A 57,671-nucleotide genomic window follows, 5' to 3' on the forward strand; every position below is an offset into this window, starting at 1 on the left:
ATCCATTACTATAACCATAAACGTATCAAATCAAAGCTCAGAATGAGCCCCGTTTCTTATCGAACCCAGTTTCAAGAATCGGCGTGATAAGTTTAAGGAACGTGTCCAATTTTAGGGGGTCAGTTCAGCTTCGCCTTCCGGGGTCTCCCCTGTCATTTTCATCCCGCAGGAGTCTACACCGTCCCCCTCCGGACCTGGCTGAAACAGCAACTCGAAACCACTTAATACACGGTTTGCCGGGTGAGAAAAAAGCATGGGATAAGGCGTGTATTTTCATGCTAGAACGATGTGAAAAAGCTTGTCATAGAAGCATTTAGGACCTATTTAGAAAGGAGAGCCTTTTCTCTTCTAGTAGGGTTCGTTTTTCTTAATCATGTTGGGTTAGTGGGGAAATGGCGAGACTCCCATGGGAGAAGGAACTAGGTGAGATCCCGCAGGGAGTGAAAACGAGCGAGGAAGCTCACCGTTCCCCCATAGGAAAGTGTTCAAATGTGGAATCACCCCGATAGACACGAACAGCATAAGCCGACCATCAAAAGGATGGCGGTTTTTCCATCCGTTGATGATCGGCTTTTGTCTCGAGGGTCTGGGTGATGGAACAAGACGAGTTATTTCCCCACCAACCCTTCTCTCCATTCAAGTAACGGACCCAATTTGTCTCGAAACTGAGTCTTAAAGTAAACGGCCCTATTATGTAATAAGCCTCTTATGAATAATCAACATTAAACTTTAACAGAGCCATTTTTTTAGCCACTAAAAAACCTCCGCCTGGATTTAGCAAAGGTTTCTGTAAAAGATATTGATCGTGGAGAGAAAGATTAAAAGTTGATCCGGTCCTTGTACTTTTCTACAAGTGCCAAATTATGCTCGTGCACGCCTTCCAAATTTCCACTCAAAAAAATGGGCGGGGTTTCTCCAATATCCCTATAACTCAAAATTACTTTGGCTAATAAATCCTGCAGTAAAGCGGCTCCAATGACGGATGACAATGGGGCAAAGGCCTGAGGGACACCTTCTGCTTCCTGCGAAGTGTCACCTGTCCGTATTTGAGTATCCACAACTTCCTCTACGACTTCTTCCAGCCTTTTTCCGGAAGGATGCCGAGAAGGATAATTATCCGCGTAATCCATGGACAACATGCCGATCACATAAGCCCCTTTTTCGCGTGCATAAATAGCGGCATCAATGGGGGCTGGATTACGTCCAGATGTAGAGATGACCATAAATACATCGCCTTTACGGATATCCTCTTTTTCTAAATAACTCTCAATAAAACCTGGCTGCTTTTCATATAGACTGGATTTCACCGCTCCTTCATGAAGCATAAGCGGCTCAATAAAAATAGGACGTACGGGTACCAGACCGCCCGCTCTGTAATAAGGTTCCTGGGCGATTAGGCTGGAATGGCCGCAGCCAAATACATGAATAATTCCATGATCCTTCAGGCGATGAGCAATCTCTCTACTAATCGAACTCAGTTGATCTCCTGTGTCTCTTTCCAGTCGTTTCAACAGTTCTGCTGCTTGCATTAAGTAAGTCACAAAAAGCCTCTCCTTAACTGCGGGTAATATCACTTGAGAATTTATAGCGGTCCGCACGATAGGATGATTTGACTACCTCAAACGGAGTACCATCTTCAAGGAAGCTATGTCTTTCTATGTGGAGCACAGCAGACCCAAGGGGGATTTCAAGTAACGAGGATTGATTTTCATTAGCAATCGTCGCTTCTATGATTTGGCTTGCCTTCCCTATTTTCTGGCGCTTATTTTTCTCTACATAATCATAGAGAGATCCTTTTACATCATCTTTTTTTAGATTAGGGAACATAGCCACTGGCAGGAAATTGGTTTCAATGGCCATAGGCTTTTGATCGGCATATCGTATTCTCTGCAGACGATAAACCTCTGCATTTTCTTCGATTTCCAATTTGCGGGCCATTTCCCCTGTCGCTGTCACTTTCTCAAAATCCAACAGCTTACTGCTGGCTGTCATCCCGCGTGTTTTCATGTCCTCTGTAAAACTCGTTAATCCTTTTAAAGGTTGTTCAATTTTGTTTTCAGCAATAAAGGTTCCTCTGCCCTTTTCTCTGTAAAGAACTCCTTCATTGACCAGATTAGTAATCGCTTGTCTCACCGTCATCCGGCTGACCGCGTAGTTTTCTGACAGGATACGTTCAGATGGAATCATATCGTTAGGCTGATATTCCCCGTTTGAAATCCTCTGTTTGATATCCTCTTCAATTTGGTAATAAATCGGAAGCGGCGACTTTTTATCAATCATGATTTAATTCGTCTCCTCTCAGGTACTCTACCTTTTTATAAGCTTCTTTATCCACGAGTAACGTTACATTTTTATGGAAGCAAAGGGCAGACGCTGGTACGTCATCACTAGGCGGGTCTTCTAATAGACTTCTTATAGCTTCAGCCTTATTTTCACCAGAGGCAAGTAAAAGAATTTTTTTACTTTTTAAGATGGACTGGATCCCCATGGTAATGGCGCTTTTTGGAACGTCTTCAAGCGATTTAAAGAATCTGGCATTGGCTTTTCTTGTCGATTCAGCAAGTTTAATGATGTGAGTTTCACTTTTAAATGAGGTGCGGGGTTCATTAAATCCAATGTGCCCATTCTGCCCGATTCCTAAAATCTGTAGATCTGGCGGGCCGATCTGATCAATCAGCTGTTCATAACGGCTGCATTCCTCTTCTAGATCATCAGCCAGTCCATTAGGAATATACGTGCGGGCTTGGTTGATATTAACCTTATCAAATAAATGCTCTTTCATAAAAAAATGGTAGCTTTGCGGATCGCTTTCACCGAGTCCCACATATTCATCTAAATTGATTGTAGAGATGTTATGGTAATCCACCGCTCTCGTCTTATGTCCTTCTGCCATTTCATGATAGGTTTGAAGAGGCGTACTCCCCGTAGCAAGGCCGAGAACGGATGCAGGATTACGGTTCACCTCCTCTTCTATAAACCCGCAGGCTTTTTGACTTAGAGACTGGTAGTCTTGAGAGACCAATATTTTCATGGTTATCCCTCCTCTCTTTGATAGGCAATCGTACCGTTACAGATGGTCATAACTACTTCAAGATTTTCGTCTAATAGGACCAGGTCTGCATCTTTTCCTTCCTCAATTTTCCCTTTTCGTTTGTCGAATCCTAGTTGCTCTGCTGCATTTAAAGAAGTGATCCGGACCAGGTCTTCCCATGGAAGTTCTGAATGCTGCTGCATATTTTTCACGGCTTTCTGCAGGGTCAGCACACTGCCTGCAAGTGTTCCATCGTCTAACCGGGCCTCTCCGTCTTTCACATCTACCTGCTGACCTCCTAAATCGTACACGCCTTCCGGGAGACACTTTGCACGCATGGCATCGGTAATTAGAATGGTTCTTTCAGCTTTCGTATGGTGATAAGCTAATTGGACCGCTTCCGGCCTCGAATGCACATGATCCACAATCATTTCCACTTTCAACCGTTTGTTCAGCAAAGCGGCTCCGACCACGCCCGGGTCCCGGTGATGAAATCCGCTCATCTGGTTATATAAATGAGTAACATGACGTGCCCCTGCGTTCACGGCTTCCTCCACTTGGTCGAAAGTAGCTTCACTATGCCCGATAGAAGCCACCACTCCCTGCCCGGTCACATGACGAATGAATTCTGATCCCCCTGAACGTTCAGGTGCTAAGGTAACTAAACGAATCTGGTTTCCGCTTTCTTCCTGCCAACGATCAAACAGCTCGGTTGATGGCGGGATAATATGATCGTGCGGCTGAGCCCCTGCTTTATTTTTCGATAAAAAAGGTCCTTCTAAATGAATGCCAAGGATCTCTGACTGCCTGCCGGTTGGTTCAGAACCCATGTACTTTTTGATATTTTTCAAAGCCCGGGTAATATTCTCGCTGGACTGTGTCATAGTTGTCGCTAAAAAACTGGTGGTCCCTTCTGCCGGTAGACTCCGGGCCATCCCTGTCAATGCTTCGTTCGTGCTATCCATGACATCGTGGCCATCCGCTCCGTGAATATGCACATCGATAAATCCAGGAACCAGAGTCCAACTTTCTCCTTTACCGTCAATGACTTTGTCTGCCCCTCCTATTGGATGATCAGAAACCGCATCAATCAGACCATCTCTAAGCAGTACCGATCCTGAAGGAATGATTTCAGTATGACAGACGACTCTTACATTCATTATTTCTACACTACTGGCCATGAGTTTCTCACTCCTTAGTAAGACTTGAGGGGAGGATACCCCTCCCCATTCATTCTTCTGTAAGATGATTTATTAGTGTCTATTTGTCACCTTTACTGCTCTTCGAACTTTTTCAATGGAAGATCAACTCTTTTGAGACGCCAGAACAAAATGATCTTTGCCACAGCCATCTATTCTTTATGACCATTACCCTCATCCGTGTTTCTTTCTTCCATTCTTTTACGGATCGCTTCGGCTATAAACTCTACAGACGTTCCTACAACCACTTGCAGATTTTGTCCGCCAACCTTCATGACTCCACGCGCTCCAAACCGCTTCAGCGCATTTTCGTCCACCTGATCACGGTCTTTCATTTGTAACCGCAGGCGAGTGGTGCAGTAATCCAGAGATTTAATGTTATCAGCACCGCCGAGAGCAGTCAGGTATTGCGAAGCTTTGTGGTCATATTCATCTCCGGAGTCTTCCGTCGGCTGACCGACCTCCTGAGTTTCTTCAACAAAATCTTCATCCTCATCTTCACGCCCTGGAGTCTTCAGGTCCAGCTTAATAATCAGGAAGTAGAAAATCAGAAAATAAACAAGACCAAGGACCAGCCCGATTGGTATAAGCATCAATGGATTCTGAGCGATACCAAAGTTCAAGGTGTAGTCAATGAGTCCGGCTGAAAAACCAAATCCGTGACGAATTTCGAGCATATATGCAGCCACCATTGAAATACCGGTCAAAATGGAGTGAACAACATACAGCAGCGGGGACAAGAACATAAATGAAAACTCAATAGGTTCTGTTACACCAGTCAGGAAGGACGTCAGTGCGATACTCACGAACATTCCCCCTACCATAGATTTACGGTGTTTCTTCGCCGCTGCATACATGGCAAGACAGGCCGCTGGAAGACCAACCATCATAACAGGATAGAAACCAGCTAAAAAGTAACCCGCATCTGGATCCCCATTTAAGAATCGGTTAATTTCTCCTTTTACAACTTCCCCGGACTCCGTCGTAAAGGAACCAAAATCAAACCAAATGAGTGTATTCAACACGTGGTGCAGACCTACTGGAATGAGCAGGCGGTTCAGTACTCCGTACACTCCGACTCCAACCTCTCCAGCGTTCAATATCCAATTAGCCGTAGCATCAAGTACGTACTGTGGATAAACCCATAAGTATCCGAGCACAAAGGAAAGGGCGACCATAGTCAGAGAGGTGATGATCGGCACAAACCTCTTCCCTCCAAAGAAAGATAAGAACTCTGGGAATTTAATATCATAAAAGCGATTGTACAGCATACCGGCAATCACTCCGGCAATTATTCCCGAGAATACCCCCATATTAATATCACTGTTAATCGCATTAATTCCTTCTTCCAGAACGAGAACTCCAATTCCTCCAGCTAAAGCTGCTCCTCCGCTTCCATCTTTAGCAAAACCCATCGCAATGCCTATCGCAAAAATAATGGAAAGGTTGGTAAGGATTCCGTTTCCGGCTGCTGTCATAAATGGAATATCCAGCATATCTTCCATACCTAATCGAACGAGTAACGCCGCAGCCGGCAGTGTAGCAATCGGAAACATTAACGACTTCCCAATTCGTTGTAGAAAACTCAACATGTGTCTTCCTCCTCTATTTTCAAATGGTTGCTTTTTTGAAACCGCTTTATACACAAATCATAGCATCCAAGTTATATAGTTGTCTATACCAATACTGAAATAGAAGTTAGATAGTTGATAAAATTGCAGAATTACAATAAATAAAGTTGAAAATTTAGAGTTTTACAAAATTAGGAGGATTATCCATAAAGTTCATGGAATATAGAGATAATCATTTTGAATGGAGTTGATGTTTTTGTTCACCAAACATCTATCAAAACCTTATTATCTCGAACAATTGGAGTCCGCTTCCAGACGTATCGCGATGACTCATCATAAACATTCAGAAATAGAACATTGGCGTAAGCAATTAACAGCTAATCATTATGGAGAGAAAAAGATTTTACCTTTATTAACCCATTTATCCTCCAAAGAATCCCGCATATTGTTTGACCTTCGCCTCCCGCTTCCTGATCACTCCTACTGTCAGATCGATGTTCTCATAGTCACTCGAAATTTCGCTCTCATTTTAGAAGTTAACCACTCCCCTTTACCAAGCCTGGCCAAAGATTACAGATTCATGCATGTAAATGAAAGAATGGAAGCAAGAATGCCAGATCCGTTATCTCAGGCAGAACTTCAGGCTCATCAATTAACATACTGGTGGGCAAGGTCCGGATTTCCAATTATCCCGATCAACTATTTAGTAGTGTTAACCAGTTCAGCTTCCTACAGCCAGCCTTCCTATGAATCTGACAGTCAGATTGTCCATTTAGACCAGCTATTATCGTCCTTTCAATCATTAGACCATGCCTACACTTCTTCTTTATTAAAAGAATCTGAGCTTAACTTATTATGCGATAAGTTAATAGATGAAAATGCCCCGTACAAGCCTTGTATCTTAGATCGATTCCGTCTTAAAAAAACGGATATTCTGCAAGGCGTTATTTGCCCGGAATGTGATGCCCTGCCGATGAAGAGGGTTCATGGCCGTTGGTATTGTAAAGTGTGCCATCAAACGTCAAGAAATGCTCATGTGGAGGCTTTAAAAGATTACCAGTTTCTTTTCGGAGAACGAATTACGAACCAGCGGGCATGTGCTTTCCTTAAACTTGATTCCAGTACGGCAGCTCTTCAAATATTGAATGAAGTAGCCTTTGAAAAGTCAGGGGTGAATAAAACCCGTTATTATGTATTGAATGAATAGAAGAACAGTCTATCTCACCTGAAATCCGCTATTTTTTATTTCAGGATTAGTCTGCAGTTCTCTGATCGTTTAAACACTGGGTTAAAGTGGAAAAATCTATGTGACAAACGATTTAACTCGTTTGCCTTCCTACAAAGATGTAATAAGGAGAGGTTCTAATATGAGTCGTTTAGAAGGCCAAACCGCTGTTATTACTGGTGGAAGCGGCGGCATCGGAAAGACCACTGCCCAGTTGTTTTTGCAAGAAGGAGCCAAAGTATCCCTTGTGGATGTTGATGAAGAAGCTTTGAAGGATGCGAAATCTGAATTGGACGCCTATGGTGAAGTGATGACAGTCACTGCCGATGTCACCGAAGAAAAAGACGTACAGAATTATGTAGAAAAGACTCTCGACCAGTTTGGAACAATTGATATTTTCTTTAACAACGCAGGAATTGAAGGCGATGTCCGTCCAATTACCGAGCAGCGAGTCGAGGATTTCGATAAAGTTATGAATGTCAACGTAAGAGGAGTCTTCCTGGGTCTGAAGCATGTGCTTCCTGTTATGACTGAAAAGCAGGATGGCAGTATCATCAATATGTCATCCGTTGCCGGTTTGATGGGTTCTCCAGGAGTAGCGCCTTATGTCACTTCCAAGCATGGAGTGGTTGGGCTGACAAAAGTAGCTGCTTTAGAAGCTGCTCCGTCCAGTGTCCGGGTAAACTCCGTCCATCCATCTCCTGTTAACACCCGTATGATGCGTTCTCTTGAGAAAGGCTTCAGTCCTGACGATTCAGAAGCAGCCAAAGAAGAACAGACGAATGCTATACCATTGAATCGCTATGGCGAAACGGAAGACATCGCTAAAGTCGTTCTTTTCCTTGCTTCTGATGACAGTCGATTTGTTACAGGCAGTCAGTACCGCGTTGATGGCGGTATGGGTGCAACTTAAGCATAAGTAAAAGGAGCCTCAGGCAATGAGGCTCCTTTTTTATGTAGGCTCTTATAAATTAAATAAACTTAAACTAAAGCTCCCGTTACTTGAAGACTCAGTTTCGAGATAAATTGGCCCGTTACTCTAGATGGAAAAGGGTTGGTTGGGAAATAACTCACTTTCCTATGGCCCTACACGACGTAGGGTCGATCGACGTTGCCACAGGACGTGGCGATCTTAGTCGATCCTCCTTGTACCATGAGCTTCCTTGATCTTTTCACTCCCTGCGGGATCTCACCTAGTTCCTTCTCCCATGGGAGTCTCGCCATTTCCCACCAACCCAGCCACAGGAGAATAACGGACCCTACCAGAAGAGAGAGTGCTCTTTTTCTTAACGGGTCTTAAATACTCCTATGACCTGCTATTCCCCATCTTTTTAGCGTGACACATTATCATGTTCCCATGCTAATTTTGTGCATCAAGAAGTTATCTTAAGTGGTTTCGAGTTGCTGATTTGGCAAGGTCCGGAGGGGGACGATGTAGACTCCTGCGGGATGAACATGATCGGTGAGATCCCGCAGGGCTGTTAAGCCCGAGGAAGCTCAGCACATGCCCGCGGAAAGCGAAATCGTCCCCCGAAGGACCTCCCTCATAACCAATATCTCGAAACTGAGTCTTCCACAAACCGGCACTATTGTTTAATTGTTTAAGATTGCTTATTCTTAAAATCCTTCAAAATATAATGGATAGTGATAGCTGCATTTTTCGTTAAACGGCTGTGCACACTCGGGACATTGATTGACGTTCATGTACGTCTGAATGGAAAACTCACTCGAGCAATTTCCGCACAAAATCGCCTTCTCTCCCCATTGCTCCTTAGGCCATTTTCTTTCAGAATGATCCGCTTTTTCTTTATGACAATAGTAGCAGCCATAGTATTCTCGACAGCAGTAGAATTTGACCGCAACAATATCGACACGACTATGATAGTGAGCACATCTCGTCTGTTCATCTACCCCTACACCTTTAACAGTTCTTCTGCTCATTCTTCTCCCCCTCTTGGATTTCTTTTAAATACAGGCACAGAGATAAAAATCAAGATAAACACAAGAGCGGTACTGATAACTCCCTTCCAGCCAAACGTCTCCCAAAGAGTCCCGACAGCTGTACTTCCTACAGCAACTCCTACGTAATAACTGATCAAGTAAAAGCTTGAAGCACCACTCCGGTGATGAGTGGCTGATTTACTCACTAAGGCAGCGGCCATGGAATGAGCAATAAAAAAACCGGAACAAAGTACACCGAGTCCCGCCATAATCCATGATACCGGATGTAAAGCGGTGAAACCAACTCCTGCAATCAGAATAAGTAATCCCGAAAACATTACTTTTGTTAAACCGAAGTAATTAGATAGGCGTCCAGCCACAGGCGGGGCAAGTACTCCTAGAACATAAGCAAAATACGTAAAAGAAATCCATTTTAACGGCCAATTATACGGATCGGACTGCAGATGGAAAGGAATATACGTCCAGATTGCCGTAAAAACAATCTGAAGAAGCAGTCCCATCAAAAACAACACCAGCATATAACGGTCTTTTAAATGCACAAGCATTCCCTGAAAGTCTTCCCGAAGCGGCTGGTCTCCTTTTGTAAAAAAGCGTTCGGCAGGAAGCAGCAATAAGAAAAGCAGGGCAGCGGCCAAACCAAATGCAGAGAGAATGAACAGTGTCTTCTCCCAATCAAATACATCAGTTAAATAACCGCCCGCAACTCTTCCGCCCATACCGCCGAGTGCGTTACTTGATATATACAGCGTCATGGCAAGACCTAAATGATTAGGAGAGACCTCTTCTCCTAAGTAGCCCATAGCTGCAGCCGGGATTCCTGCAAGGAAAAAACCTTGCAGCAAGCGTAAAACTACCAGCCATTCAAAAGAAGAAGTAAACGGCATTGCTACGAGCAGCAATACCGTCATACCGAGAGATATTTGCATCAGCCGCAGTCGTCCGTACCGATCCGCGGCAAAGCCGAGAATGAAAAGCCCGACGACCATCGCGATTACAGCAGCTGACATAAGAAAACTGGATTCTGTGGCCGATACTTGGAATTCATTCACAAAAATAGGGAGTAACGGCTGAAATACATACAGCGTTGAAAAAACGAGTAAGGACGCAAGCATTAAGGCTATAGTAACGCGCCAAAAGCCAGACTCGTCTGGGGTATAAGGCTTAATAGCCGACTGACTTGAACCCATGATGTTCATCCTTTACTATTGGCTGAATTTTTGAGGGAATGATGTTAAATCAAGATCCCATACGAGAGGTAAATAGAAATAAATTGCTAAGGTGGCTATAACAATGGCAAGTACGTTTAGTAAAAACCCGGCCTTCGCCATATCGGGAATCCTTAGGTAGCCAGATCCAAATACGACTGCGTTCGGCGGTGTTGCGACAGGCAGCATGAATGCACAGCTGGCTGCCACCCCTGCCCCAATCATCAGGCTATACGGATGGACAGATAATGCAGAAGCAAGCGAAGCCATAATTGGAAACATCATTGTAGCCGTTGCGGTATTCGAGGTGATCTCGGTCAGGAAAATAACCATAGCAATAACGCACGCGAGAATCAGGAACAAGCTGACTCCTTCTAAAATAGTCAATTGGTTTCCAATCCATTCGGCAAGTCCAGTTTCCTGAAATCCTGCTGCAATCGCAAGTCCTGCACCGAATAGGAGTAAGATCCCCCACGGGAGTCCCTTTGCGGTATCCCAATCCAGAATGAAATCTCCTTTTTTACTAATCGAAGGGATAAGAAACAGAATAACAGCTGCAGTCATAGCAATTATCGTATCATCAATATTTCCACTAACGTATGGTACCAGAAGAAAAGATCTTGATATCCAGGCTGCGGCCGTTACGCCAAACACAGTGAGAACAATCTTTTCTTCCACCGACATAGCTCCAAGTCCGCGGCGTTCCTTGTCGATGACTTCGCGGCCACCCGGAAGCTTTTTAATTTTCATTGGAAAGGCAACTTTTACAAGATAGACCCAGGCGATCCCTAGGAAAATTAAGGATAGGGGCACTCCAAAAGCCATCCATCCCGCAAAAGAGATTTCAATGTTATACGTTTCTGAAACTACAGCGGCAAAGATGGTATTCGGCGGCGTTCCAATAATAGTAGCCAGACCACCGATAGAAGCACTATAAGCAATACCCAGCATGACAACTTTTCCAAAATTGAAGGACGAGTGATCTACTTGGCCTTCACCTTCCTTATTTAACTGATCGGATGCCTGGTAAATTACCGCAAGGCCGATCGGTACCATCATCATCGAAGTAGCTGTATTAGAAATCCACATGGAGAGAAGTCCGGTCGCGAGCATAAACCCAAGCACAATCATCTCGGTGCTTGTCCCCACCATCGAAATAATAAACAAGGCGATGCGTTTATGTAAGTTCCATTTCTGCATCGCAAGAGCAATCAGAAAGCCGCCCATGAATAAGAAAATGGTGTTGTCTCCATAAGATGACGCTGTTGCATCTCCGGCAAGACCTCCTGTAAGCGGAAACAAAATTAAGGGTAATAAAGACGTAGCCGGAATAGGAACAGCTTCCGTAATCCACCATGTGGCAATCCATAAGGTGCTTGCGAGAATCGCTATTGCACTGCCGGACAGTCCTTCAGGTTCAAAGAATAACATGGTTACAATAAATAAAAGAGGCCCTAAGACGATACCGATCTTCTGGCGGGTATCAAAGGAAGAACCGGATCCGCCGCTTCCGTTTTCTGAATGATTCGCACCTGAACCACTCCCCGACTGCTTCCTGTCATGGTCTTTATTTTGTTTGACTTTCTCAGGATCCCCCGTAACAGCGAAACTCATTAAGTCCTTGGCTTGATTATGCAGCTGCCACATCCAGTTCCAGAAATTTTTCATTCCGGATTGTTCCTGCATCATGATTCCTCCTATCGAATTTTGGTATTATTGCAAGAATATTCATATTTATTAACAAATTCTATCATAAATTTGGAATCCAAGGTAGGAAACCACTCAAACTGACTTTCATTAAATTCCCTTAAATTGTCACCTCAAGTCATCCATATTATGGCATTTGTATGAGGAGCAGGTTTTTAATGGGGTGTTTCTGGATAAAGGGAAGTATGACATTAGAAAGAGGTGGAAGGTTTGACAACTGTTCAGGATAAAGTATTCATCGTTACAGGTGCCGCTTCCGGAATGGGATATGCGGCTGCTCAAAGACTTATACAAGAAGAGGCTAAAGTAGCATTATTAGACATTAATGAGGATCGATTGAAAGAAGCTGAAGAGCAGCTTCAAGGGGAAGCCAATCGCACGCTGGCCCTGACTACAGATTTGTCCTCTCCGGAAGAGGTGAAGAAAAGTATCGATATGGTCCAAGAGCACTGGGACCGAATTGACGGCTTGTTTGCCAACGCAGGAGTCAACGGAAAAGTTATGCCTATCGAAGACATGCCTCCGGAAGAATGGGACCATACGATTGAAACAAATTTGAAGGGTTCTTTCCTGACTCTTAAGTATGCTATCCCCCACATGAAAGAAAAAGGAGGGAGTGTCGTACTTACCAGTTCCATTAACGGCAACCGTACCTTCACAGGTAAAGGATTTTCCGCATACAGTTCTTCTAAAGCCGGCATTATGGCCTTTGGAAAAATGGCAGCATTGGAACTTGCTTCTCAAGGAATTCGTGTTAACATCATCTGTCCCGGCTTCATCGATACTAATATCGGTGAAAACACCCGTCCGTCTGAGCAGAAACTTGAAAAAATTGATATTCCAGTAAAAAAAGAAGTGGAAGGGTCACCACTCAACGAGGAAATCGGCTCACCTGAACAAGTAGCTGATCTTGTACACTTCCTGCTGTCGGATGCTTCTTCCCATATTACAGGAACCGAAGTGTTCATCGACGGCGCAGAATCCCTCCTGTAAAAGTAAAAAAATGCCACCTCAGGTCATCCAGAATCTGGATGACCTGAGGTGGCTGTTTATTCCATTTCTTTATTCAGGATTCGGTTACCGGCGTCAGCAGGGATTTTCCTTTTTGGTAGAATTTCTCCCTGTCCTGCTCCGGCACAAGAGAGCCGCCAGTTGCCCAGGCTATATGAACCGCATGGCTCATTTTATCCTGCCATCCTTTTTCTTCGATATAGCCTGATTCTTTAAGCTTAAGTGGACCGGAGAGCCCGGCAGCCGCGGATGGTTCTACATATATATTTTCTGAATCAGCGAGCAGGGCCAGCAGACGGTACATTTCGTCGTCTTCCATAGTATAGAAACCGCTGACCAAATACTGACTGATTTCTGTAGCAAACCGGGAAGGGCGTCCAACCGCTAGACCATCCGCCTCTGTGCAATTATCCAGGCCAAAATCCTGCACGGAAACTTTTTCGCGTTCTCCAGTCATCACCCCGAGCAGCACGGACGGAGAGTGAGTCGGCTCAACAAACAGGCATTGAACGTGATCACCGAATACCTCTTTTAACCCGAACGTAATGCCCCCAGGCGAACCTCCTACGCCGCATGGCAGATAAACAAACAATGGATGATCCTCATCTACCATAATCCCCTCTTCATCCAACTGTCTTTTAAGTTCAAGGGCTGCCACACTATAGCCTAAAAACAAAGCCTTGGAGTCCTCATCATCTACAAAATAACCGAATGGATCGTCCATCGTAATCGACCTTCCTTGGGTGATGGCTTCACTGAAGTCTCCTTTATACTCGTAAACTTTTGCCCCTTTTTGCCTGAGCAGGTCTTTCTTCCACTGTTTCGCATCAGCAGACATGTGAACCTCAACTGTAAATCCAAGTTTGGCACTAATGGTGCCAATACTTAGAGCTAGATTACCTGTTGACCCAACGCCGATGGTGTACTGGCTGAAGAACTGTTTAAAAGATGACTCAAGAAATACTTCATAGTTGTCTTCCTTGGAAACCATATTATTTTCAAGCGCCAATTTCTCTGCATAACTCAGGACTTCAAACACACCGCCCCGTGCTTTAATGGAGCCCGATATAGGGAGTTCATGGTCACATTTTAAATAATACTCGCCCTCAAAAGATTCTTGATAATAGTCGCCAAGGTCCTTTTTCATTTCGTTTAATCGTCTTATTGGCGATTCAATCGCCCCATCTTTCGTTCCTGAAAAAGCCTTCTTTAGAAAAGGAGCGAACCGTTTCCACAATTGTTCCGCTTCATAGATATCATCTTTGGTTACAGCAAAACGGGGAACCTCTTCCATTTTACGAGCGTACGTATTGATCCAAAACACGGGCTCGCTTTTTATAATTTTATCTAATAAGGGAAGTTTCTCGACCCATTCAGACATTGTTTTCCCTGATACCTTTTCCATTAAAGCACCTCCATGCCAGAAATCTTCCTATCCTGATTTTCCCCTGAATTCGCATTATTAATCGGAGCTCCAGGAAACGACTCGCTCCCCCTCGCCGTAGTCCCTTATCTAAGGCGAAGTTGGGAGGTTATAAGTAAAAAATCATCACGTAATTGAACAGATTCGTTGGGCTAAAAGAAACTCCAGCTTTCGGGTTGTTTCGGCTGTTGGAATAGCGCAATAGCCTGATCAAGATGCTCTCCTGGTTCTGCTTCTGCATAACCTCCCAGCAACAGATTGTCCAAGGTCACACAACCCATCATAAGTGATGAAAATTCAGCGATTCCTAAGTGGATCTCTACGTCAGGCGGCTGATTCGTTGCTTTTGGGACCCCGTCTGTAAACTCCCACACATAGAAGTGCTGATCATCTAAAAAGCTGTCCGATATGTTCCAGCCGATTCGAACGGATTCCCGGCCAAACGAGTGCTGCTGAAGCTTTTCCAAAAATAGAGGAACGTCAACAATCCGGTACATCAACCCTTGGCCCTGTTCACTTATTTTATGATAAATCCGAAAAATAAGTTCGTCGTCTGTATGAGTAGGATCCTCCAGCATATAAGAAAATTGCTCATTAAAGGTCGGAAAATAAACGGAACGAACCTGATCCTTCTGATTGCGTAAAAATTGAAGCAGCGATTGGTAGGCTTCGGTTGTACACGAAATGAATTCAACGATATGTAAATCATTCAACAGCATATGATCCCCCGGGATCTGCTTAAACTGGAAGACCATATATCCATCAATTTGCCCTTCTCTTTTCAACCCGACCACGTGATAACCTTCCTCTTCCAGTGATCTAAACTCGTACAATGGCTTTTCACACGACCCATGCGTTCGGTCTGCCCACCGGTGATAGCACTCTGCCATCTCATACTTATCCGCTGGAGCGAGCACCGTAAGGGCTGAACTTTGAGAAAATACAGGAAGCTGGGACGGATGGAAGTGAAAAGTGTGCAAGAACGGCCCAAGTCCAAAGCCCATTTTTCTATAAAAGGAAGGCTGGAAAGGGTAGAGCTGAACAAGCGGTATACTCTGGTCACGGGCATCCTTGATAAAGGCTTGAATAATCTGCTTTGCATACCCCTGCTTTTTATAAGGCAGATCCACAGCTAACGTGCCAATGCCGCGGGCATCAATCTTCCGGGAGTAGAGGTTCAACGTATGATCGTACTCGACATAACCTGCGACTAGGCGTTTATTTTGATAAAGACCAAAATGCTGGACGTTTGCTTCTTTATTCATCTTCTCCCGCTGCTTGCGATGCTTCTCTTTCGCCTCCCCGGAATCGAGTCTCATCCCTGGATAACAGCGGCTGCATATCTCCGTGAACGCTTTAAAATCGGTCAGCTTTTGGAACGTCATCTGATTCTCTCCTCTCTATTGATCAGTCATATCTATTATAGGGGAATCTATAGTGGATGTCTTAGCTTAACAAGCAAAAAATGGGAGGAAATCTCCTCCCACTTCAGCTTATTACTTGTATTCCCCAAGCACATCGACCGCTTTTCCAGTCATAGATGTGTCAATCGATGTTTCAAAATCGAACTCGCCGCGAATGGCTCCATTCTCTTTATACATCTCATACTGTTTCTTGATATCCTCTACAAACATCCGGCCGTCTGGATCAAGTCCAGTAATGGAAACTTTTTCCCAAAGTGCAGGGTCTTTCAAGGCCGTATGTTTGGTCATGATCTCAATGACTTCCCCTTTTTCTTCTCCTTTAATGAAGGCGTCATTGTAATCACGTACCCCTTTTAAATAAGCGGCCATGAAACGAAGCGATACGTCGGTTTCCTGCTCAATGAATTCTGGAGAACCAAGCACCATGGCAATTTGTGCATCTGGAGCAAAGTCAGTAGCATCGCCGAGGCGCACGTGAAGTCTCTGTTCTATTCCCTGCGTGATTAGTGGTTCAATTTGAAGCGCAGCATCAATAGAACCATTCCCCATAGCGGCCAGCATATTGCCAAAGTCAGACATCAATACGAATTCTACGTCACTTTCTTTTAAACCAGCATGCTTAAGCATAGACCGAAAGATGTAATCATCGACGGCGTTTTGCGAGGAAACAGCCACTCTTTTTCCTTTCAGGTCTGAATAGTCTTTAATCTCATTTTTTAAATCTTCCCGAATCACAAAAGAGAAATAGGAATCTCCTTTAATGTAATGTCCTTTATCAGCAATAATTTTCACATCAATCCCCTGGGCGATGGCGTTAAAAAAGGATGCTGTGGAAACGCCTCCCGCTATATCGATTTCACCGGCAGCAAGGGCTGGGAGCATATCATCACTGTTGGCAAACTGAGTAAACTTTACATCAATATTGTACTCATCGAAATAGCCTTTTTCCTTCGCAATATAAAATCCCGCTCCGGAAGCTGCTCCATCTTCTGCAATAACGACCGTTGCCTTTTTATCAAGCGGCGCGAGATCACCAGAAGGATGGTCGCCGGAGGTTTCAGTAAGCCCTTCCTCTTTCTCATTAGTAACCTCAAAACCACACCCGCTGATCAATAAAACGAAAAACATAATTGGAATAAGAAAAATGCCCAACTTTTTCATGATGTTTCCCCTTCCCTACATTCTTGATCCTTGAACCTCATCCTGAAGATGATTCCAGATTTCCACAAAACTTGATGCCAAATCGGCGTTTGCCCTCACCTCTTCCATCGTGCGCGGACGAGGCATTTCGATATTCTTTTCCTTCACAATGGTTCCGGGCTGCGAACTCATAAGCACAATCCGGTCACTCAACAGTAAGGCTTCATCAATGCTGTGGGTAATAAATAAGACCGTCTTTTTGGTTTCACTCCAAATGCTTAACAGCTCTTCCTGCAAAATAAATTTGTTTTGTTCATCCAAAGCTGCAAACGGTTCATCCATCAGCAGTATTTCCGGATCATTAGCAAATGCCCGGGCAATGCTGACCCGCTGCTTCATGCCTCCGGAAAGCTCCTTTGGATAAAGAGTAGAAAATTGCTCAAGTCCCACCTTTTCTAAGTAGTAATCGGTCCGCTCCTTAATGTAGCCTTTAGGAAGATGTCTCATCTTCAAACCAAACGCAACATTTTCTCTGACAGTCAGCCATGGAATCACACCGCGTTCCTGAAAAACCATAGACTGAAGCGGGCGTTCCTCTTTTTCCCGGGAAATGATGAATTCCCCGGTGCTAGGATTTTCAAGCCCTGCCAGAATCCTGAGCAGGGTCGTTTTTCCACAGCCGCTCGGACCAAGAAGACAGACGAATTCGCCGTCTTTAATATCCAGATTGACTCCTTTTAAAGCGGTGACACTGGAGTCTTTTTTATAAAAAACTTTGGTTAAATCCTTAATTGAAATCTTTGCTGTATGACTCATAGACGTCCTCCTCCGTTTATCTCCATGGCAGCAGTTTATTTTGACAGCCTCTCAGGATTAATGAGAACAAGTAGCCAAAGAATGAAATCAGCACCAGGCCGACATACATTTCTTTTAACAAAAAGGCGTTATAGGACGTCCAGATTAGATAACCAATCCCGGAATTCGCGCCCATCATTTCTGCAGCCACTATTGTAAGAAGAGCAATGGCCTGCCCCATCTGAATCCCTTCAATCATGACGGGTAAAGCGCCAGGAAGTGCGATTTTAAAAAAGAACTGACGGGAATTCGCTCCATAGTTTCGGGCTACGTCTAAATAAATACGATCAATCGTAACGACCCCGGCCACGGTATTGATAATAACCGGAAAAAATACACTCCCGGCGATGGTAACAATTTTCGATACTTCTCCTATTCCGAACAAAATTAAGATAATTGGTAATAAAGCAAGCGTTGGAATCGGCATCAGGGCCATAATTAACGGGGAGAAAAAATGCCTGAGCGGAGAATACAGCCCCATCAGCAGTCCCAGAATGATTGCCGGGATCACTCCAAGCAAAAATCCTGCCATTATGCGAAACAGTGATATTCCTATATGTTCAAATAATTCACCACTTGTCCCCATCGTAATAAACGTGCCTACAATTTCTGTAGGAGGCGGAAAAAACCGTGCATCCACCAGGCCGGTTCGCGATAAAAACTCCCATAAAATCAGGATAAAGATCGGTGATGATATCGTAAGTAGCTGCTTCAACCGGCTTTTCAGCTGTCGTCTTTTCCATTCTTCTTTTTCAACCGTGAGCGGATCGTGTTCTCTATTGTTCAATCTCTCCTTCATTCTTCACCACCTCTATGGCAATCATATGTGCCTCTGCCTATATGTGTGAATGGAAAGGCAGATTTATCCAAGCACTGCTCGCCCCTCATAACAACCATGCCAAACGCTGCACCACGACAGGCTTTGAACTGCATCTATTGTGCGCTTGCAAGAGTTTTGTTAAAGGGAAGCGGGGGTACATATTGGGTAATAAACTCGCCTCTTTTCTCACGGCTTATTAAGCTAAAGGGCCATTTACTTTAAGACTCGAATTCGAGATATGTTTGGTCCGTTGCTAATATGGAGAGGGGCTGGCTACGGAAAACAACTCGCTTTCCTGCGGCCCTACACGAAGTGGGGTCGATCGACGTTGCCACAGGACGTGGCGATCTTAGTCGATCCTCCTTTTACCATAAGCCTCCTCGGTCGCTGTCACTCCCTGTGGGGTCTCGCCTAGCCCCTTCTCCCGCGGGAGTCTCCTTGTTTCCTTCGCCACCCTATGATTGAAGAGTGAACGGACCCTTCTGTAGGAGAAAACGAGAGTTTGATCCGCCTCAAATGTTTATATAACGGGATTCATTCAGCTGGATAAGCTCGTGGTTAAAAATGTCTCCCCACCATAAACCAGAGTTTTTCAAACATGATTTCGAGCTCCATATATCGCAAGGTCCGGAGGGGAACGGGGAGACTCCTGTGGGATACACATGATCGGTGAGACCCCGGAAAGCTTTAGCTTGAGGAGGCTCAGCACATGCCCACGGAAAGCGAGTCGTTCCCCGCAGGACCTAATCCTCTCACTAGATATCTCGAAACTGAGCCTTCTAGTATTGGGAGCTTATCTTTAACATGCGATACTGAGATTTAATAAAGATAAATTCTAAAAAAGAAGAAATTCTGACGGTTTTCGTCACCTTCTCCCTTTACCAGGAACTTCAAGATGGTAAAATATGAGCAGACAGGAAGGTGTTGTAACGTGTGGATCGCGATTTGCTACTTCATTGCAAATATAAACGGAGCCTATATGGTGGCCAAATGGAAGAAAGGTGCGGACATCCGTACTCTTGGAAGTGGCACGGGCGGGGCAAGAAACGCGGGACGTGTACTGGGGAAGCCAGCATTTGTATGGACGGTGGTTATTGATGCACTAAAAGTAACTCTGCCTTTAAGCCTGATCCTATACTTAACGGCTTCTCCCATCATCATTGGATTCTCAGTTATCGCCTTAATTACAGGGCATATATGGCCGCTGCTTTTAAAAGGAAGGGGCGGTAAAGGTATAGTGGTCTATTTAGCAGTCCTTCTGATGCTTGAACCCCTGGGCCTGCTTCTATTCGGCTTTATCGCCTTCATAGCAAGTATTACCCCTATGCCATTTTCAAAAGTAATGATTGCCGCAATGGCAATTCCCCCGCTTCTGACGATCTGGCAGGGGGACCTATGGGTTGGCCTATGCCTGGGTATTGGATACTGCCTGGTCGTTATAGCCCATACCCTCCCTGTACACCCCCGTTTGTCAATAAAGGAGGAACAGATATGACAAAACAGTCTATTCAATATAAAACTGCTGACTCAAAGGAAGAATACAGACAAATTCATGAATTGAACTATCAAACGTTTGTAGAAGAAATCCCCCAGCATGAAGAGAATGACAACCGCAAGCTGGTGGATCGTTTTCACGACGAAAATACATATATCATAGCTAAACAAGATGAAAAAATTATAGGCATGATCGCCGTCCGTGCCACACGTCCTTTTTCTCTCGATCAAAAACTACCTAATCTGGACAGCTACTTACATGATGTTGAGGCTCCCTGCGAAATTCGTCTGCTGTCGATCAACCCAGAATTCCGGAAAGGCTCTGTTTTCTTCGGACTCATTGACCAATTGATTCGATACTGTCTCAGGGAGAACTACGATGCAGCCTTAATCTCTGGAACGGAACGTGAATGGAAGCTGTACCTGAAGTTAGGTTTTGAACCTTTTGGCCCAATGACAGGTCAGGAAGGAGCTAAATTCCAGCCGATGAAACTCACGAAGGACCGCTTTGTCAAAGCTACCCAGGCCTTCCACCGGATATTGGCACGATATGAACCGATTTCGTTTCTATCTGGGCCAGTACCTGTAAAAAATGAAGTGAAAGAGGCATTGGCAGCCACTCCCCTGTCTCATCGAACCGGAGCTTTTATCGAGCGAATGAAAAAGGTGTGTAACTCGCTTACAGAGCGGACAAATGCCAGATACGTCACGGTGTCCGTAGGTACAGGAACACTTGCTAATGACGTCGTTGCCCAGCAGATTAAACAGTTGGACCAGACGGGGCTTATTCTCTCGAATGGTGAATTCGGTGACCGGCTGATGGACCATGCACACCGGACAGGGCTTGATTTTTACCGGATGCAGAAAGCGTGGAATGAACCGATTGATCTGAAAAGTGTTCGTGACTTTCTGAAAGACCATCCCTCTATTGGGTGGATCTGGTGTGTCCACTGTGAAACATCGACCGGCTACCTGTTTGATATCGAAGAACTGAAAAAAATAGCTTACTATGAAAATGTGAAACTTTGTGTGGATGCCTGCAGCTCCCTCGGCGCTGATCCTGTTGAACTTTCCGGTGTTCATATCGCTTCCAGTGTCAGCGGCAAAGCGCTTGCCTCTTATCCTGGACTTGCCATTGTCTTTCACAACTATATACCGGTGCAGGACCCGGATATTCCGAAATACCTGGATCTAGGTGTTTACTATTCTAACCAGAGTATCCCTTACACTCACTCTACCAATTTGGTTCATGCTCTTGAGGCTTCTATGGCTACGGTTGATGAACGTCCTATGGGAGCGTTAATGATGGAACTTAGAAATGTACTTGATAACCAGGGATTGAAGGTACTTGGAAATCACAACTATTCAAACGGGATTGTCACGATTGCCCTGCCAGATCATATTTCCCAACAGAGGCTTGGGGAGAGGTTAAAGAAAAACGGGATCTTCATTAACTACGAGAGCAGCTACTTGGCTGAACGAAATTGGATTCAGATTGCGCTCATGGGTGACGTGGATTCGAACCATCTCCTTCGGCTCGGGGAAGTCATGAATCGTGTATTGAGCTCTGAAAGTCTTCCGAAGGTGAAGCAGTCGTGAAAAAAGTTTATTTGATCGCTTTGTTTTACTGGCTTAAAACGACAGCCGTTATGTATGTAGCTTTCCAGATGACGCCGCTCGGAGTGACCGATCATTTATTATTAATTTTCAGTTCGCTCGGCCCTCTGCTGCTGTGGTTCGGACTCTCATTTTTCTTTTTTAAACGCCTTCATCCTTGGATATTAATTATGCTTATGTTTCTAAGCACCTTCTTCCTATATGCTCATTTAATTTATTATCGTTTTTATGAAGACTTTCTCACCCTCCCTATTCTGCTTCAGGTAGGAAACGTAGGAGGGCTCAGTCAAAGTACGTGGACGCTTCTTTCTCCTTGGGATCTGTTTTTCATTATTGACTTAGTTGTGATTGGCTGGTGGTTAATTAAGAAAGGACCATTCACGATTCCACCTAAGGAGAAAAAGCAATACGCAGGAAGTGCGGCGGGCATTACACTGGTGCTCATAGCAGCCGCCTGGTGGCATTCTCCCCACCTTTTTCAGGAAAATTATAACCGTGATAAAGTCGTGATCTCCATCAGCATTTATGCGTACCAATGGTTTGATATTGCCTACAGCGTCACGGCCCCGCTGCAGAAGGTTATGGCAGACGAATCAGCTGATGGATCTGTAGAAGAGTTTGTATCAGAAAAAGACTCTCAAAAAACAGAATGGTTTGGAAGGGCAGAAGGAAAGAATGTTGTCTTTATTACACTGGAATCCGTGCAAAACTTCGTAATTGATACAGAAGTAAAAGGTGAACCCGTGACTCCTTTTTTAAATCAATTGAAGGGTGAAAGTCTTTACTTTTCCAACCTGTACGATCAAGCTTCTCAAGGGAAAAGCTCAGATGCTGAGTTCATGGTCGATACCGGATTATATCCATTGGACGGTGGTTCTGTCTTCGTACGCCGGCCCAATAATATGTTCAACGGTTTACCAGAACTCTTGAATGACTATCAATCTACTGTTTTTCATGGAAACGTAAGGACGTTTTGGAACCGGGAGGAAATGTATGATTCTCTAGGATATGAGCAGTTCATATCCAAACAGGATTATGAGATTAACGAAGAAAACCGGATCAATTATGGATTAGAGGATAAATCCTTTTTCAGACAATCGATCCCGTATATGAAGCAGTTAAATGAGCCTTACATGGCGAAGTTTATTACGCTTACCAATCACTTTCCGTTTTTATTGGAAGAAGAAGACCGCAGCCTTCCTCTTGCGGACACATCAGAACCTGTCGTTAATCGCTATTTAACTACAGTCCGGTATTTAGATGAGTCGATTCGGCAGTTGTTTCAGTCGTTAAAAGAAAATGGGATGTATAAGGATACGATGTTTGTACTGTTCGGGGATCATTACGGCATCTCTAAGGAATATGAAGACGGTGTGCATGAGCTTCTAGATCAGCCCGATACGGCGCTTTCCCATACGTCAAACCAGCGTGTGCCTATGCTTATTCATATCCCTGGGATGGAAGGGGAAACATTTGATACGCTAGGGGGGCAAATTGACATCCGCTCTACTGTTCTCCATTTGCTCGGTAAGCAAACAGAAGATTACATGAGTTTCAGCCAGAACCTTCTAGCTGACGATAAAGAAGAGTTTGTCGCTTTCCGTGATGGTGATTTTGTTACACCTTCTTACCTCTTTCAGGACGGTATTTGTTATGAAACGGACAGCAGCAAGTCTGTAAATACTTCCCATTGCAAAGAAGGCCAGGAAAAGGCACGCGAAAAGCTTAAACTTTCCGATCATATTATTAAAGGAGACCTGCTTCGTTTTAAATAATGGCTCTGATAAAGTTCGGTGATGGTATTACAGTAAAGCTCCCGTTTGTGTAAGATTCAATTTCGAGGTAAATGGGCCCGTTACTATATTTGGAAGAGGGCTGGTGGGGAAATAACTCGCTTTCCTGTGGGGGAACTGGCAAGCCTCCTCAGTCGCTATCGCTCCTTGTGGGGTCTCGCCTAGCTCCTTCTCCCACGGGAGTCTCTTCATTTCCCCACCAACCCAGCCATTTCTTGTGAACGGACCCTGCTATAGGAGATAGAAGCCATTCTGAATCTGCCTCAAAATGCTTATATAACAGGGTTTTACAGTTATACCCTCGTAGGATCCTAGGTTATACTTGTTCATTGGAAGGCGTTTATGCAGAGAATTTTGAGCTCTCAATGATCGCAAAGGGGCGGAAGGGAACGGCGAAGACTCCTGCGGGATGAACATGATCGGTGAGATCCCGGAAGACGAAGCCTGAGGAAGCTCACCACATGCCCGCGGAAAGTGTTCAAAAGCGGAATTGCCCCGGTAGACACGACACGCATAAGCAGGAAAATCAAAAGGGATGCGCTCTTTCGTCCCGTTGAATTTCCTACTTATGACGCGAGTGTCTGGGCGATGTAGCTGGAGGAGCCGTTCCCTGGAGTCCCTTTCTCTACAAAATATCTCGAATTCGAGTCTTACACAATCCGGCCCTATAGCTTAATAAATTTCTTTCATTTATCAAAACTTAAATAAGAAAAAGCCCCGATGAGCGGGGCTTTTTTGTTATTCCTTTACATATTCCACCGAATGAAAATCCGAAGATACATTAATGTCCTTAGGAACGCTCACATACAAGATATAAGTTCCCCACTCCATCTCACCTTCCATCATACCATCCTTTTCCTCCGTAAACTGGGTGAATGGAAAAGCCGGACTAAAAACAGTAAATGTACGGTCGGTCGTTTGAGTGAGCAGAAGATTAAGGCGTTGGTCTGCTATCCCGATCCTAAGCGGTAAATCATGATTCAGCACCGTTCCCTGAAGAGAAGCCGGGGTTGAATAAAGAGCGGCCGTAATTTGCTCACTATCGTTTGTTTGGTCCACCACAATCGTAAGTGCGCTCGGTGCTTCAATTTCTTCGCCAATCTCAAGCCGCTCATACTCATAATCAAAGCTCCACTCTTTTCGCAGGTATTTCTCGTTTATATCCGTAACTTCACCCGCTAGAGCTTTTTGATAGAGCTCTCTTCCTGCTTCTGAAATATTTCCATCACCGTTCTCAGAGCTTGCGTTCTGCTCAGGGATAAAGAAAAAGAGAATAAAGCTAACGAGCAGGATACATACATAACCTCCAAATACCCAGACCGGAGTTTTAGATGGCAAATACTTTCTGCGGGTTCTGCCATTCTTTTGATTCATTTGCAAGAACAGCCAGATTAAAACCGCAATAAACACAATTGGAAGGAACCCAATAAACATAGCACTCGTCATTTCTTCACCTCCAATTGGTCCGAAATCCACAATGCAATAGTGAAGACAAGGGCTGCACTTGCTACTACCTTAGCTACGAACAATAGAAAGAAAGATTCCTGAAAATAAAATTCAAACATGAACGCTGGAAGATTCCAGTTTTCGGTGCTGGATAAATACTGAAGCCCTCCAAAAAACAAAACTGGAAGTAAAATCACAAACACTCGGTGAACCTGGACGATGATCCCTGCTAAATAGCCAAGAGAACTGAACAGGAAGACGAGCAAGATCATCGCTAGCAGTCCAGCGGTAAACGTGAGCGGTTCGGAAGTGAGTCCTGTTCCTATGACCTCCTTGTTTCCTAAAATATAATAGACCACCACTTTAAGTAAAAACCCGGCCATGATTGCAGTCAGGCCGCCGACGACACTGGCCGTAGCGATGAAAGCCACGGAAGACATATTGCTGCTGAAGCGGTTGGTAATAAAAGCAAAGTCATCTTCCCGGTAAGCCTTTGTAGTCATCAGAAGAGCACTCATGAAGCCCCAGAAAAAGGTGAAAATAATGATCATATCCGCCGAATAATAATTAATATCGATGTCCAGACCAAAGGTGCCGAGGCTTTGATAACCGACCCCATTCAAAGAGAACAGTAGACCAAGCAATTGTATGGTAGCAAGTGAGGTGAAAATCCCCATATAGGCTTTCAGTTTATAGTGATATTGTTTAGTAATAATCTCACTGGTGCTTACTTCAGTTAAGGATGTCATCTAAGGACCCTCCCTTTTGAGCTTTGGAAGCCGTTAAGTAGATACATAGATCACTGGCCGACACTCCGGAAAGTTGAATCCCTTCGCGCTTCATTTCCTGCTGCTCTTCCTGAGAAAAATCATTTTTTGTAACAATATACTCGTCATCCATCCCAAAAGGTTCGGAGTAAATAGGGTGGCGGTCCGCAATAAATGAGGCAATTACCTCGCGCTTTCCTTTTAATCCAATCGCATAATCTCTAAGTTCTTCGATCGACATATGAAGTACTTTCTTTCCACGGTCGAGGAGCAATACATCTTCCAGTTGATCCTCCACTTCTTCTAAATGATGGGTGGATAGAAGGATCGTGCGTGGGTAAGCGAGATAGTCTTTAAGTAGTATCCGGTAAAAATCCTTGCGCACAGCCGCATCCATTCCTGTGGTCGGTTCATCAAAAATAGTGAGCGGACAGCGAGCCGCGAGTCCGACGATCATATTAAAGGTACTTTCCTTCCCTTTGGAAAGATTTTTATGATACTCCTTTGTATGAAACCCGAAGTAATCAAACAAATGCCAGGCCAGATCCTCATTCCAATGTTTATAAAACCGTCCAGCTTCTTCCAGGATTTCTGCCAGAGAAAGGGTGGTCGGAAAGTTAATTTGGTCATCGATGAATATAGAATTGGCCGACACAAGCAAGCTGTTAAACGGGCGGTGAGAAAACACCTTCACTTCTCCAGATGTTTCCTTAAGCAGTCCGCTCAATATTTTCATAAGGGTGGTCTTCCCGGCCCCATTTCTTCCAACAAGGCCCACTAGCTTATTTTCTTCAATAGTAAAGGTGAGCTGGTCAAGAGCTCTAAATCCCCGGTAAGCTTTCGTTAACTCCCTGCATTCAACGATGTTCATTCTTCTCCCCCTTTGCTTCTCCTCTTCGCTTCCTTAATCATTGTAATCAGTTCTGTTTCTGAGATATCGAGCCGTTCAGCTTCTTGAACAAGGTCGTCAACCATACTCTTCAGTGTATGGTTTTTCCGCTTGGTCTGAATGATCTTCGCTGCCTCAGAAGAAACGAATTTTCCAATCCCGCGTCTGTCGTACAAAATTCCTTCATCTGCGAGCTTCGTCAACCCTTTAGCGGCTGTTGCCGGGTTAATGTTATACCTATCTGCGAGTTTATATTGAGAATATACTTTCTCGTCCTCCTGCAGACTGCCGTTTAAGATTTCATTTTCAATCCACTCAGCTATCTGCAGGTAAATCGGCTTTGTCCCATCCGTATTAAGGATCACATGCTCCCCTTCCTCTCTGAATCGGTGCATTAGTGTTGTAATGTAGTATATTACTAATCCTTACTAAAATCAAATGGTCTTTATGTAAATTTTTATGAAACTTATCTCAATTGGATTCCGTAGTATTAAGAGAAAAGAAGGTGGAGGATTGTGAAAAAATTCCTTTCAATCATAATTGCCGCAGTTATTCTTCTCGTGTTTCCTCTCCAGACATTGATATGATGCTCTTTATTATCCTTGCTGCTTCAATCCAAGCGAATTTCAGCGAAGCGGACCACACGGTTTCAGCTGCAATTGCCTCCAGCACAAGCGTCGGCGGAGGTGGAGCAGGCGTTGGTGGCAGCGGCGGAGGCTCAGGGGCATTTTAGATGTTGCACCATAAAAAAGCTCGGAGTTTAAATCGCTCCGAGCTTTTTTATGATAGTAAACATTTTTATAGATTTTCATAAAAGGCTTATTACGCTAAAGGGCCGGTTAGTGGAAAACTCGAATTCGAGATACATCGTGGTCCGTTACTTAAAAGGTATAGGATAGGTGGGGAAATGACTCGCTTTCCTATGGGGGAACGGTGAGCTTCCTCGCTCGTTTCACTCCCTGCGGGATCTCACCTAGTCCCTTCTCCCATGGGAGTCTCGCCATTCCCCCACCAATCCAGCCACGGAAGAATAACGGACCCTCTGAAAAGAGAGTATCCTTTTCTCCTCATCCCGCCTGAATGCTTATATAACAGGCTATCCCGCACATTTCCAGACTGGAAAAGTATATACGCCCATGGGATTATTTCTTCTCAATCGGGTGAAGGATGAAGCCGTTTCGAGTTTCTGATTTGGCCAGGTCCGGAGGGGAACGGGGAGACTCCTGTGGGATAAACATGATCGGTGGGACCCCGGAAATCTTTAGCTTGAGGAGGCTCAGCACATGCCCTCGGAAAGCGAGTCGTTCCCCGCAGGACCTAACTCTCTCACTAGATATCTCGAAACTGAGTCTTCCACAAACGGGAGCTTATCTGCAAAGTCAATATTGAGGTTTTACAGAACCTATTTTTTCAGTCAGGCTTCCACGAATTCTGAAAGGTTACCGAGAAGTGAGCTCTACTTCATTAAATCCCGAATGTGTTTCCTCCATTAACGGAGATCGATTGTCCGGTAATAAACTGCGAATCATCAGATGACAAGAATACAACTGAGTTAGCTATGTCTTCAGGTTTACCCATACGCCGAAGAGGCAGCTGGCTGCTGTAATCCTCCAGGGTAGAAGGATCTACCTCTCCATGTCTCTCTACAGGAATAAAACCTGGATTAACAAGATTCACATTAATACCGTGAGGTCCAAGTTCATTTGCCCAGGAACGGGTCATGCCAATCATGGCTGATTTAGCTGTTACATAGTTTGAGAAATTGGCATTTCCCAGCTGGACCACTTCGCTTCCAATATTAATAATACGGCCGAATTGCTTCTCTTTCATACCTGGCAGCACCGCTTTTGTCAGAATTAATGGCGCTTTAACAAAAAACTGCAGCTGATCCATGTACGTTTCCCATGTATTTTCCTCAAGGGAGTACTCCGGCTGAGATCCCGAAGCATTATTAACGACAATATCCACATTCTCTCCATATGATTCCTGAACCGCACGGAGAAGTTCATCCACGGAATCCTCATCGGTTACATCTGCCTGCACAGCGATGGCTACTCCGTCTTTCTTTCTGATCTCTTCCACGGTTTCATTAGCCGGGTCCGGGTTTCTCCCATAGTTCACCACCACCCGCGCTCCTTCAGCAGCAAGCTGTTTACTGATGACTTTTCCAAGTCCTCTTGATCCACCTGTAACTAGTGCTATTTTTCCTTCTAATTTCATTAGCCTCATCCTTTCTCCTGTTCCCTTCCCTTTTGTTTAGGCAGTCATTCTTAAAATTTCTAATAGGATGGATGTAACATCTCAGACATATTTGTAAAAAAACCAAGGTATTAAAACCCCTGTCAACCATCTGACGCAGCTAATTTATACTACTAAATGATAAAAATTCCAGAAAGACATTTATTTTACTATTTTCATAGTAGTACTTAAATTTCCCCAAAATTAAAGATCTATCTGCTTTCACCGAAGCGATAATTTTCCCTAAGAGATGTTCATAGTTAAGCTCGCCTCTTTCTTGCTAAAAAAATCCAATATTATTACAAAAACCAGATGATAGGATGTAATTGTTCCAAAAACATAACTTTCAAGGAGGAATTCGAGTATGAAAGGCAAATCATTGATTCTATCAGGAGCTCTTGCACTATCACTACTAGCTTCTCCAGCTACTTCTCTCGCATCTTCAGGAGACACCGAGTCTCATAAATTCCAGCAAGGAAATGTTCATATAGAATATGTGGTGAACTGGGTTCAACAAAATGAAGAAGCTTTAAAGAGTCAAAATATCCAACAAGTAGATATTCAGTCTCTTCTGGAGCAATTCCAAACTCAGGCTCAGCCTGAAGAGACACCTGAACAGCCAGAAGCCCCAGTTCAGGAAGAACCTGTGAAGGAAGAACCAGCAGAACCTGCTCAGCAAGCACCTGAAGCTCAGCCTGAACAGCAGGAGCAGCCGTCCGAACAGGCCGTTCCTCAAGAAAATACCACAGATCAAGCCGACCAATCTGAAGTCTCAGATTTTGAACAGCAAGTCGTCGAACTGACCAACCAGGAACGTGCGAAGCAGGGACTAGAACCTCTCGAACTTGATACAGAGTTAAGTGCTGTCGCGGGAGACAAGTCTCTTGATATGCAGAAAAATGACTACTTTTCCCATACAAGCCCAACCTACGGATCTCCGTTTGATATGTTAAAAGAATATGGCATCGACTACCGTACGGCTGGTGAAAATATCGCTATGGGCCATACTTCTCCTGAGCAAGTAGTCCAGGGCTGGATGAATAGTGAAGGTCACCGTAAAAACATCATGAATCCGAACTTCACACACATCGGGGTCGGTTATGTAGAAGACGGAAACTACTGGACACAAATGTTCATTGGTAAATAAATAGATCTACGCATATTAGCCATCGGGATTACAGATCCCGGTGGCTTTTTCTTATAGCGGGTGCGTACCCGTAGCCCCACTCTATTGCGTCATGAACCTACCTTATTGCGCCGCCCCCTACCTGCAATTAGGTGTGCTGACACGGAAAGCGAGTCTTTAACAACCTCTTTAGTACCAGCCCTCTCTGGGTAAAAACAACTGCAATATCTAGCACATTCATTTGTAAAAATATAGAATAAAGCGATTGACTATACATACGTACCCAGGGTATATTTTATCTGTATCTATTAAAAGTTTTTTTCTTGAAGGGAGAAAAATATGAAACGTACAACATTCGCTTTAGGGAGTCTCATCTTTGCCTCAGTTCTATTGTTAGGTGCTTGCAGCAATGCTGAGCAGACCAATGATTCGCCAAAAAGCACGGAAAGTGCTTCTTCAGAATCCACTCACGATGAACATGCAGGCATGGACCATTCCGGTTCGGGTGAACTGCCTGAAGGTTTGCACAAAGCGGAAAACCCAGCCTATCCTCCAGGGAGTAAGGCTGAGATTAACGCTGAGCATATGCCTGGAATGAATGGAGCAGAAGCAACGATAACAGGAGCCTATCAAACCACCGCTTACAGCGTATCTTATACATCCTCTACCACTGGTGACAAAGTGGAGAATCATAAATGGATCATTCATGAAGAAGTAAAAGATCCCTCCAAGAAAAAGTTAGATCCAGGTTCAGAAGTAACCGTGAATGCAGACCATAGTGACGGAATGAGTGGAGCTAAAGCCCAAGTGGAATCTGCCGAAGAAACAACGGTTTATATGGTGGACTATACAGACACGGACAGCGGACAAGAAGTGACCAATCATAAGTGGGTTACAGAAGCCGAATTATCTGCTAAATAGAAATTACAGCCCCCCGTCAATCGGGGGTTTCTTAATGACTATTTTACACTTATATAAAACTATATCCTCTCTCTTCCTACGCGCGTTCACAATATCTTAACAAATGCCCTGACCCTTGTTCTATCCACTTTCATGACTTTTTTTCTTTTTTATATTTGGAAAACACAGAAAATTACCTTGCAAATAGACTGAATATTACGTAAAATCAATCATAATTTATAATAATAAACTATAAGGAAGTGAGCGTAATGCAAACTCAATCGGTGAGTACTTTATATAACGTATGCCCTCTTTGTCATGGAACTGGAAAGTATAAGGAATATGATGATGGTAAAGCCAATTTAATTGTTGATCATTACCAGCGTGTTAACTATGCGAATGAGACACTTGCCTGGAAGATGGCCGTCGAAGAAACCAGTTACATGAAGAAATGCGCGAAGTGTCATGGAAAAGGGAACGTCCTGAACAAAGAAGGCGAACAAATGTTTAAGCAGCTTCAGCAATATGCATAAAATCATTTCCCCCCTGTCTTTAGGTGGACTGGGGGGTTAAATGATCTTTTTCAAACAAAGTATCAGTTTTAGAAAAATTATTTTTTTCTGAAAACTCTCTTGATTCTTGAATTGTTTTCCTGTATTGTAAATCGCAAGCGAAATGATAACCGCCTAATTTTTGAAAGAAATTTTTAGTAATTTTTAATATCATTCTTGATTTAAGCATACCTTTCATGTAAAGTGTTCAACAGTTGCTTTTCCAAAAATTACATAATAATAAAACTTATCCAGAGAGGTGTAGGGACTGGCCCTTTGATACCTCAGCAACCAGCCATTGGCACGGTGCTAAATCCAGAAGGTAGTAGTTATACCTTGAAGATAAGGAGACTCTTTATACATAAAGGACCTTCTTCTTCAAGGAGGTCCTTTTTTATATCCATTTTTTTACGAAGGAGATGATCACCATGGCACGGAACAGGATTGAAACGATACTAGCCCAGCTAGGAAATAACAGTGATGAAGAAACAGGGGCTGTGAATCCGCCCATCTATTTATCGACCGCTTATCAGCATAAATCACTCGGGGTATCCACCGGATATGATTATACCCGCACGAAAAACCCGACACGCCATCTTCTCGAAGAAGGCATGGCCCAGCTTGAAAACGGCGATCAAGCCTTCGCCTGCAGTTCAGGAATGGCAGCTATTCAGTTGATCCTCTCCCTGTTCCGTGCAAACGAAGAATTGATCGTCGCGGAAGATATCTACGGCGGGACATACCGGTTACTCGAACACTATGCAGATGCTTATCAAATTCATTCGACCTACTCCGATTTCACGGATGTCGAGAGTGTCATTACTGAGAAAACAAAAGCTATCTTTCTTGAAACGCCGACTAATCCGCTGTTGCAGGAAGTGGATATAGAAGAAGTTTCAAAGATTGCTAAGAAACACAACCTCCTGCTCATTGTCGATAACACATTCTTAACGCCTTATCTTCAGCAGCCGCTGGATTTAGGAGCGGACATTGTGATCCACAGCGCTACCAAATATATTGGCGGGCACAACGATGTATTAGCCGGTGTGGTCGTCGCCAAAGGAGAAGAGATTTGTGAGAAGCTCGCTTTCTTCCAAAATTCATCAGGTGCTGTCCTCTCCCCTTTTGACTGTTGGCTCTTAATACGTGGATTAAAGACCCTGCCGCTTCGTTTCGATAAACAGCAGGCGAATGCGAAGGCCATTGTTGAGTTTCTAAGAAACGATCCGGGCATTAGAGAAGTCTTTTATCCTGGAAAAGGAGGAATGATCTCTTTCCGAGTTGAGGATCCTTCCAGTATCTCTGAATTTCTTGAGAATTTGTCGGTCATCTCTTTTGCCGAAAGTCTCGGAGGAGTGGAAAGCTTCATTACGTACCCGGCAACGCAGACCCATGCGGATATTCCAAAAGAAGAACGGGAAGAACGCGGAATCTGCGACCGGCTGCTTCGCTTCTCCGTAGGTACAGAACATGAAGAAGATCTGATTGAAGATTTGAAGCAGGCTCTCTCTGCTATTCAAAAGGAGGAAATACAATGAGGCCAGAAAACGATCAGTTGGAAACTCGTTTCATCCATGGTTCTGCGAATAATCGAAGTCATCAAGAACCGGCTACAGGTGCTGTGAACGTCCCGATTTACTTATCGTCCACTTTCCATCAGGAAAGCTTCGATACGATGGGCCCCTATGATTACAGCCGGTCCGGCAATCCAACGAGACAGGTGCTTGAAGATACGATCGCTAACTTGGAAGGCGGCGCGCGCGGCCTCGCCTTTTCCTCAGGAATGGCAGCTATCTCCTCTGCCTTTATGCTGCTTTCCGCCGGGGACCATGTACTTGTTTCCAAAGATGTCTATGGCGGCACATTCCGGTTAATTACCGAAATGCTCGGTAAATACAATATCGATCACACTTTCGTTAATATGACTGACCTTAACGAAACGAGCCGAGCAATCCAGTCCAATACAAAAGTCATTTATGTAGAGACCCCTTCAAACCCTTGCTTAAATATTACAGATATTGAAGGAGTGGCAAAGCTTGCTAAAGCCCATGGCTGTTTAACCTTCGTGGATAACACATTCATGACACCGCTCTATCAGAACCCGCTTGAGCTAGGCGCCGATATTGTCCTGCATAGTGCCACCAAGTTTTTATCCGGGCACAGCGATATCATTGCAGGGCTCGCCGTTACTAAAAATGAAGAACTTGGAGAGAGACTCGCTTTTATTCAAAACTCCTTCGGTTCCATTCTTGGCGCTCAGGATTCCTACCAGCTGATCCAGGGGATCAAGACACTCGGGGCCCGGTTGAAGCAATCGTCGGATTCGGCATTGAAGATCGTCTCTCACCTGCAAGATCACTCACTTGTGGAAGAGGTTTACTATCCAGGTCTTTCCCACCACGCCGGTCATCCGATCCACCGGAGACAATCTACCGGAGCAGGGGCCTTACTTTCTTTCCGGCTGCCGGATAAAGAAGCGGCCAAAGCGTTTGTGGAGCAGATCCGCCTCCCTGTCTTTGCTGTGAGCCTGGGTGCTGTGGAATCGATTCTATCCTATCCGGCCACCATGTCCCATGCGGCAATGCCGGAAAAAGAACGAGCGAAACGAGGCATTACCGATGGTCTGCTCAGGCTTTCTGTTGGTCTTGAGCACCCTGGTGATTTAATTGAAGACATTGAACAAGCTTTACAGGCAGCTGCCCGAACCAGACAGAAAGTCAGCGTGTCCCTGTAAAAAGGGCATTAGCTTTCAAATAAAACTACTATTACAAAATGGAAAGGTTGTTGAATGAAATGAAACGATCATTAGAACAGAGATTACAGGATGGACCCGTTATTTGTGGAGAAGGATACCTATTTGAACTGGAGCGTCGCGGCTATTTACAGGCCGGTTCCTTTGTACCCGAAGTAGCCCTTGATAACCCACAGGCACTAAAGCAAACGTATCGTGACTATATGCTCGCAGGCTCCGACGTCGTCTTAGCCTTTACTTATAACGGGCACCGCGAAAAGATGAGAATCATCGGCAAAGAAGAGTTACTTGAGCCACTTAACCGCCAGGCCATCCGTCTAGCCAAAGAGGTTGCGCAGGAGCACCCGGAGGAAGAAGCACTCGTAGCCGGGAACATTTCTAACACGAACTTGTTCAACCCGGATGATCCTGAAGCTGTTGAAAAAACAAGAAGCATGTTTGCAGAAATGATCGGCTGGTGTAAAGAAGAAGGCGTGGACTTTGTGAACGGGGAAACCTTCTATTATTATGAGGAAGCACTGATTGCCCTTGAAGAAATCCAAAAACAAGGTCTTCCTGCCGTCATCACATTCGGACTGATGGGCGAAAATATCCTAAGGGACGGCTATGAGGTAGAAGAAGCCTGCCGTTTGTTAAAAGAAAAAGGTGCTCTTGTTGTGGGAATGAACTGCTTCCGCGGGCCGGCGACTATGCAGCCATTCGTTGAGAAAATCCGTAATACAGTGGAAGGCTATGTAGGCGCCCTTCCGATTCCTTACCGGACAACGGAGGAACACCCTACCTTCTTCAACCTGCCGGACGGAGGCTGTGCTTGTACACTTCCGACAGAAACAACGTTCCCAACGTCACTCGATCCGCTTTACACGAATCGTTATGAGCTTGCTGAGTGGGCCAAAGAGGCACACAGCATTGGCGTAAATTATCTGGGACTCTGCTGCGGAGCTTCTCCGGCTATGCTTCGTGAAGTAGCAGAAACCGTTGGCCGTACAGCTGTAAACTCCACGTATTCACCGGATATGGAAAAACACTTCCTATTCGGCAGTGACGATACGCTGCAGGATCACATCACTTCTTATAAGACGAAAGCATAAATAAAAACCGCCTGTCCGGCAATTCGGACAGGCGGTTATATGACTAAATTTATTTTTTGTATGGAATATCGTTCTCTTCACACCATTCCATGGCAAGGGTCCGGTATTGCTCATCTTTGTATTCATACCATTGATCACGAACCCCGTAGGTCACAATTTGATCTTTAAATCTCCGGAAAGCTCCCTTTCCACGGATCGCTTTTGATAAATCGTTACGAGCCTGATCACCTTGAAGCGAGTTGATGAACGCTTCCATCATCTGATACTCGTCTACATCGGAACAATCCGGCACTTGGATATAGCGAGTCTCATTTTCTAAGATATGTTGAGCTAAATGACGTTCTTCCTGTTGCCACTCTAACAAATGGTCGAAGTCTTCTTCCTCTTCTACATCTACTATCGCTTCATCACTTACGTGTAGAATTTTTCCATCGATCTTATCTACCAGCGCTAAGTCACCTTCTACTTGCTCCTCAATAGCATCGGCAACTTCTCGTATGTCTACTTGATTCATAACCTTCCCCCATCTATGCTTGCGGATTTTCTGCTGAATCTTTAGATGGATCTTCCAAATCCTCCAGCACGGACTCACCAAACAGACTGCTCACGCGATTACGCGCCTGCTCTTTCACGTTCTCATCAATATGAGAAATTACTTGATAGACCGCATAAACAATCACAGCGCTGTCATCCGTGAAACCGACGACTGGAATAAAGTCTGGAATTAAATCAACCGGCAGGATCAAATAACCGAGCGCACCGGCAATCGTGAGTTTTGCTTTCTTCGGCGTATCTTCACTCTTAAATGCATAATAGAGTAATAGACTATAGTACACGATTTTCGATCCAATCCGGCTTCCATTCGCACGGATTTTTTCACCGTATTCTTTCTCTGAAAAATGCTTCCTGCTGCGTTTTATAGCTTTAGCTGGATTCAGCTTTTTTAATCTGTCGCGATAGCGTTGTTTTTCTTTTAGTTCGCTAGTCATTATTCATCACCCTTTTGGGGTACTTTTGACAAAAAAGCCCCTGCTTAAACCTATTTTGAGAAAAATGATAGATTTGCCATGTTTTCATATGGATGCTTTCTATAATGAATTAAGCCAACGCTCCAAATGTATCCTCTTTTTTATTTAAAATTTGGCTCACTTGATGAACACTCGCTACCACGACTTTTTTTATAACTTCATTAGCGAAAGAAAACAGCATAGATGACAAATCCTACTATCAGTACAAGAATAATGATACCAGTACTTTTCCATCCTAAATTACCAACTAAATCAGGAAGTCCGCCTCCATGAAGACTACCCGAAGGATCTTTCTTTAACTCCTCGTGTCTAATTCTTTCCCTTGTTGCTTCAGGTCTTTCTTTTTCCTCATTCATTTGAATACCTCCATCAGTCGATTTTGTAGTGAATTAAGGACAGATGATAGACTTCTTAGATTATCCTCGGGAAACACATCTACATAACCATTGTTGGTCATTAATTCACTGCAAAATCCTTAATCTTCTTTTTTATAAAAAAATCACCATAACACACATACGAACTAGACCCCTCTCGGTTTCAAAACTACCTCTTAATCATGTCTTCCACCATCATGGCCTATAGCTAAATAAATCTTCTACGGAACACCCAAACAGCCTATAATAATTCCTAATTATTAAAACTTAGTAAACAGGTTTATCCTTGTTTATTTGTTGGTATATATTGTAATCATGATTCCTTTTAGTTTATTGGCTCTGTTAAGATTATTGTTGATTTTTCATAAGAGGTTTATTACTCCCCCGCAGGACCTTCCGCTCAACAATTATCTCGGAACTGATTCTTAAAGAATCGGGAGCTTAACCTTAAAATCTACGCGGAAGTTTAATAGAGCCATTTTAATAAAGGATCCTCCTACAAGTAGTGTAGAAGAAACGCGACTTTTGACTTTGATTGTCGAAACCAACAATAATGCTTACAGTTTTTGCTAGACTTTGATACTTTTAAAGTGATAGAGGCCGTGCATCATCACACGGCAGGATAATACGGTTACAAAATCCAGAAAAGTCATTTTAAAAGGAGAGCGATGAGATGGAACTTGATCAACTTGAATTGAATACAACTGTGGAGGAATCGGAGAAAACGAAGCCTTATTATACAGCTTTAATTGGATGGAGCGTGCAGGCAATAGAAGCTGCCGCGAAAATGAACCGGCCTTTCATCGTAGTAGGTCCACCCGATTTTGAGTCCTATGCAGAGAAACACGAGATTCCGTTTGTCGGATGGGATTTCAACAAGATCAATGAAAGCTCTGATCACCTCTATATGCAGCTGAAAGAAATGGGCGCAGAAGTTGCCGTTCCTTTATATGAAGAGTGCGTCGAATGGGCTGGAGCATTAAACGCCCGTTTCCGCGAGGACCCGCGTGTGTTTAACCGTTCTTTATTGTTACGGGATAAAGGAATGATGAAGCGTAAAGCGCAAATCTCCGGTATTAAGGTTGGAGTTTTTGAAGAGGCACGCAGTAAAGACGACGTAGAACGTTTCCTGAAGCGTGTAAATGAAGCTTTGCTTAAATTAGACGGCGATCATCTTGACCCAATCCACGTAAAACCACTGGACAAGGCTGGATCTGTTGGTCACCTGGCTATCAATACCACTGAAGGAATCGAGCAAATTCAGGATACAGACTTCCCGCTCTTAATGGAAAGTCATCTGGATGGACAAGAATTTTCATGTGAAGCCTTTGTTCATAAGGGCAAGGTTCGCTTTCTAAATGTTACGGAATATATTCGTCTAGGCTATTCCAATTTTGTCCCCGCTTCGCCATCACTGGAAGAAAAGAGACCTCTGATTGAACGAGCGGTCCAGCAGCTGGTGGATGCCTTCGAAATTGAATACGGCGTGATCCACCCTGAATATTTCCTCACTCCAGACGGAACCCTGCACTTCGGTGAAGTTGCTGCCCGTGTGCCAGGCGGACATATTTTTGACCTTATTGAGCGTGCTTACGGGTTCAGTGCCTATGAAGCACAAATTCTATGCAGTGATCCGAATACGACCGAAGAGGAACTGGAGCAATTCTTCCCGGATCCGTACCAATATGAAGCTTATGCTGGATGTCTGATGGTCCATCCTAATACGGATTATGTAAAAGATCTTGAAATTCCTGAGGAACTGGAGCACCATTCCTACTTTGAAAAGCACGATATGTTCACCCCGCCTCAAGGTAAAGTAGCCGAACGTGTCGGTTTTGGGAACCATTATGGGACCATCTTTTTCTACGGAAAAGATAGTGAGGAAATGACGGACCTTCTGAAACGTTACGAGAAGTATGATTTCTACGTATAGACAAGTGAAGTTTTTATAGAAAGGAGAGGTGAAATGCCTCAACCTACAGGTGTTATTATCGAACGATTCTCTCAGGCCCTGGCTGCTTTAGAAGAAGCGCCGCCTTTTGCAAAATCAAGATACCAGACCGACGTCTATCAGGAGGCCAATCGCCTCATCGAAACGGAAAACGGACTGGAGCACCTCTATGGATATGCCGATCGATTCGAACAAACCGGTATATTTCAGGATGGACCATGGGAGGAAGCGAATAAGCTTCAGCCCCCGCTTGTCACTGGATCCCTAAAAGCAAAAGGACTTCCGATGATTATTGAAATCTTAAGTGAGCTGCGGATGCTTGCTATTGCGAAAGAACGGTATGTCAATCCCGCAGTAACTCCACAGATGGCAGAAGAATTTCTAAATGAAGTGATGGTTCTTAACTTGAACCTTCTATTTCCTGATGCTTCGGAGAGCGCACGGGTTGAAAAGCATGAGAATGATGAAAAGGCGAGCGAGCTTTTTCAGTTCTTAGCGAACCATCTTTCATCTAACGCGCTCATTCAGACGCTGATTGACGAAATCAAACGCCTGACCGCGCAGCGTCCGATTATGATTAAGCGAACAGTATCAATGATTCGAATGGCTAAAGAAATGTTAGAAAAAGAACATCAGGATAATGATAAATCCGAACTCGTCCACTTTATCGCTGCGATTGAAGGTCCATCGGAGATCAGCAGCCGTTATAAGGATGTTCACGCATACCGGGCACAGCTTAAAGGGTTGTCACGCTCGGAGCTTATTTCAGAAAGTGTTTCTTTTGCTAAATCCATGCGTTCCACCGGTCTCGTTGCACCGCATCATGCAACATTAATCCGCTACTTGTCCAAACGCATGCCACAATTGCTGCCTCACGCGCTTGATTTGAGCAGTAAGGGAATTGCCAATCTGGAGGAGAATAACGAACTCGTTATTCAACTGATCCGCGCATCCATTTTTCCGGCAACCCGTCAGGCAATTTACGGGTTGGCGCTGATGCTTGAGCGAGGCGTTCTCTCCCACTCTCCTGTTCCACCAGGATTACGGAGATTAATCGAACTTGATATTCGTCCCGATGTCAGGAACGCTCTTGCGCAGACAACCAGTGTTGGAGAAGGCTTAACAGCGAATAATATTCTCGTTGCCGCGACCATCCAGGTACTTGGTCAGCCGCTCGGCATTGGGCAGGGATTCAATCCTACCTGTCAGGCTGCCAGAGGAATCAGCTTATGGGCGCAGCATGCTCCAGGGTTTTTACTGGAAATTATTCCACGCGCAGCACGGGACGGCGACATGGACTTTATGTTCGAGGGGCAAGCGATCCATTCCAAAGACTTAAGCGGCGGACTCGCTCCCGAGCTGCATAAGGAACTGGATCCTATCTCACTTGTACTGGTTCCGCATTTGGACAGGATTTACAGCGAAATGATGTCGCGTGTAGCTTTACGTGGAGACGATGGGCACCGATGGGTCAACCCGGCCTTTTACGGCAACTGGGTGCAAAAAGGGTTCGCCAATATTATCGATCCGCTAACCGGTTACGTGCAGGACTATCCTGGATTTGTACGTCTGTTTTACGCCACCCATCACACCGAATATAATGATGATTACGAAATGATCTATCCAAATCCTGTTGGTATCTTTATTACAAACGTCCACGGGAAGCTCTTAGGCCTTCATGCCGTATCCATTATCAGGATCGGCGTAGACCCTGAGGGGAAAGATAGAATCTATTTTTACAATCCGAACAACGACGGTTCCCAGAACTGGGGACAGAATATTGAACCAAGCGTAGCTGGAAATGGCGAAGAAGATGGCGAAAGCTCACTTCCATTCCATGAATTTGCTTCAAGGCTCTACGCCTTCCACTACAATCCCTATGAGCAGGGCGAAGCCTACGCTGTAGATGACTCGATTGTTCAGAAGGTGCAACAGCTGGCGCAGGAAAGCTGGGGCAAGGATTATACGTGGGTATAGAATGATTGATGCCAGACTCTCAACATGAGGGTCTGGTTTTTTGATGTGGGTTGAAGTCAGAGGACGCCTCGATTTTCAAATTAAGCTCCCGGTAGGACTCACTTGCGATACATTCTTGGAAAGGATAGTGGAAACCTTTCTTCCTCACCTTCTATGCCACCTACTTGATACTTGGATTTGGCTGTTGATCGAGTGGAATTACCTCAATTGGGCCGTGCGCTTCATCAATTGGGCCATGCACACTACGCTCTGCCCGAAAAGTAATTTCCCGAAATTAATATCGTTTTTCAAAATAAATATCTGAACAAAAAAATCCATTATTACAAAAATTTTACGTTTAAATGACATTTAATTCCGAAACACATATAATGTAAGCCATTTCATATCTCTAAAGGAGGGGTAATGTATGAAAAAAACAAAATATCTTGCACCGGTGTTAGCTTTAGGAATGACCTTCGGCTTTGGCGCTAGCAGTGTTTCGGCTGAGAAAACTACTGTTACTTTTGACAAAGGAGATACGCTTTGGAGCATTGCCCAGCAGTATGAGGATGTTACGGTGAACGATTTGTACGAATGGAACCCTGGCATTGATGCGCATAACATTCAAGTAGGTTCTGAGATCACCTTCCAAACAGGTGAGGCCGCAGAAGACGAGATGCCAAACGAAGTCTTCCATACGGTGACTCCAGGAAGTACACTAACGAGCATTGCTAATTTGCATGCAGGTGTCACGCTGAAAGACTTATATGATTTGAATCCTGGCATTGAACCTCGCAATTTACAAGTAGGGCAGGAAGTAAGGGTGAGCCGTAGTGATGGCTATAGTAAAGAATTCCACACGGTACGCCCAGGCAGTACACTGACAAGTATTGCAAATCTTCATTCCGGGGTAACGGTAGATGACTTGTATGACTTGAACCCGGGAATTGATGCACGTAACTTGCAAATTGGATCAGAAGTGAGAGTCAAATAGATAAAATAACCCCCCAGACCATATGTGCTGGGGGATTATTAATGGACTATTGAGAGGCGGCTTTTTTTAAGACCAGGGATTTATGATTGTAAAACAAGTAGAACTGCCCCAGCGATAATAGAATAATAATGGAAAAGCCTAAGAAAATGTTACTGTAAATAGCTGTATCTCCATTAAATCCGAGCCAATTAAGTGGTTGGTTCGGATTAAACAGATCGAGCGTCTTACCGATGACCGCGCCGCTTAACGCGCCGGACACAAAGTTCAGCAGATTGAACACACCCATACCGACGCCGGTTTCTTTTTTATCCAACAAGTTAGCAAGAATATCTGCGGAAGATGCCTGGACAAGCGGGAAGCTCATATAAGCGACGATGATTGTTGCACTTACAATGTACTGATTAGCTCCAACAATCATGGAAAGTAGGAAGAATCCAGAAGCAAGCAGCGTCATCGCAAGATAAAGTACAAAGGTATTCCCCTTTGAATCTACCAGATTTCCGCCTTTTTGCCCCATAAGCGCAGCGCTTAAAGCTCCTGGGAACAGGACGAGCCCGATGGCCATCGTGCCCAGTTGATACGTGTCCCTGAACATAATTGGCAGCATGAACATCATACCGAATAAGCAGGTAATACTTAGAAAACTTGTGATTATGGTGGACCTGTATTTTATATTTTTGAATAAATGCGGAGGAATAAATGGTTCGGCAATCGCCCTCATTCTCCATAAGTTTAAAAAGAAAAACAGAGCGGTTAACACGAAAATCCATGGAATTCCGAGTGTAATCCCGAGCAGCAAAGTGGAAATAAATCCAGCAATGAGAGCCGCTCCAATAAAATCAATGTACCCTTTGTTCGTCTCTTCCTGCGGCAGGTTTTTTCTAAGAAACGGCAGTGTAACTATGATTAATGCGGACGTTAAGAATAAGTAGCGCCAATCTAGAAAGCCAGCTATAAACCCGCCTGCGATCGGACCGATTCCTGAGGCAAACGCCATGACGGAGGATACAATCCCGAGTACTTTTCCTCTCGTTTTAGGAAAGTAGCGAATCGGTGCTAAAAATACAAGCGCAGGAATCATTGCGCCTCCTACGGCTTGAATCACGCGAGCCACAAGGACCATCCCGTAATTTTGAGCAAAGAATCCAAATAACGACCCCGCCGCAAAAATCGTCAGCCCGATCGTAATTAATGTACGGAAGGGATAAAAGTCGGCCAGTTTTCCATATGTCAAAGCCCCTACCGCATACACCATAATGTAGCCGGTCATCACCCAGCTTACTTCGGAAGGCATCAGTTGATACGTCTTCGCTATATCCGGCACAGCAATATTAAACATCGTTCCGTTCATCACTGAAAGCATAAGGACTGCACATAATGAGACTAATAGTCCTCTCGGATTAGGTACAGACGATTCGTGTTGCTTATCCATTCTAATGCCTCCTTTTTATTTCGTATCTCGAAATGAATCCTAACGAATAAGGAGGCAGATTGCAAAGATAATGTACCGAGAATCGAATCTTTTACAATTGATCACCATTTTTCAGTACTGCAACAGACTCTGCTCTTTCCAATCTTCAGGAATCCGAAGGTCTCGCCCACACCAGATGGATTGAATTAAGCAGCGAGCTTTCTACCCGCTCTATTTGTAAAGTTGAATCCTCAAGCAGTTTCAGCATATCTCTGTTCACATGACACCCTATCCGCTTTTTCACTAATGGATCCACCAAGTTTTGCAGACGTGAAACGAGGCGGTTTGTACTCACTCCGTGTTCAAACAGCAGGATCTGCCCATCTTTCTTACATAACGCCCCAAGCTTTTGAAGCACCTTTTCCGGATTAGGATAGGAGCACATCGACAGGGTAGACACAACGGTATCAAAGGAATGGGCAGGCAAGTTGAGCTCCTCGACATTTTCAACTAAAAAATTCACCGTCAGATTCTGTTCGGCCGCTACTCCTTTTGCCTGTTCGATCATGGTCGGGCTGAAATCCACAGCGGTTATCGCAGAATCTTCAGGGTAGTATTGAAAATTCGTTCCCGCTCCTACCGATATTTCCAGGATGTTTCCTCTGGCTGAATGCAAAAGCTTTCTCCGCCATTTGTGATCGGCGGTCTGTTTTCTTGCGCGTCTGGCATATTTTCCGGCCTGTTTTTCGAAAAGTTTGATCTGCCGATTCATATCCATTGAACTTCTCCCCCTTTAAATAGTAAAAAAGTTTCTGACCTCCTCATTGATTATCCAGAGTGTCAGAAACTTCTTCCATCAAGTTTACCCTTGTTTTACCATTTCTTCTTTTAGCTTTTCCTCATTTACCATAGACTGTACCAGTTGATCGATTCTTTCGATTTCAGCGATAGAATCTTTCCACCAATTCCTGCTCCAAATACGCGTAAGTGTCCATCCCTTACTTTCCAAGAACCTCTGCCTGTACACGTCTCGTTCTCTGGCAGAGAGCGAACTGTGATACATAGCTCCATCACATTCAATTCCTATAATGTATTTGTTTTTTTCTTGTGGGTGAACAATAGCCATATCAATTCGATAACCGGACATTCCAACCTGAGTATCTACTTCATAGCCGATTTCTACTAACTTATTATAAACTTCTTCTTCAAAAGGAGAGTCAAAATCCAAACTTTTGTTCTGACGTTTGGTATTCATTTCTTCATTTAATCTTTGTAAAACCGACTCTGATTTTTCTTTATGCAGGTCAGAGACCGCCTGGGCGTATTCCATGTAGCTCTTTAAATATTTAGGCCCATCATTTTTTGATCCTGCCACATTTAATTCGTAAGGCTCGATACTGGAAACAAGGTGAACCTGTTCTTTCGCTCGGGTTACAGCTACATTCAGACGATTTTCTCCACCCTGCTGATTTAAGCTTCCGAAACGATTATGAACACGACCTTCCTGGTTTTTTGCATAGGTGATAGAAAAGATAATAATATCACGCTCATCACCCTGAACATTTTCAATATTTTTCACGAAAATCCTTTCGTCTAATTCTCTTCCCATCACCTGTTCATAAAGAACGCCAAATTCTTTATCTTCTTCCGCACGCCGCTCAATGATTGATTCGATGGTTTCCTGCTGCTTTGAATTAAAAGTGATGATTCCTATGGTTTTAGAAGGATCCTCGATGAGCTTTTGTTTTAATAATGTGACCACTTCTTCTGCCTCTACCCGGTTACGCTGGTCAACCCAATGACCATCAACTTTATGCCACTGCACGGAAGAAGGGGATTGTAAGTGGTTCACATTCGGTGCAATTTGAATATTTCCGTTGTAGTAAGCATGATTTGAAAAGTTGATCAACTCTTCCGATTTGGAACGGTAATGCCATTCCAGCAGACTGCTTGGTAAGACCCGCTTCGCCAGATTCAATAAACTCTCGGACTCTTCGAAATCTTCCTGCTCTTCATCCTCATCCTCCTGCACACTACCTTTAAATAAGGAAGAAGGAGGAAGCTGCTTCTCATCTCCTGCAACTACTACTTTCTTACCTCTGTAAATGGCGGGAATCCCGTTTTCCACCGTGCACTGAGAAGCTTCATCAAAAATCACCAGATCAAACATTTCTTCCTCTAAAGGGAAAATAGCTGAAGCAACTTCGGGAGAAACAAGCCATACAGGCATGACGTCAAGAAGACCGTGTAAGGCATATTCATTTACTAATTTGCGGACCGGCCAGATTTTTCGCTTCTTTCCTGTTTGGTATGTGATTTCTTTTATGGCTTTAGGCTGCTTGCTTCTTGCGCTTAGAAGGATTTGCTTTCTTTTATTTTGAAGCATTTGTATAGAAAGTTCTTTCTTTTCAACTAATAAATCCTTTAATTTTTTACGCAAATGATCAAAATCATCTGTGCCTATTTTCGATAAGGAAGGATATTTTCTTTCTACTTCATCGATCCAATAAATATACGTAGATTGCTCAGCAATCTCTTTCCAGTGCTCCGCTACATTTTTATCGACCCCTGGATCGCTTTTTTCTTTTAATTGATCTATAATTTTTTGCAAGGTTTTAGAACTTTCATCATACAGACGGTCCATCTCTCTTAGTTCTTCAAAATCTTCTTTCAAGAAATTCTGCTGCCTTTGTATAATAGAGAGCGGAATATCTCCTGTAGAGATACGATTTTTGTAGTGTTCAATCGTATCTTCCGAAATATAATCCTTCATTTCATTTAAATTCTTGGACATGTCTTCTGAAACATTGGCTAATTCGTACAAGATACTCAAACTCTGCTTTAACTTAGGCCATTCTTTTGAAGACATGCCTCTAAATTTATCTCCACCTAACAGGTCTTCTACGATTGTTTTACCCGTGAAAGTGGTCCACATCCACAACCTAAGCTTTTGCAGAGTTTTCTTATCATCTTCATTTAAATCGTCATAGATCTTAGCAATTTTGTCATCTACTTCCCAACTATAGGCAGGAGTGATGTCTTCCTCTTCAAAATGGTCTAAATATCCGATGCTATTTTCTGCTTCTTGAATAACTCTGTCTAATAGTTCTACAATTTTGACCCGATCTTTCATTTCCAGCTTGCCAAATGATTTCCTATCTTTCAAAGGATAATCTCCTGCTCCAAAGCGGCTGTAATAGCGGCCGTAAGAAAAGATTTTCATCAATACATCATTTAAATTATCTTTATTTAATTCACCTAACACCTGGTCGAGTTCTACAATTTCTTCCTGTTCCTTTGCTGGTTTCCCTATTGCATACAAGTCATATGCTCTGTAACCGTGAGGCTGGACTTCATAGAGCCCCTGAGCAATATTGTCCAGTTCCTCCTCTGTTTGGACAATCCTGGCTGACAGGCTTTCTAGTTCATTTTCCAGATCTTTATAACTTACTTCATTGGATAGCTGTTGATTTAATTTACGATACAGTGCATTTCGATCATTCTTCTCATCGTGAAGAAGAGCAGCGTTTGCCGATAACCCAAGACTGTCCAGCCGCTGATAAACAACATCCAGGGCTGCCCTCTTCTGTGTAACTAGCATAACTCTTTGTTCATTCGCTACAGCGTTCGCAATCATATTAACGATAACTTGTGATTTCCCTGTACCAGGCGGTCCGTGCACCACGATTCCTTTTTCATGCTCCAGCGAATCAATAATATGTTCTTGAGAGGCATCGGTATCGAGAACGAGGAATTTAGATTTTTCTTTACTCACTTTATCTTCTGAAGAACTCAAAGCTGCGGTCGGAAGCCGATCGACACTTTCCGTCTCTTGATCTTTGCCGATATCCAGCAATTCAGATACCAGTCCCAAGGATTCATCCTCATTTTCAATCTTCTCCATAAATTGTTCATAATCTTTCAGGATAGCTGAATTGCCTTGCGGAAAATGACCAATTACCGCCTGGTGCTGTAATCGAAAACGTCCCTTAGGAACTACCGGTATATCTTCTTTTCTATAACTCTCTACTTCCTTAATATTTTCATCTAATAAAGGCTCGACATTCATGCCATAGCCCTCCAGCCACTCTGCCAAATTCTCTAAGTCCATGGAAGCTGCTTTCTCTTCTGCTTCTTCATAAATAAGCTCGGGAACGTGCAGATCACTTAATTTTTGAAGGGCTAGGAATAAAGAACGGTTCAGCTGGGGAGTTTCATCAGGAATCGGCTCGACTTTCCATTCAACACCATGCTTTTTCTCTTTGTTCAATCTAACGGGGTATAAGAATAAAGGAGCTCTTATATATGTACCATCTGTCATCGTACCGTCGATAAACGGGTACCCTGCATATAAATCATATAGTCCCGTTTCTTCTTCGATGGCATTCAAGTTCCTAAAGAGCGTGGTCAATTTCTTAGAAAGAACCATCGCTTCTTCCTGGTCGTGACTCTGCTTCACAAACGTTTTTTCTTTTTTGTCTAATAAGTCCCTTAAGTACTCTTCTGGATTTACATTTATCTTTTTTAACTCACTAATATCAAAAGTCCATTTATCATATAACTTCAGCATCCGTATTGATCGATTCCGGCGGCTGAGGTCGTTTAAACGATCCCTCAGAAGAACCATTTTTTCCTTCACAACGATCACCCTAATTCTTATTATTTATTATTAATATTATACAATAAAAACCATATTCTCTTAAAATATCCTCTAGTTCCACAAGGGTTTTATTACATAAAAAGACCTGAACCACTAAACTTCACTGTGATCCAAGTCTCTGAACTCTTAAGAAAATACTTTTCCTTCTGCAATTAAACGCTCCGCCCATTCCACTACATTACGATTACTGCTCACATACATTTCCTGATCGCCTCTGCCAGAAGTCTGCATTTCTATCCCGTCAGGTCCTTCATTCCATACTTTAATATTATGGGTGAACTGCGGCTGTTCATCTTTGAAACAGGAAGGCAGTTTCCACTGGGTGCGATTTTTCGCCCCTTGTTCTGTCAGTACTAAACTTTTCTCATAACCGAACGTTCCCCAGCCTCTTTGACCCGGGTTCTTAGAAAAGTCAGGAGTAGCCGCGTAGATACAATTACGTTTACTTTTATTATCCTCTTTTTCCTGAATGTGAGGATGGTATTCCGCCCATGATGGTACCTGATCTTTCTGTACATCCCATACCTCGTCCACCTCCAGATAACCAAAAATTACATGAAGATCTGGCGCTTCTGGTACATAACGATACTTCCCGTTTACTTTTTCCACTTGTTTAAACCAGCCGAAAAAGAGAAATAGATCTCCCAGGCCGACATCCCGGTTATGGAGGGTGCCCTGGGATATACCACTTTGTCCGAACAGGCCCCGCCATCCCACGGAGCGATTCTTCATCATAGTGGACTCCAAATCAGGGTCCAAATGCGTTTCAGAAAACTGATTAATTCCTAAATCTTTCATGATGTCCAGATAGCTTTCACTGCCCACTGCGCTAAGGTCTTTATAAAATATGCCTGTATCTGCCCTTGGGATATGAAAAGGCAGCAGGCTGTCTGCATAAATCGGACTGGGCTTACCGCCCGTACTGCTATCAAAACCTTTTCGACTTAAGATGACTTTTCTTCCCACAAACATCGCCTCCTATCATCATTCAGTCAAACTTCTCAACGTTATAGGATTTCCATTAAACCTAGTAAGATTAGGTGTTATACTGAACTTAATACAAATTGAAACACACCATTACTCCTGCAAACATACTCCACAATTCTTATTCCAGATAACCATCACGTAATTTCACTCATTTTCCGCCTAGTTGCTTAACTCATTATTTTTCATAAATACCTATTAACCATCGAGGGGCTGATGGAATGAAATATATAAGCACGCCCGAAAAACAGGCAGAGTCCTTGGAAGAAGTCATTGAATTAATGACAGAGCACCTCCACGCTCTTCAACGCAGCGATGACTACAGGTCTGTATTTCAGCATGTTTATTTATTAATGACACAGGAAATGCAGCTGCGCCTTGAATCTGGTTTCTTTGAAGACCCTGTTTGGATGGAAAGGGTTCTTGTACGTTTTGCCCACTATTATTTTAACGCCGTCAACACCTATGAAGCAGACCTTCATTGCGCACCCGCGTGGAAGCTTGCTTTTCAAGTAGCTGAAGAAAAACGAAGTTTCGTGCTGCAAGATGCCCTGCTCGGCATCAACGCCCACATCAACCGCGACCTCCCCATGGTCTTACATAAAATTCTTGATGAAGATCAAACCTGGCCCAATGCACGGCGCATGCTTCACCGGCGGCGGGATCATGAACGTATAAACGATGTGTTAGGGGATCTGGTGGACATCGTTCAAGATGAACTAACGAAACACTATGCCCGTTTACTGCATTGGATAGATTTTATTATGGGACGTAACGATGAAACGCTATCTTCTTATTTTATGGCTAACTACCGTACAAATGTGTGGTATAATGCCGAGCTGCTCCTGGACGTCTCCGATGAAACTGAATTCAAAAAACAGCAAGAACGAATTGATGAAGAAGCCTACCGCATCGGACTTCAAATTGCTAACTCTCCATTTTCAAAATACCGCTTCGTTAAAAACCTCGCACCTTTCATGCGTAGATATCATTGGTTCTAAGCGTAAAAAGGACGCAGAACGCGTCAACGTTTCATCTAAGCAGGAACGTTTGAAAAATTCATTCTGAAGTTAAAAATAGCAGCCCTTGCTTCAGGTCTGCTATTTTGGTCTTCCTCATGTACGTATTCGAATTTAAGATTCACTTACACTCTTCACTCTGTTTTCAAACTTAGCTGACAAAAACTCAAGCGCAGAACCAAAGATAGCTCCGCCAAGCACTTCAACTGGCTGGTGGCCTAATAGTTCTTTCAACTCTTTCTCCCGCTCCACGAACTCAAAGCTTGGAAAGTCGAGGGCTATTTCAGCGAAATTATCCTCTAAGTCATTGACCAGTTTAGCGATCTCTCCCGTATGACGGCGAATGCCCTGTGCATCGTACATGACAATGACACCAAAAACGGTCGCTAGCGCTGTTTCTGTGTGGCGGGATCCTTTATTAGCTGCTATGTAGGTGGTTAGCGCAGCAACTCCTGCCGAATGGGAACTCGGCATGCCCCCGGTGGTCGCCACCTGTTTCACATCCCACTTACCTGTCAATCTTTTGTGAGTTACAATTTTGAGTGCCTGGGCAACCCCGATGGCGGATAATGCGGTTAGTATTCCTCGATTCATCTTCTGCATGTCGTTCACCCTTTGCTTTACAATCATTCTACTAATTTCATTACCCTAAATACAGTGTTTTATTCGATGATTCATTAAATTTCTCCATGGAGAGAAGCTTTCTTTCGCTTTGAAGTTCATTCGAACAGGTCCAGAGACAATTGTTCTTCTGTATGCCTCTCCTGTTCCTTCTCTCTCCGCTTCCTGCTTCCATGCTTTTTCAGCTGCTTTTGTGCCGTGGACTTTGCTTCATCGGTCTGCTTAACCGACCACAACAAGTCCCTGGCTTTTTTATTAGCCGAAGGTATATCAACGATCGGAGCCGGGTAATTCAGATCGTTAAAATTCGGAAGCTCCCAGGGCTGATGAATGAAGGATACAGGAATAGACCGGAGTTCAGGTACAAACCGTTTAATAAACGCGCCGTCCGGATCATGATCGATTCCCTGCTTGACTGGATTGTAAATACGTATCGTATTAAACCCAGTCGTCCCGGACTGCATCTGAATCTGGCTGTAGTGGATGCCAGGTTCATAATCGAGAAAGAGGCCCGCCAGTGCATGCCCCGGTTTTCGCCAGTCCAACAACAGCGTATTGCAGACAAAAGATACCACCATCGCCCGCGATCTGAAATTGACCCAGCCCGTTTCGTGCAGAGCCCGCATCGCAGCATCAATCATCGGGATGCCTGTCTGTCCGTTATACCAGCGCGTAAATGCTTCTTCATCCCATTCGGTGCGGATCTGATCAAATGCCGGGTTAATGGCATGCTTTGTAATGGATGGATCGTCCTCCAGACGCTGGATAAAATGACAGTGCCAATGAAGCCGCGACATAAACATCTTTAAGTGCTTCTGTCCTTTTGAAGATTCGCCCATCTTTTCCCGCGTTTTCTGCACGGCATAACGCATCGATAAGTTGCCCCAGGCGAGATAGGGTGAAAGCCGGCTGCACGATTCGGCTGAAGCCATTGGTTTTGAAATATGAAAATGATAGCTCTGATACCGGTTGTCCAGAAAATCATTAAATGTATGATGAGCACGCCGTTCGCCGCCCACCTGCCCAGTTTCAATCTGTTTCCCTTCGACTTTAAAATCGTTTAATATCTCCAGGTTCTCCGTCATTGAATCTGGCACTTCATTCTTTTCGACACACGGAATTTGTTCCGAGACGGGAATTAGTGGCTTGTTCATAAACTGCTCCCAATAATCCTGAAAATTATCCCTCGACTTGAGCGCCCGTACCACACCATAGTGCTGGTACTCCCGGAATTCTAGTCCGCGCTCCTTCATCCACTCATGCACACGCAGATCACGTTCGTAAGTATGCGGCGTCCCATTTTCTTCATGGGCATATAAAATAAACTCACCAAAGGTGCGGTGGATGTCCGCTAATACATCTTCCATCTCTGCTATAGCTGTGTACAGGCTTCCGTCTTTTTGCCGGAAACTCTTTTGCAGATCGATGAGGCTTTCTTTTACAAACTGAAAATGTCGTGCCGAAAGCTCCTGTCCCTGCCAGATGGAAGGTTCTGCAATGTAAATAGGAAGAATCGCTTCGCCGCTCTGGACTGCCTCGTAAAGCGGCTGATGATCGTATAAACGCAAATCCCGTTTCAACCAGACTACATGCAGCATACCATCCACTCCCTGTTCATAGTATGTCCATTGTATAATCTGGAAGAGGGGTTTGCACGAATTGATGTTCCCCTTCACTCTTCTGTTGGACCATGTTTACTTTAAAAAATCATATTCGTTCTCCCTTCGTCCTTCTTCAGCCAGGAGTGGCATACCATACTTCTCCGAATCGCAAATTCCCTTTCTCTTAGACCGCCATACAGCTTCCTGCATACGCACTTCTTCTAATGATTTCACACCGAGTTGTTCCCACTTCCTTAAGATGCCTTCACAGTATTTAAAAAATATCTTGTTCTGCATCAATGCCATTTTCATCGACTCTATGACCAGCTCATCGGATAGAGCAGCACACCATTGTGAAATGCTTTCTAAGACTCAATTTCGAGATATTCTGGGTCCGTTGCTGATAAAGGGAGGGGCTGGCTACGGAAAACAACTCGCTTTCCTGCGGGGGAACTGGCAAGCCTCCTCGGTCGCTGTCACTCCCTGTGGGGTCTCGCCTAGCTCCTTCTCCCGCGGGAGTCTCCTTGTTTCCTTCGCCACCCTATGATTGAAGAGTGAACGGACCCTTTCTATATGCGATTGGGTTGTATGATCCGGCTCAAATGCTTCTATAGCGGGAAGTAGCCACTCATACACGCTCATGGTTATAAGTTTATCTCCACCATAAACCAGAGTTTTTCAAACATGATTTCAAGCTCTATATTTCGCAAGGTCCGGAGGGGCACGGGGAGACTCCTGTGGGATGAACATGATCGGTGAGACCCCGGAAGGCGAAGCATGAGGAGGCTCAGCATGGGATGTTCGACTAAGATCGCCACGTCCTGTGGCAACGTCGAACGACCCTGCGTCGTGAAGGGCCGCGGAAAGCGAGTCGTTCCTCGCAGGACCCAATTCTCTCACTAGATATCTCGAAATCAAGTCTTACAGAAAAGGGAGCTTAATAGTAAGATCAACCCGGAAGTTTAACAGAGCTTTTTTTGTGTAAAAAACTCCTCCATATCTATTATCGATTTGGAGGAGCGTTTCGGTCTCATATTTTTACAAAAATGATTTATAGATTTGATTTTTCATCCTGGAACCCAAATGTTTTCATATCCATTCTGGATGGAGTAGTTGTACAAATGAATGATTTTATCTTTCTTATATGTCGCTAACTCTCGCTCCAGAGCAACAAGCTCTGGCTCAATTACTAAACGTTCATTTCTATCTACCACGTTATCCAAATAAAAAGGAACCGGCAGCTTATCACGCTTGGAAGTATTGCAAGTGCTGCATGTAAGCACAAGGTTCCAAAGCTGATCGGATTGTACAAAAGACCAGGGGATGAAATGATCTACATGGGTATGCACAGAATCTTTACTTAGAGATTTCCCACAATAGAAACACTTTTTTTCAAAATATTGCACCAGGATTTCCTCAAAAGGTTTTAACGAAGATCGTTTAGCAATACTCTCAACTTTAGACAACAAGTAGTTAATGTTCGGAATATCATTTAACTGCTCAATCATCTTTGCCATGTGGTAGTTAACCAAGTCAATTAACAACCGTTGGTACTTACGCATGAACGTGAGGACCGCCTGATTAAATTGAAATTGTTCGGACTTGTGATCAAACGCGTAAAACGTCCCTTGGGTATCTCCATAAAGAGCACCAAACACATTTGTTTTCATAACCGCCTTGATGCGATTGACAGCCTTAAGCTGAATGGTCGAGTCCAGTTTATCAAACGTCATTTCTTTTGGAATATGGTATTCCTGCTGCACTTCTACTAATCTGTTTACGGCAGCAGACCCTCTTGTACCCTGTTCAAGTTCATGGTGAATTACTAAATTCCAATAGATTTTTGTGAACGAGTAGGCCAATTGATTATAGGTAACAACAGCTTTATCATTGACCTGGTAGAGATTTTCTATCATTGATTTCAACAATCCAAATTTGTAGGTTGCAGACTTCTTCGATTTTGAAGTCAACACCACAGTGAATATACGCCATACTTCATCTTCGGTTAAGTAGAGAGCTTTTAATTCTCCTACTCTCAGTTTATGACTCATGGAATCTCCCCAATAAAATCTATTCGTCCTCCACCCGAACTAAAAACAGTTTGTCATTAAAAGATCCGCGATTAAAAACTTTTTCCTGTCTTACTTTTTCAACATCCTCCATCGAAGCACCATGCTGCCTTGCTAAAGCCGCTACTACTTCAATTACATCGGCCAGCTCTTCCACCGCTTCTACGTTCCCTTCAGCTTCCAGATATTCCGCGACTTCTTCCTGCAGCTTATTTCTTAACGCTTGCTGATAATGTTTATCGTTTAAAAAAGCTACTTCAGGGGTTTTCCCTGTCTCCTCTATAATCTTTGGAATCAGGTCTCTGACTAGTTTATTATATGTAGGCATTTGTGGCTTCCTTTCTAACTTCCATTCCTTGTTAACTTAAAGTTTACTAGACTACGAGTGATCGCACAAAAGTTATAATAAAGGAAGCTACCCTGACTGAACCGAGTAACTTCCTTGGATTAGGATAGTATAAAATTTTCACCCTCTTAAAATTTGAATCCAAATACAGCCACATCAATCGCATTCACACCGTCCCCATCCGCCACCTCTGCTTTAATGGCAAGATCAAGACCAGGCGCATGATAAGTTCTAGTAAGCTGATCACCTGGATCAAGAGTAAGTATATCCAACACTAAAAAGTTAACCTGATCAATTTTTGTAATTAGTTTCAGGGTCACAGCCCCCTCTGAAACAATCCGGTTCCCCGCAATGATACGGATCGTGTAAAAAGGCTGGACGTGTATGCCATCCGCAAGCGTGCCTGTGACCACTACCGACTTCCCCGCATCAATCGTCTGTCCGGCTGGTTCCGTCATAAAAAGAAGGTTATTTCCTCGTTGAGCTCGTTGAGACATGTAGCTCCCCTCTCATCCTTTTTTATATCCTATGAGTGACGTGCGCAAAAAGGAATGATTAGTTTATGGATGATAAAAAATCGCTCCCTTGTATGACTTGTAAGCTAATCTTTCTGTTCAACCTTCTTAAGCAGACCGTTACGCAAACAGACATCTAAAAGCAATTCTTTATAGCCCGTTTCTTCAAACTGAATCCCGATTTGATCACCGCCGTACTCTTTGATCACACCCGGACCAAACTTACTGTGAATGATCTCTTTCCCAAGGTCAATATCATTGAACTGAAGCAGATTTTCATCCGATAAATCAGCGGCGGGTTTGTTTTTCTTAGATGACGTTGTTTCACCCGCTGGCTGAACAATCTTTTTCACATTCGTTACAAATATGGACTCCGTCACCCGTTCGCTGCCTTTATAGTGATACGTCAGGAGTTCCAGGTTCGTCCGGGCCCGGGTCATCCCGACATAAAACAGACGAACTGCTTCCTCCATAGGACCGTACTCTTTGTTACGGTAGCGCTCCATATCATTTTGGGACGGAACGACTCCATTGATGAGGTCGATCATATAAACCTTGTCATACTCCAACCCTTTAGCACTGTGAAAGGTGGTGAGCGTCAAATTGCTTTTATTTTTATTAAATTTTGACGTTTGGACCAGATGCTCGAGTTCCTTCAAGCGATGGGCGAAGTCTTTTAACGTCCCGAGTCCTTCTGCGATCTTTTCCAACGTGTCCAAAATGCCGAAAAGATGTTCTGAATTAAAGCCGAATTTCTCGCACATTTTTTTGATCGCGTGATCATAGCCGAGCTTCTCGCGAATCGTTCGAATGGCTTGATCCGGTTTCATTTGGTTAATCGATTGGAATAACTTCTGCGCTTTCGGAATGGCCTTCTTCTGATAGGAAGGCAGCTCACTCTCAAGCAAGGTGTCAAAAACAGACGTTTCTATCGGCTGCTTTTTCAAATAGGCAATCTGCTGCTTTGATATATAGGCATTGAATTTCATATGGATTCTTTCAAGGATATCAATCTTGCGGTCGTTATAGGAAAAGCGCATAAAGTTCAGCATATCTTCAACGATCCAATGTTTGAAAAACTTGGCGTCGATATCTTTCATGTAAAATTCAATCCCTGCCTTGTCCAGCTTATCCGCAAGCGGCACCGCAGAAGCGTTATTACGATAGAGCACAGCGACTTCCTCGCGCACTCCACTCTTTTTTATTTCCTCCGTCACATACTTCAACTGATCCTCATAATGAGGCATCGTTTTGATGGCGACTGGCTGATCGGATGAATTGGCCGTGAACATCTCCTTAGGATAGCGGTTCTGGTTGCGCTTGATAAATTGATTCGAAGCTTTCACGATCTCCTGGGAGGAGCGATAATTCTGTGACATCGTCATCACCGTGGCACCCGGATACTCCTTCTCGAACTGCAGCAGTTTCGTCACATCAGACCCCCGCCACATAAAGATAGATTGATCATCATCTGCCACTACACAAAGGTTGTTTTGCGGCTGGGATAACAACTTCACAATCTCATGCTGAACGACGGAATTATCCTGGCTCTCATCGGTCAGAAGATACTCGAACTTCTCCTGATACTTGGCCAAAATGGCGGCATCGTCTAATAGGTATTGATAACAATACGTCAGCATATCATCGAAATCCAGTAACAGCTGGGGTGCATGATTTTTCTTGAAACGTTCATAGGCCTGATAGATGGAAACCGCATTTTTAACGGTGCAGGTGATTCTGTCCAATTCCTTACCAGAAGCCATTCTATTTTTCACAAAGCTGATATAGGTCATCAGTTCGTCCATCTCGTCATCCGTAATTTGCGAGCCGTTCGTATCCTCATAAATCTTCTTCAAAATAAATTTCTTATGCAGGGGTACCTCTGGACCATCCCAGCCTTTTTTCCATTCATCCTGTGGAACCTGCCCTTCGATCAGCTGAAAATCCCGATTTTTCTTACGCAGATACTCCCGAACGACCTGGAAGGCGAAGCTGTGAATGGTTGAAAAATGAACTTTTTCATTCGTTAAGCCGGAAAAGAACCGATCGAAACGTTCCGACATATCCCGGGCAGACGCTTTACTGAAGGTAATTGCCATAATTCTATCCGCTTTCACCTTTTTCTCAAGCAATAAATAACCGATCTTCATATTTAGTGTAGTTGTTTTACCTGAACCCGGGGACGCAAGCAGGAGCAGTGGCCCATTCGTGTGTAAAACCGCTTGTCTCTGCACGTCATTCAGACGGACACCCGTGGTTTCTTCCATGAATGCAAAGAAGTCCTTCGTCATATAGGTACGTCCCTCCTTTCTATCCTTACTAACAAAGAAAAATAGATGGAAGAAGGTGTAGGTGCCTTCTTCCATCTATTCATATCAAACGATTGAGTGCTCAGGCACCCAATATCCTTACCACATTATATCTTTTATAGGATTGAGATTCTACCTCAAAGGAGTGAATTTTAATGAAAAGAGGCTGCGCTAACTTTTTCTCCTACTCCATCGTTTAGGTGTTCAGATTGGATTATGCTCAAGTTGCGTCTATCTGCAATGGAGCTGAAGACCCCGTAATTGCGTCGTGAGTTACCTCTATTGCGCCGTCCATCCTGAGATCCTTAGTTCGTATAAATTCAGATCAGCATCTTATACTAAATCCGAAAAGGAGGCGATATTAATGGCGAAGAGAACCAAGAAGAACGATCCGGAGCAAAAGCATAAAAATGGATTTGATCCGAAGAAAGCTGACACAGAATTTGCAGAAGGATTCGGCAGTGCGGAAGCCAATCGAATTCACAAAGAAGAAGCCAAACGAGCAAGAAAATCACATCGTCCTAACCAAGCTAACTAGTGTTATACGAAAGACTCCTTCCTATTTGGGGAGTCTTTACCTTTTCCAACCTCAAAAG

50 protein-coding genes, 1 pseudogene and 1 riboswitch are annotated in these 57,671 nt (G+C 43.9%); of the genes and pseudogenes, 19 read left to right on the plus strand and 32 right to left on the minus strand.

All coding sequences use genetic code 11. The features are described 5' to 3' along the window. On the plus strand, positions 1-87 hold an 87-nt coding region (locus tag ACTWPM_RS16060), incomplete at its 5' end, for an IS3 family transposase (protein ID WP_443134088.1). A 731-nt stretch (positions 88-818) separates the two neighbouring features. On the opposite strand, the gene ACTWPM_RS16065 is transcribed toward ACTWPM_RS16060, so the two are convergent. The 5 genes and pseudogenes from ACTWPM_RS16065 to nagE form a co-directional block, all read right to left on the minus strand. Beyond that, on the minus strand, positions 819-1,541 hold the full coding sequence (locus ACTWPM_RS16065; protein WP_443134037.1) for a sugar isomerase domain-containing protein: 723 nt from the start codon (positions 1,539-1,541) through the stop codon (positions 819-821). A gap of 13 nt (positions 1,542-1,554) precedes the next feature. Further along, the gene (gene phnF, locus ACTWPM_RS16070; protein ID WP_443134038.1) at positions 1,555-2,280 is read right to left on the minus strand and encodes a phosphonate metabolism transcriptional regulator PhnF; all 726 of its coding nucleotides are present in this window, start codon (positions 2,278-2,280) and stop codon (positions 1,555-1,557) included. Beyond that, entirely contained in the window at positions 2,273-3,031 is a 759-nt protein-coding gene (nagB, locus tag ACTWPM_RS16075) for a glucosamine-6-phosphate deaminase (protein ID WP_443134039.1), read from the minus strand. Before nagB ends, phnF begins: the two co-directional genes overlap by 8 nt. Before the next feature lie 2 nt (positions 3,032-3,033). Next, entirely contained in the window at positions 3,034-4,212 is a 1,179-nt protein-coding gene (nagA, locus tag ACTWPM_RS16080) for an N-acetylglucosamine-6-phosphate deacetylase (RefSeq protein ID WP_443134040.1), read from the minus strand. 185 nt (positions 4,213-4,397) lie between these two features. Next, positions 4,398-5,822 (minus strand): annotated as a pseudogene (gene nagE, locus ACTWPM_RS16085) (N-acetylglucosamine-specific PTS transporter subunit IIBC); the annotation flags it as partial. A 235-nt stretch (positions 5,823-6,057) separates the two neighbouring features. Here nagE and ACTWPM_RS16090 point away from each other — a divergent pair. Both ACTWPM_RS16090 and ACTWPM_RS16095 read left to right on the plus strand, forming a co-directional pair. After that, a complete protein-coding gene (locus ACTWPM_RS16090) occupies positions 6,058-7,008 on the plus strand; it encodes a nuclease-related domain-containing protein (protein WP_443134041.1) in 951 nt (316 codons plus the stop codon). Positions 7,009-7,168: 160 nt separating this feature from the next. Next, entirely contained in the window at positions 7,169-7,939 is a 771-nt protein-coding gene (locus ACTWPM_RS16095; RefSeq protein WP_443134042.1) for an SDR family NAD(P)-dependent oxidoreductase, read from the plus strand. 704 nt (positions 7,940-8,643) lie between these two features. Here the strand turns inward: ACTWPM_RS16095 and ACTWPM_RS16100 are convergent. Genes ACTWPM_RS16100 through ACTWPM_RS16110 form a run of 3 tightly spaced genes read right to left on the minus strand, consistent with a single transcriptional unit; the run spans position 8,644 to position 11,882 of the window. Then, entirely contained in the window at positions 8,644-8,967 is a 324-nt protein-coding gene (locus ACTWPM_RS16100) for a CHY zinc finger protein (protein ID WP_443134043.1), read from the minus strand. Next, positions 8,964-10,175: an MFS transporter gene (locus ACTWPM_RS16105; protein ID WP_443134044.1), complete on the minus strand. Its 1,212-nt coding sequence runs from the start codon at positions 10,173-10,175 to the stop codon at positions 8,964-8,966. Before ACTWPM_RS16105 ends, ACTWPM_RS16100 begins: the two co-directional genes overlap by 4 nt. Before the next feature lie 15 nt (positions 10,176-10,190). Next, positions 10,191-11,882 (minus strand): SLC13 family permease, encoded by a 1,692-nt coding sequence (locus ACTWPM_RS16110; RefSeq protein WP_443134045.1) that lies wholly within the window; start codon positions 11,880-11,882, stop codon positions 10,191-10,193. A gap of 228 nt (positions 11,883-12,110) precedes the next feature. Here ACTWPM_RS16110 and ACTWPM_RS16115 point away from each other — a divergent pair, with 228 nt between their 5' ends. Then, on the plus strand, positions 12,111-12,893 hold the full coding sequence (locus ACTWPM_RS16115; protein WP_443134046.1) for an SDR family NAD(P)-dependent oxidoreductase: 783 nt from the start codon (positions 12,111-12,113) through the stop codon (positions 12,891-12,893). 73 nt (positions 12,894-12,966) lie between these two features. Here the strand turns inward: ACTWPM_RS16115 and ACTWPM_RS16120 are convergent, their stop codons facing one another. From ACTWPM_RS16120 to ACTWPM_RS16140, 5 genes are all read right to left on the minus strand, one after another. Next, entirely contained in the window at positions 12,967-14,316 is a 1,350-nt protein-coding gene (locus ACTWPM_RS16120; RefSeq protein ID WP_443134047.1) for a D-serine ammonia-lyase, read from the minus strand. 170 nt (positions 14,317-14,486) lie between these two features. Further along, entirely contained in the window at positions 14,487-15,719 is a 1,233-nt protein-coding gene (locus ACTWPM_RS16125) for a GNAT family N-acetyltransferase (RefSeq protein WP_443134048.1), read from the minus strand. A 111-nt stretch (positions 15,720-15,830) separates the two neighbouring features. Continuing rightward, entirely contained in the window at positions 15,831-16,919 is a 1,089-nt protein-coding gene (locus ACTWPM_RS16130; RefSeq protein WP_443134049.1) for an ABC transporter substrate-binding protein, read from the minus strand. Positions 16,920-16,934: 15 nt separating this feature from the next. Further along, positions 16,935-17,714, minus strand: coding sequence for an ABC transporter ATP-binding protein (locus ACTWPM_RS16135; RefSeq protein ID WP_443134050.1), 780 nt, complete (start codon positions 17,712-17,714; stop codon positions 16,935-16,937). Between the two features lie 16 nt (positions 17,715-17,730). Continuing rightward, a complete protein-coding gene (locus tag ACTWPM_RS16140) occupies positions 17,731-18,552 on the minus strand; it encodes an ABC transporter permease (RefSeq protein WP_443134051.1) in 822 nt (273 codons plus the stop codon). Between the two features lie 952 nt (positions 18,553-19,504). Between ACTWPM_RS16140 and ACTWPM_RS16145 the strand changes: the two genes are divergently transcribed. The 3 genes from ACTWPM_RS16145 to ACTWPM_RS16155 are packed head-to-tail and all read left to right on the plus strand — an operon-like array spanning position 19,505 to position 23,459. After that, positions 19,505-20,068: a glycerol-3-phosphate acyltransferase gene (locus ACTWPM_RS16145; RefSeq protein ID WP_443134052.1), complete on the plus strand. Its 564-nt coding sequence runs from the start codon at positions 19,505-19,507 to the stop codon at positions 20,066-20,068. Next, entirely contained in the window at positions 20,065-21,666 is a 1,602-nt protein-coding gene (locus ACTWPM_RS16150) for a GNAT family N-acetyltransferase (RefSeq protein WP_443134053.1), read from the plus strand. The genes ACTWPM_RS16145 and ACTWPM_RS16150 overlap by 4 nt, the downstream gene beginning before the upstream one ends. Then, complete coding sequence (locus ACTWPM_RS16155; protein WP_443134054.1) at positions 21,663-23,459, plus strand: LTA synthase family protein; 1,797 nt, start codon at positions 21,663-21,665, stop codon at positions 23,457-23,459. The genes ACTWPM_RS16150 and ACTWPM_RS16155 overlap by 4 nt, the downstream gene beginning before the upstream one ends. Positions 23,460-24,215: 756 nt before the next feature. Here the strand turns inward: ACTWPM_RS16155 and ACTWPM_RS16160 are convergent. Genes ACTWPM_RS16160 through ACTWPM_RS16175 form a run of 4 tightly spaced genes read right to left on the minus strand, consistent with a single transcriptional unit; the run spans position 24,216 to position 26,944 of the window. Continuing rightward, complete coding sequence (locus tag ACTWPM_RS16160) at positions 24,216-24,923, minus strand: hypothetical protein (protein WP_443134055.1); 708 nt, start codon at positions 24,921-24,923, stop codon at positions 24,216-24,218. Then, complete coding sequence (locus ACTWPM_RS16165) at positions 24,920-25,672, minus strand: hypothetical protein (protein ID WP_443134056.1); 753 nt, start codon at positions 25,670-25,672, stop codon at positions 24,920-24,922. Before ACTWPM_RS16165 ends, ACTWPM_RS16160 begins: the two co-directional genes overlap by 4 nt. Then, the gene (locus tag ACTWPM_RS16170; RefSeq protein ID WP_443134057.1) at positions 25,656-26,561 is read right to left on the minus strand and encodes an ABC transporter ATP-binding protein; all 906 of its coding nucleotides are present in this window, start codon (positions 26,559-26,561) and stop codon (positions 25,656-25,658) included. The genes ACTWPM_RS16165 and ACTWPM_RS16170 overlap by 17 nt, the downstream gene beginning before the upstream one ends. Beyond that, entirely contained in the window at positions 26,558-26,944 is a 387-nt protein-coding gene (locus ACTWPM_RS16175; RefSeq protein WP_443134058.1) for a GntR family transcriptional regulator, read from the minus strand. The genes ACTWPM_RS16170 and ACTWPM_RS16175 overlap by 4 nt, the downstream gene beginning before the upstream one ends. Before the next feature lie 140 nt (positions 26,945-27,084). Between ACTWPM_RS16175 and ACTWPM_RS16180 the strand changes: the two genes are divergently transcribed. Next, positions 27,085-27,312: a hypothetical protein gene (locus ACTWPM_RS16180; RefSeq protein ID WP_443134059.1), complete on the plus strand. Its 228-nt coding sequence runs from the start codon at positions 27,085-27,087 to the stop codon at positions 27,310-27,312. 731 nt (positions 27,313-28,043) lie between these two features. On the opposite strand, the gene ACTWPM_RS16185 is transcribed toward ACTWPM_RS16180, so the two are convergent. Next, the gene (locus ACTWPM_RS16185; protein WP_443134060.1) at positions 28,044-28,799 is read right to left on the minus strand and encodes an SDR family NAD(P)-dependent oxidoreductase; all 756 of its coding nucleotides are present in this window, start codon (positions 28,797-28,799) and stop codon (positions 28,044-28,046) included. 382 nt (positions 28,800-29,181) lie between these two features. Between ACTWPM_RS16185 and ACTWPM_RS16190 the strand changes: the two genes are divergently transcribed. From ACTWPM_RS16190 to ACTWPM_RS16215, 6 genes are all read left to right on the plus strand, one after another. Continuing rightward, a complete protein-coding gene (locus ACTWPM_RS16190) occupies positions 29,182-29,964 on the plus strand; it encodes a CAP domain-containing protein (RefSeq protein ID WP_443134061.1) in 783 nt (260 codons plus the stop codon). A gap of 318 nt (positions 29,965-30,282) precedes the next feature. Continuing rightward, positions 30,283-30,864, plus strand: a complete 582-nt coding sequence (locus ACTWPM_RS16195) for a YdhK family protein (RefSeq protein ID WP_443134062.1) — start codon at positions 30,283-30,285, stop codon at positions 30,862-30,864. Positions 30,865-31,112: 248 nt separating this feature from the next. Continuing rightward, positions 31,113-31,376, plus strand: coding sequence for a hypothetical protein (locus ACTWPM_RS16200; RefSeq protein ID WP_443134063.1), 264 nt, complete (start codon positions 31,113-31,115; stop codon positions 31,374-31,376). Between the two features lie 262 nt (positions 31,377-31,638). Continuing rightward, positions 31,639-31,743, plus strand: a riboswitch (SAM riboswitch). 79 nt (positions 31,744-31,822) lie between these two features. After that, a complete protein-coding gene (locus tag ACTWPM_RS16205; protein WP_443134064.1) occupies positions 31,823-32,932 on the plus strand; it encodes a methionine biosynthesis PLP-dependent protein in 1,110 nt (369 codons plus the stop codon). Continuing rightward, positions 32,929-34,128 carry a cystathionine beta-lyase gene (gene metC / locus ACTWPM_RS16210; RefSeq protein ID WP_443134065.1) on the plus strand — a complete coding sequence of 400 codons (1,200 nt, stop codon included), beginning with the start codon at positions 32,929-32,931 and terminating at the stop codon, positions 34,126-34,128. Before ACTWPM_RS16205 ends, metC begins: the two co-directional genes overlap by 4 nt. A gap of 59 nt (positions 34,129-34,187) precedes the next feature. Continuing rightward, positions 34,188-35,237: a homocysteine S-methyltransferase family protein gene (locus ACTWPM_RS16215; RefSeq protein WP_443134066.1), complete on the plus strand. Its 1,050-nt coding sequence runs from the start codon at positions 34,188-34,190 to the stop codon at positions 35,235-35,237. A gap of 49 nt (positions 35,238-35,286) precedes the next feature. Here ACTWPM_RS16215 and ACTWPM_RS16220 read toward each other — a convergent pair whose 3' ends face one another. The 3 genes from ACTWPM_RS16220 to ACTWPM_RS16230 all read right to left on the minus strand — a co-directional run bounded on the left by ACTWPM_RS16220 (position 35,287) and on the right by ACTWPM_RS16230 (position 36,621). Next, entirely contained in the window at positions 35,287-35,751 is a 465-nt protein-coding gene (locus ACTWPM_RS16220; protein WP_443134067.1) for a UPF0158 family protein, read from the minus strand. Between the two features lie 13 nt (positions 35,752-35,764). Then, on the minus strand, positions 35,765-36,226 hold the full coding sequence (locus ACTWPM_RS16225) for a YkvA family protein (RefSeq protein WP_443134068.1): 462 nt from the start codon (positions 36,224-36,226) through the stop codon (positions 35,765-35,767). A gap of 200 nt (positions 36,227-36,426) precedes the next feature. Further along, positions 36,427-36,621 carry a DUF6366 family protein gene (locus ACTWPM_RS16230; RefSeq protein ID WP_443134069.1) on the minus strand — a complete coding sequence of 65 codons (195 nt, stop codon included), beginning with the start codon at positions 36,619-36,621 and terminating at the stop codon, positions 36,427-36,429. A gap of 691 nt (positions 36,622-37,312) precedes the next feature. On the opposite strand from ACTWPM_RS16230, the gene ACTWPM_RS16235 reads away from it, so the two are divergent. From ACTWPM_RS16235 to ACTWPM_RS16245, 3 genes are all read left to right on the plus strand, one after another. Further along, complete coding sequence (locus ACTWPM_RS16235; RefSeq protein WP_443134070.1) at positions 37,313-38,572, plus strand: ATP-grasp domain-containing protein; 1,260 nt, start codon at positions 37,313-37,315, stop codon at positions 38,570-38,572. Between the two features lie 33 nt (positions 38,573-38,605). Beyond that, a complete protein-coding gene (locus tag ACTWPM_RS16240) occupies positions 38,606-40,567 on the plus strand; it encodes a hypothetical protein (RefSeq protein ID WP_443134071.1) in 1,962 nt (653 codons plus the stop codon). Between the two features lie 406 nt (positions 40,568-40,973). Further along, entirely contained in the window at positions 40,974-41,540 is a 567-nt protein-coding gene (locus ACTWPM_RS16245; RefSeq protein ID WP_443134072.1) for a LysM peptidoglycan-binding domain-containing protein, read from the plus strand. A 46-nt stretch (positions 41,541-41,586) separates the two neighbouring features. Here ACTWPM_RS16245 and ACTWPM_RS16250 read toward each other — a convergent pair whose 3' ends face one another. The 4 genes from ACTWPM_RS16250 to ACTWPM_RS16265 all read right to left on the minus strand — a co-directional run bounded on the left by ACTWPM_RS16250 (position 41,587) and on the right by ACTWPM_RS16265 (position 48,577). Beyond that, positions 41,587-42,972: an MFS transporter gene (locus ACTWPM_RS16250; protein ID WP_443134073.1), complete on the minus strand. Its 1,386-nt coding sequence runs from the start codon at positions 42,970-42,972 to the stop codon at positions 41,587-41,589. 145 nt (positions 42,973-43,117) lie between these two features. Beyond that, positions 43,118-43,729 (minus strand): class I SAM-dependent methyltransferase, encoded by a 612-nt coding sequence (locus tag ACTWPM_RS16255; RefSeq protein ID WP_443134074.1) that lies wholly within the window; start codon positions 43,727-43,729, stop codon positions 43,118-43,120. Between the two features lie 84 nt (positions 43,730-43,813). Beyond that, complete coding sequence (locus tag ACTWPM_RS16260; RefSeq protein WP_443134075.1) at positions 43,814-47,590, minus strand: AAA domain-containing protein; 3,777 nt, start codon at positions 47,588-47,590, stop codon at positions 43,814-43,816. A 147-nt stretch (positions 47,591-47,737) separates the two neighbouring features. Then, positions 47,738-48,577, minus strand: coding sequence for an Nmad3 family putative nucleotide modification protein (locus tag ACTWPM_RS16265; RefSeq protein WP_443134076.1), 840 nt, complete (start codon positions 48,575-48,577; stop codon positions 47,738-47,740). 239 nt (positions 48,578-48,816) lie between these two features. Here ACTWPM_RS16265 and ACTWPM_RS16270 point away from each other — a divergent pair, with 239 nt between their 5' ends. Further along, on the plus strand, positions 48,817-49,596 hold the full coding sequence (locus ACTWPM_RS16270; protein WP_443134077.1) for a DUF5995 family protein: 780 nt from the start codon (positions 48,817-48,819) through the stop codon (positions 49,594-49,596). A 132-nt stretch (positions 49,597-49,728) separates the two neighbouring features. Here the strand turns inward: ACTWPM_RS16270 and ACTWPM_RS16275 are convergent, their stop codons facing one another. The 7 genes from ACTWPM_RS16275 to ACTWPM_RS16305 all read right to left on the minus strand — a co-directional run bounded on the left by ACTWPM_RS16275 (position 49,729) and on the right by ACTWPM_RS16305 (position 57,057). Further along, complete coding sequence (locus ACTWPM_RS16275; protein ID WP_443134078.1) at positions 49,729-50,217, minus strand: divergent PAP2 family protein; 489 nt, start codon at positions 50,215-50,217, stop codon at positions 49,729-49,731. A gap of 116 nt (positions 50,218-50,333) precedes the next feature. Then, positions 50,334-51,833 (minus strand): FAD-binding domain-containing protein, encoded by a 1,500-nt coding sequence (locus ACTWPM_RS16280; RefSeq protein ID WP_443134079.1) that lies wholly within the window; start codon positions 51,831-51,833, stop codon positions 50,334-50,336. Positions 51,834-51,929: 96 nt separating this feature from the next. Further along, positions 51,930-52,196 carry a DnaD domain protein gene (locus ACTWPM_RS16285; RefSeq protein WP_443134089.1) on the minus strand — a complete coding sequence of 89 codons (267 nt, stop codon included), beginning with the start codon at positions 52,194-52,196 and terminating at the stop codon, positions 51,930-51,932. Positions 52,197-52,903: 707 nt separating this feature from the next. Further along, positions 52,904-53,887: an HNH endonuclease domain-containing protein gene (locus ACTWPM_RS16290; protein WP_443134080.1), complete on the minus strand. Its 984-nt coding sequence runs from the start codon at positions 53,885-53,887 to the stop codon at positions 52,904-52,906. A gap of 19 nt (positions 53,888-53,906) precedes the next feature. Next, a complete protein-coding gene (locus tag ACTWPM_RS16295; protein ID WP_443134081.1) occupies positions 53,907-54,233 on the minus strand; it encodes a nucleoside triphosphate pyrophosphohydrolase in 327 nt (108 codons plus the stop codon). Positions 54,234-54,379: 146 nt separating this feature from the next. Beyond that, complete coding sequence (locus ACTWPM_RS16300) at positions 54,380-54,748, minus strand: hypothetical protein (RefSeq protein ID WP_443134082.1); 369 nt, start codon at positions 54,746-54,748, stop codon at positions 54,380-54,382. 104 nt (positions 54,749-54,852) lie between these two features. Further along, positions 54,853-57,057: an ATP-dependent helicase gene (locus ACTWPM_RS16305; protein ID WP_443134083.1), complete on the minus strand. Its 2,205-nt coding sequence runs from the start codon at positions 57,055-57,057 to the stop codon at positions 54,853-54,855. 382 nt (positions 57,058-57,439) lie between these two features. Here ACTWPM_RS16305 and ACTWPM_RS16310 point away from each other — a divergent pair, with 382 nt between their 5' ends. Next, on the plus strand, positions 57,440-57,613 hold the full coding sequence (locus ACTWPM_RS16310) for a hypothetical protein (protein WP_443134084.1): 174 nt from the start codon (positions 57,440-57,442) through the stop codon (positions 57,611-57,613). Positions 57,614-57,671: the final 58 nt, after the last annotated feature.

It is taken from the genome of Halobacillus sp. K22 (assembly GCF_052246795.1).
GTDB lineage: Bacteria > Bacillota > Bacilli > Bacillales > Halobacillaceae > Halobacillus.

Coding starts and splice junctions, on each gene's coding strand:
- phnF (WP_443134038.1), bottom strand. CDS start 2,280: ATGATTGATAAAAAGTCGCCGCTTCCGATTTATTACCAAATTGAAGAG.
- nagB (WP_443134039.1), bottom strand. CDS start 3,031: ATGAAAATATTGGTCTCTCAAGACTACCAGTCTCTAAGTCAAAAAGCC.
- nagA (WP_443134040.1), bottom strand. CDS start 4,212: ATGGCCAGTAGTGTAGAAATAATGAATGTAAGAGTCGTCTGTCATACT.
- ACTWPM_RS16095 (WP_443134042.1), top strand. CDS start 7,169: ATGAGTCGTTTAGAAGGCCAAACCGCTGTTATTACTGGTGGAAGCGGC.
- ACTWPM_RS16100 (WP_443134043.1), bottom strand. CDS start 8,967: ATGAGCAGAAGAACTGTTAAAGGTGTAGGGGTAGATGAACAGACGAGA.
- ACTWPM_RS16105 (WP_443134044.1), bottom strand. CDS start 10,175: ATGGGTTCAAGTCAGTCGGCTATTAAGCCTTATACCCCAGACGAGTCT.
- ACTWPM_RS16110 (WP_443134045.1), bottom strand. CDS start 11,882: ATGATGCAGGAACAATCCGGAATGAAAAATTTCTGGAACTGGATGTGG.
- ACTWPM_RS16120 (WP_443134047.1), bottom strand. CDS start 14,316: ATGGAAAAGGTATCAGGGAAAACAATGTCTGAATGGGTCGAGAAACTT.
- ACTWPM_RS16125 (WP_443134048.1), bottom strand. CDS start 15,719: ATGACGTTCCAAAAGCTGACCGATTTTAAAGCGTTCACGGAGATATGC.
- ACTWPM_RS16130 (WP_443134049.1), bottom strand. CDS start 16,919: ATGAAAAAGTTGGGCATTTTTCTTATTCCAATTATGTTTTTCGTTTTA.
- ACTWPM_RS16135 (WP_443134050.1), bottom strand. CDS start 17,714: ATGAGTCATACAGCAAAGATTTCAATTAAGGATTTAACCAAAGTTTTT.
- ACTWPM_RS16140 (WP_443134051.1), bottom strand. CDS start 18,552: ATGAAGGAGAGATTGAACAATAGAGAACACGATCCGCTCACGGTTGAA.
- ACTWPM_RS16150 (WP_443134053.1), top strand. CDS start 20,065: ATGACAAAACAGTCTATTCAATATAAAACTGCTGACTCAAAGGAAGAA.
- ACTWPM_RS16160 (WP_443134055.1), bottom strand. CDS start 24,923: ATGACGAGTGCTATGTTTATTGGGTTCCTTCCAATTGTGTTTATTGCG.
- ACTWPM_RS16165 (WP_443134056.1), bottom strand. CDS start 25,672: ATGACATCCTTAACTGAAGTAAGCACCAGTGAGATTATTACTAAACAA.
- ACTWPM_RS16170 (WP_443134057.1), bottom strand. CDS start 26,561: ATGAACATCGTTGAATGCAGGGAGTTAACGAAAGCTTACCGGGGATTT.
- ACTWPM_RS16185 (WP_443134060.1), bottom strand. CDS start 28,799: ATGAAATTAGAAGGAAAAATAGCACTAGTTACAGGTGGATCAAGAGGA.
- ACTWPM_RS16190 (WP_443134061.1), top strand. CDS start 29,182: ATGAAAGGCAAATCATTGATTCTATCAGGAGCTCTTGCACTATCACTA.
- ACTWPM_RS16195 (WP_443134062.1), top strand. CDS start 30,283: ATGAAACGTACAACATTCGCTTTAGGGAGTCTCATCTTTGCCTCAGTT.
- ACTWPM_RS16200 (WP_443134063.1), top strand. CDS start 31,113: ATGCAAACTCAATCGGTGAGTACTTTATATAACGTATGCCCTCTTTGT.
- ACTWPM_RS16205 (WP_443134064.1), top strand. CDS start 31,823: ATGGCACGGAACAGGATTGAAACGATACTAGCCCAGCTAGGAAATAAC.
- metC (WP_443134065.1), top strand. CDS start 32,929: ATGAGGCCAGAAAACGATCAGTTGGAAACTCGTTTCATCCATGGTTCT.
- ACTWPM_RS16215 (WP_443134066.1), top strand. CDS start 34,188: ATGAAACGATCATTAGAACAGAGATTACAGGATGGACCCGTTATTTGT.
- ACTWPM_RS16220 (WP_443134067.1), bottom strand. CDS start 35,751: ATGAATCAAGTAGACATACGAGAAGTTGCCGATGCTATTGAGGAGCAA.
- ACTWPM_RS16225 (WP_443134068.1), bottom strand. CDS start 36,226: ATGACTAGCGAACTAAAAGAAAAACAACGCTATCGCGACAGATTAAAA.
- ACTWPM_RS16230 (WP_443134069.1), bottom strand. CDS start 36,621: ATGAATGAGGAAAAAGAAAGACCTGAAGCAACAAGGGAAAGAATTAGA.
- ACTWPM_RS16235 (WP_443134070.1), top strand. CDS start 37,313: ATGGAACTTGATCAACTTGAATTGAATACAACTGTGGAGGAATCGGAG.
- ACTWPM_RS16240 (WP_443134071.1), top strand. CDS start 38,606: ATGCCTCAACCTACAGGTGTTATTATCGAACGATTCTCTCAGGCCCTG.
- ACTWPM_RS16245 (WP_443134072.1), top strand. CDS start 40,974: ATGAAAAAAACAAAATATCTTGCACCGGTGTTAGCTTTAGGAATGACC.
- ACTWPM_RS16250 (WP_443134073.1), bottom strand. CDS start 42,972: ATGGATAAGCAACACGAATCGTCTGTACCTAATCCGAGAGGACTATTA.
- ACTWPM_RS16255 (WP_443134074.1), bottom strand. CDS start 43,729: ATGGATATGAATCGGCAGATCAAACTTTTCGAAAAACAGGCCGGAAAA.
- ACTWPM_RS16270 (WP_443134077.1), top strand. CDS start 48,817: ATGAAATATATAAGCACGCCCGAAAAACAGGCAGAGTCCTTGGAAGAA.
- ACTWPM_RS16275 (WP_443134078.1), bottom strand. CDS start 50,217: ATGCAGAAGATGAATCGAGGAATACTAACCGCATTATCCGCCATCGGG.
- ACTWPM_RS16280 (WP_443134079.1), bottom strand. CDS start 51,833: ATGCTGCATGTAGTCTGGTTGAAACGGGATTTGCGTTTATACGATCAT.
- ACTWPM_RS16290 (WP_443134080.1), bottom strand. CDS start 53,887: ATGAGTCATAAACTGAGAGTAGGAGAATTAAAAGCTCTCTACTTAACC.
- ACTWPM_RS16295 (WP_443134081.1), bottom strand. CDS start 54,233: ATGCCTACATATAATAAACTAGTCAGAGACCTGATTCCAAAGATTATA.
- ACTWPM_RS16300 (WP_443134082.1), bottom strand. CDS start 54,748: ATGTCTCAACGAGCTCAACGAGGAAATAACCTTCTTTTTATGACGGAA.
- ACTWPM_RS16305 (WP_443134083.1), bottom strand. CDS start 57,057: ATGACGAAGGACTTCTTTGCATTCATGGAAGAAACCACGGGTGTCCGT.
- ACTWPM_RS16310 (WP_443134084.1), top strand. CDS start 57,440: ATGGCGAAGAGAACCAAGAAGAACGATCCGGAGCAAAAGCATAAAAAT.